Origin of the sequence: Mesorhizobium sp. M0074 (genome assembly GCF_040322975.1) — a bacterium.
In the GTDB taxonomy this organism is placed as follows: domain Bacteria; phylum Pseudomonadota; class Alphaproteobacteria; order Rhizobiales; family Rhizobiaceae; genus Mesorhizobium.
On the sequence record NZ_JAMYUM010000028.1, the window covers coordinates 53,193 to 99,512 of the forward strand.

General features: G+C 63.3%; 50 protein-coding genes (1 of these 50 cut by a window edge). 27 read left to right on the plus strand and 23 right to left on the minus strand.

Annotated elements, in window-relative coordinates:
* The 3 genes from NKJ73_RS29325 to NKJ73_RS29335 form a co-directional block, all read right to left on the minus strand.
* Positions 1-37: the 5' end (the start) of a helix-turn-helix transcriptional regulator gene (locus NKJ73_RS29325; RefSeq protein WP_023678491.1), read on the minus strand. 683 nt of this gene lie to the left of the window's left edge; only the first 37 of its 720 coding nucleotides appear in the window; it begins with the start codon at positions 35-37; the stop codon falls past the left edge of the window.
* 18 nt (positions 38-55) lie between these two features.
* A complete protein-coding gene (locus tag NKJ73_RS29330) occupies positions 56-463 on the minus strand; it encodes a hypothetical protein (protein WP_352571986.1) in 408 nt (135 codons plus the stop codon).
* A 141-nt stretch (positions 464-604) separates the two neighbouring features.
* Positions 605-772, minus strand: a complete 168-nt coding sequence (locus tag NKJ73_RS29335) for a hypothetical protein (protein ID WP_352489312.1) — start codon at positions 770-772, stop codon at positions 605-607.
* Between the two features lie 202 nt (positions 773-974).
* Here NKJ73_RS29335 and NKJ73_RS29340 point away from each other — a divergent pair, with 202 nt between their 5' ends.
* Complete coding sequence (locus NKJ73_RS29340; RefSeq protein ID WP_352454847.1) at positions 975-1,136, plus strand: hypothetical protein; 162 nt, start codon at positions 975-977, stop codon at positions 1,134-1,136.
* Positions 1,137-1,253: 117 nt separating this feature from the next.
* Here the strand turns inward: NKJ73_RS29340 and NKJ73_RS29345 are convergent, their stop codons facing one another.
* The 7 genes from NKJ73_RS29345 to NKJ73_RS29375 form a co-directional block, all read right to left on the minus strand.
* Positions 1,254-1,985: an SGNH/GDSL hydrolase family protein gene (locus NKJ73_RS29345; protein ID WP_023678487.1), complete on the minus strand. Its 732-nt coding sequence runs from the start codon at positions 1,983-1,985 to the stop codon at positions 1,254-1,256.
* Between the two features lie 82 nt (positions 1,986-2,067).
* Positions 2,068-2,808 carry a DUF899 domain-containing protein gene (locus NKJ73_RS29350; RefSeq protein ID WP_352571987.1) on the minus strand — a complete coding sequence of 247 codons (741 nt, stop codon included), beginning with the start codon at positions 2,806-2,808 and terminating at the stop codon, positions 2,068-2,070.
* A gap of 149 nt (positions 2,809-2,957) precedes the next feature.
* Positions 2,958-3,983 carry a class I fructose-bisphosphate aldolase gene (locus tag NKJ73_RS29355; RefSeq protein ID WP_352571988.1) on the minus strand — a complete coding sequence of 342 codons (1,026 nt, stop codon included), beginning with the start codon at positions 3,981-3,983 and terminating at the stop codon, positions 2,958-2,960.
* A gap of 141 nt (positions 3,984-4,124) precedes the next feature.
* Entirely contained in the window at positions 4,125-5,321 is a 1,197-nt protein-coding gene (locus NKJ73_RS29360; protein WP_352571989.1) for a phosphoglycerate kinase, read from the minus strand.
* 160 nt (positions 5,322-5,481) lie between these two features.
* A complete protein-coding gene (locus NKJ73_RS29365) occupies positions 5,482-6,336 on the minus strand; it encodes a lytic transglycosylase domain-containing protein (protein WP_352571990.1) in 855 nt (284 codons plus the stop codon).
* Positions 6,337-6,340: 4 nt separating this feature from the next.
* The gene (gene ispG / locus NKJ73_RS29370) at positions 6,341-7,594 is read right to left on the minus strand and encodes a flavodoxin-dependent (E)-4-hydroxy-3-methylbut-2-enyl-diphosphate synthase (RefSeq protein WP_352571991.1); all 1,254 of its coding nucleotides are present in this window, start codon (positions 7,592-7,594) and stop codon (positions 6,341-6,343) included.
* A gap of 204 nt (positions 7,595-7,798) precedes the next feature.
* The gene (locus NKJ73_RS29375; protein ID WP_023678481.1) at positions 7,799-7,978 is read right to left on the minus strand and encodes a YdcH family protein; all 180 of its coding nucleotides are present in this window, start codon (positions 7,976-7,978) and stop codon (positions 7,799-7,801) included.
* 239 nt (positions 7,979-8,217) lie between these two features.
* On the opposite strand from NKJ73_RS29375, the gene NKJ73_RS29380 reads away from it, so the two are divergent.
* Complete coding sequence (locus NKJ73_RS29380; protein ID WP_023678480.1) at positions 8,218-8,421, plus strand: YdcH family protein; 204 nt, start codon at positions 8,218-8,220, stop codon at positions 8,419-8,421.
* Between the two features lie 34 nt (positions 8,422-8,455).
* Here the strand turns inward: NKJ73_RS29380 and NKJ73_RS29385 are convergent, their stop codons facing one another.
* Positions 8,456-9,259, minus strand: coding sequence for an IclR family transcriptional regulator (locus NKJ73_RS29385; protein ID WP_352571992.1), 804 nt, complete (start codon positions 9,257-9,259; stop codon positions 8,456-8,458).
* Positions 9,260-9,387: 128 nt separating this feature from the next.
* Here NKJ73_RS29385 and NKJ73_RS29390 point away from each other — a divergent pair, with 128 nt between their 5' ends.
* The 12 genes from NKJ73_RS29390 (at position 9,388) to NKJ73_RS29445 (ending at position 18,760) form a co-directional block, all read left to right on the plus strand.
* On the plus strand, positions 9,388-10,269 hold the full coding sequence (locus NKJ73_RS29390) for a transporter substrate-binding protein (protein ID WP_352454853.1): 882 nt from the start codon (positions 9,388-9,390) through the stop codon (positions 10,267-10,269).
* Positions 10,270-10,335: 66 nt separating this feature from the next.
* A complete protein-coding gene (locus tag NKJ73_RS29395) occupies positions 10,336-11,001 on the plus strand; it encodes an amino acid ABC transporter permease (RefSeq protein ID WP_023678477.1) in 666 nt (221 codons plus the stop codon).
* A 1-nt stretch (position 11,002) separates the two neighbouring features.
* Positions 11,003-11,653 (plus strand): amino acid ABC transporter permease, encoded by a 651-nt coding sequence (locus NKJ73_RS29400; RefSeq protein WP_023678476.1) that lies wholly within the window; start codon positions 11,003-11,005, stop codon positions 11,651-11,653.
* Positions 11,654-11,657: 4 nt separating this feature from the next.
* On the plus strand, positions 11,658-12,452 hold the full coding sequence (locus NKJ73_RS29405; protein WP_023678475.1) for an amino acid ABC transporter ATP-binding protein: 795 nt from the start codon (positions 11,658-11,660) through the stop codon (positions 12,450-12,452).
* A gap of 34 nt (positions 12,453-12,486) precedes the next feature.
* Entirely contained in the window at positions 12,487-12,948 is a 462-nt protein-coding gene (locus NKJ73_RS29410) for a RidA family protein (RefSeq protein ID WP_023678474.1), read from the plus strand.
* A 23-nt stretch (positions 12,949-12,971) separates the two neighbouring features.
* Positions 12,972-14,177, plus strand: coding sequence for an aminotransferase class V-fold PLP-dependent enzyme (locus NKJ73_RS29415; RefSeq protein ID WP_352571993.1), 1,206 nt, complete (start codon positions 12,972-12,974; stop codon positions 14,175-14,177).
* Positions 14,178-14,342: 165 nt separating this feature from the next.
* On the plus strand, positions 14,343-15,290 hold the full coding sequence (locus tag NKJ73_RS29420; RefSeq protein ID WP_023678472.1) for a metallophosphoesterase family protein: 948 nt from the start codon (positions 14,343-14,345) through the stop codon (positions 15,288-15,290).
* Positions 15,291-15,379: 89 nt separating this feature from the next.
* The gene (locus tag NKJ73_RS29425; RefSeq protein WP_502899001.1) at positions 15,380-15,649 is read left to right on the plus strand and encodes a cupredoxin domain-containing protein; all 270 of its coding nucleotides are present in this window, start codon (positions 15,380-15,382) and stop codon (positions 15,647-15,649) included.
* A 25-nt stretch (positions 15,650-15,674) separates the two neighbouring features.
* Positions 15,675-16,235: a sigma-70 family RNA polymerase sigma factor gene (locus NKJ73_RS29430; RefSeq protein WP_352817726.1), complete on the plus strand. Its 561-nt coding sequence runs from the start codon at positions 15,675-15,677 to the stop codon at positions 16,233-16,235.
* Positions 16,232-17,065: an anti-sigma factor family protein gene (locus NKJ73_RS29435; RefSeq protein ID WP_352571995.1), complete on the plus strand. Its 834-nt coding sequence runs from the start codon at positions 16,232-16,234 to the stop codon at positions 17,063-17,065. Before NKJ73_RS29430 ends, NKJ73_RS29435 begins: the two co-directional genes overlap by 4 nt.
* 124 nt (positions 17,066-17,189) lie before the next feature.
* Positions 17,190-17,687, plus strand: a complete 498-nt coding sequence (gene purE, locus NKJ73_RS29440) for a 5-(carboxyamino)imidazole ribonucleotide mutase (RefSeq protein ID WP_023678468.1) — start codon at positions 17,190-17,192, stop codon at positions 17,685-17,687.
* Positions 17,684-18,760 carry a 5-(carboxyamino)imidazole ribonucleotide synthase gene (locus NKJ73_RS29445; protein ID WP_352571996.1) on the plus strand — a complete coding sequence of 359 codons (1,077 nt, stop codon included), beginning with the start codon at positions 17,684-17,686 and terminating at the stop codon, positions 18,758-18,760. The genes purE and NKJ73_RS29445 overlap by 4 nt, the downstream gene beginning before the upstream one ends.
* A gap of 91 nt (positions 18,761-18,851) precedes the next feature.
* Here NKJ73_RS29445 and NKJ73_RS29450 read toward each other — a convergent pair whose 3' ends face one another.
* Positions 18,852-19,274, minus strand: a complete 423-nt coding sequence (locus NKJ73_RS29450) for a lysozyme inhibitor LprI family protein (protein WP_352571997.1) — start codon at positions 19,272-19,274, stop codon at positions 18,852-18,854.
* Positions 19,275-19,509: 235 nt separating this feature from the next.
* Between NKJ73_RS29450 and ykgO the strand changes: the two genes are divergently transcribed.
* Positions 19,510-19,635 carry a type B 50S ribosomal protein L36 gene (gene ykgO / locus NKJ73_RS29455; protein WP_006203764.1) on the plus strand — a complete coding sequence of 42 codons (126 nt, stop codon included), beginning with the start codon at positions 19,510-19,512 and terminating at the stop codon, positions 19,633-19,635.
* Positions 19,636-19,729: 94 nt separating this feature from the next.
* Complete coding sequence (locus NKJ73_RS29460; protein WP_352571998.1) at positions 19,730-20,329, plus strand: tetratricopeptide repeat protein; 600 nt, start codon at positions 19,730-19,732, stop codon at positions 20,327-20,329.
* Between the two features lie 126 nt (positions 20,330-20,455).
* On the opposite strand, the gene NKJ73_RS29465 is transcribed toward NKJ73_RS29460, so the two are convergent.
* The 3 genes from NKJ73_RS29465 to NKJ73_RS29475 form a co-directional block, all read right to left on the minus strand.
* On the minus strand, positions 20,456-21,538 hold the full coding sequence (locus tag NKJ73_RS29465) for an NAD(P)H-dependent flavin oxidoreductase (RefSeq protein WP_352571999.1): 1,083 nt from the start codon (positions 21,536-21,538) through the stop codon (positions 20,456-20,458).
* A gap of 215 nt (positions 21,539-21,753) precedes the next feature.
* A complete protein-coding gene (gene pyk / locus NKJ73_RS29470) occupies positions 21,754-23,184 on the minus strand; it encodes a pyruvate kinase (RefSeq protein WP_352454861.1) in 1,431 nt (476 codons plus the stop codon).
* Positions 23,181-23,627: a DUF1036 domain-containing protein gene (locus tag NKJ73_RS29475; RefSeq protein WP_502894514.1), complete on the minus strand. Its 447-nt coding sequence runs from the start codon at positions 23,625-23,627 to the stop codon at positions 23,181-23,183. The genes pyk and NKJ73_RS29475 overlap by 4 nt, the downstream gene beginning before the upstream one ends.
* A gap of 285 nt (positions 23,628-23,912) precedes the next feature.
* Here NKJ73_RS29475 and NKJ73_RS29480 point away from each other — a divergent pair, with 285 nt between their 5' ends.
* From NKJ73_RS29480 to NKJ73_RS29495, 4 genes are all read left to right on the plus strand, one after another.
* Complete coding sequence (locus NKJ73_RS29480; protein ID WP_352572000.1) at positions 23,913-24,710, plus strand: N-formylglutamate amidohydrolase; 798 nt, start codon at positions 23,913-23,915, stop codon at positions 24,708-24,710.
* Positions 24,711-24,736: 26 nt separating this feature from the next.
* Complete coding sequence (locus NKJ73_RS29485) at positions 24,737-25,045, plus strand: DUF1244 domain-containing protein (protein ID WP_352572001.1); 309 nt, start codon at positions 24,737-24,739, stop codon at positions 25,043-25,045.
* An 11-nt stretch (positions 25,046-25,056) separates the two neighbouring features.
* Complete coding sequence (locus NKJ73_RS29490; RefSeq protein WP_352572002.1) at positions 25,057-25,518, plus strand: cupin domain-containing protein; 462 nt, start codon at positions 25,057-25,059, stop codon at positions 25,516-25,518.
* Positions 25,519-25,664: 146 nt separating this feature from the next.
* Entirely contained in the window at positions 25,665-26,846 is a 1,182-nt protein-coding gene (locus NKJ73_RS29495; protein WP_352572003.1) for an MFS transporter, read from the plus strand.
* Here the strand turns inward: NKJ73_RS29495 and NKJ73_RS29500 are convergent.
* Entirely contained in the window at positions 26,804-27,715 is a 912-nt protein-coding gene (locus NKJ73_RS29500) for a LysR family transcriptional regulator (protein WP_352572004.1), read from the minus strand. The genes NKJ73_RS29495 and NKJ73_RS29500 overlap by 43 nt on opposite strands.
* A 93-nt stretch (positions 27,716-27,808) precedes the next feature.
* On the opposite strand from NKJ73_RS29500, the gene NKJ73_RS29505 reads away from it, so the two are divergent.
* Entirely contained in the window at positions 27,809-28,780 is a 972-nt protein-coding gene (locus NKJ73_RS29505; RefSeq protein WP_352572005.1) for an SDR family oxidoreductase, read from the plus strand.
* Between the two features lie 53 nt (positions 28,781-28,833).
* Here the strand turns inward: NKJ73_RS29505 and NKJ73_RS29510 are convergent, their stop codons facing one another.
* From NKJ73_RS29510 to NKJ73_RS29535, 6 genes are all read right to left on the minus strand, one after another.
* Positions 28,834-28,992 (minus strand): DUF3309 family protein, encoded by a 159-nt coding sequence (locus tag NKJ73_RS29510; RefSeq protein WP_023678456.1) that lies wholly within the window; start codon positions 28,990-28,992, stop codon positions 28,834-28,836.
* A 99-nt stretch (positions 28,993-29,091) separates the two neighbouring features.
* On the minus strand, positions 29,092-32,268 hold the full coding sequence (locus NKJ73_RS29515) for an efflux RND transporter permease subunit (protein ID WP_023678455.1): 3,177 nt from the start codon (positions 32,266-32,268) through the stop codon (positions 29,092-29,094).
* A gap of 2 nt (positions 32,269-32,270) precedes the next feature.
* Positions 32,271-33,404, minus strand: coding sequence for an efflux RND transporter periplasmic adaptor subunit (locus NKJ73_RS29520; protein WP_352572006.1), 1,134 nt, complete (start codon positions 33,402-33,404; stop codon positions 32,271-32,273).
* A 279-nt stretch (positions 33,405-33,683) separates the two neighbouring features.
* A complete protein-coding gene (locus NKJ73_RS29525; protein ID WP_352572011.1) occupies positions 33,684-34,814 on the minus strand; it encodes a patatin-like phospholipase family protein in 1,131 nt (376 codons plus the stop codon).
* 26 nt (positions 34,815-34,840) lie between these two features.
* A complete protein-coding gene (locus NKJ73_RS29530) occupies positions 34,841-35,623 on the minus strand; it encodes a 3-hydroxybutyrate dehydrogenase (RefSeq protein WP_023678452.1) in 783 nt (260 codons plus the stop codon).
* A gap of 184 nt (positions 35,624-35,807) precedes the next feature.
* Entirely contained in the window at positions 35,808-36,896 is a 1,089-nt protein-coding gene (locus NKJ73_RS29535) for a citrate synthase/methylcitrate synthase (RefSeq protein WP_023678451.1), read from the minus strand.
* 92 nt (positions 36,897-36,988) lie between these two features.
* On the opposite strand from NKJ73_RS29535, the gene NKJ73_RS29540 reads away from it, so the two are divergent.
* Entirely contained in the window at positions 36,989-38,137 is a 1,149-nt protein-coding gene (locus tag NKJ73_RS29540) for a citrate synthase (RefSeq protein ID WP_023678450.1), read from the plus strand.
* Between the two features lie 68 nt (positions 38,138-38,205).
* Here the strand turns inward: NKJ73_RS29540 and phaR are convergent, their stop codons facing one another.
* Complete coding sequence (gene phaR, locus NKJ73_RS29545) at positions 38,206-38,814, minus strand: polyhydroxyalkanoate synthesis repressor PhaR (protein WP_023678449.1); 609 nt, start codon at positions 38,812-38,814, stop codon at positions 38,206-38,208.
* A 278-nt stretch (positions 38,815-39,092) separates the two neighbouring features.
* On the opposite strand from phaR, the gene NKJ73_RS29550 reads away from it, so the two are divergent.
* The 5 genes from NKJ73_RS29550 (at position 39,093) to fdxA (ending at position 46,132) form a co-directional block, all read left to right on the plus strand.
* The gene (locus NKJ73_RS29550; protein WP_352572007.1) at positions 39,093-40,280 is read left to right on the plus strand and encodes an acetyl-CoA C-acetyltransferase; all 1,188 of its coding nucleotides are present in this window, start codon (positions 39,093-39,095) and stop codon (positions 40,278-40,280) included.
* Between the two features lie 101 nt (positions 40,281-40,381).
* Entirely contained in the window at positions 40,382-41,107 is a 726-nt protein-coding gene (gene phbB, locus NKJ73_RS29555) for an acetoacetyl-CoA reductase (RefSeq protein ID WP_352572008.1), read from the plus strand.
* Between the two features lie 731 nt (positions 41,108-41,838).
* Complete coding sequence (locus NKJ73_RS29560; RefSeq protein WP_352572009.1) at positions 41,839-45,246, plus strand: helicase-related protein; 3,408 nt, start codon at positions 41,839-41,841, stop codon at positions 45,244-45,246.
* 12 nt (positions 45,247-45,258) lie between these two features.
* On the plus strand, positions 45,259-45,645 hold the full coding sequence (locus NKJ73_RS29565) for an RNA-binding S4 domain-containing protein (RefSeq protein ID WP_023680553.1): 387 nt from the start codon (positions 45,259-45,261) through the stop codon (positions 45,643-45,645).
* Between the two features lie 148 nt (positions 45,646-45,793).
* Positions 45,794-46,132, plus strand: a complete 339-nt coding sequence (fdxA, locus tag NKJ73_RS29570) for a ferredoxin FdxA (protein WP_352452512.1) — start codon at positions 45,794-45,796, stop codon at positions 46,130-46,132.
* Positions 46,133-46,320 lie beyond the last annotated feature (188 nt).

Consider the following 46,320-nt stretch of genomic DNA (forward strand, 5'->3'; position numbering starts at 1 on the left):
GCTGCACGATCTGGAAGAGCCTGTCGGCGCGGCGCATCGTATGGTCCCTCGGCGTCTATCGTTCCAGCCCTTCGCGCTTGCGCTGCGCGGCGACGAAGGCCGCGCCGAAGGACAGTTTCCTCGTTGTCGGCGTGCTTGCGTCGACCACCCGCCAGAACGGCGCAACGTCGCCCAGTGCCATACCACGCTCAAGATCCTCGTTGGCGGCCTCGGCGACGGTGCGCAGATGATAGCCGATGGTGACCGGACATGTCATCTCGGCACCGTGCTCGATGGCGAGAGCGGTGCGCAAAGCGCGGATATTCATGTCCATGCCTTCGGGGATGGAGCGGATGAATGCATGGACCTGGCGAGCTGTAGGAACCAGCATCGGCTGGCCTTCGACGACGTCGCCGATGGTGCGTGGCGACGGTCTTATGCCGTTGATGCCACGCGTGTTCAGCCTGTCGTTCCAGCTTTTCATCGATCGTCCTCTCGGCCATCCGGCTCCGGCGGCCATCGCACTATGGCACGAGCCTCCTGACACCATACTGTCAGGAGGCTTCAGCATGCCCATCTCAGCTCGTCGCCAGGTCGCATCCAAACGCCACGCAGAAAGCTTGCCTCAATTGCCGCCATTGCGGCGGTCGCCATACATGTCCGGCCAACCAATATCCTTGCGGATGTCCGCCGGCAGGGTGTTCATGAACCGCTGGGTGCGGATTTCATTGCGCATCGTCCGGATCTTGCCGACATAGTGCTGCACGCTACGCAGAATGGTAATACCGTTCATCGCTGGTCTCCTCTCTTTCGATGCAGGCACTATCGCACACCCCTGCTGACAGCAGTCTGTCAGGAGGGTGCGGCTCTCATGACCGGCGTTCCGATTTATCCATCGAAGTGACAAGGCAGTGCTGAAAAGAGGCTTGCCGCAGTGGAAGCCGGCGATCCCGGAGCCGCTTTGACAGCCAGCCGCGATGCTGATCAAAGGCTGCATGTCGAAACTTCTCGCGCTCGTCATCATCCTCATGATGGTCATCCAGCTCATCAAGCCGCTCGGCTGGCCCGGGCTGAAGCGGCGCAGCGATTTCTGGAAGCTGGCGCTTCTGGCGATGGCGGCGATTTCGATTACGGCGGTGCTCGGGCACTGGACGTAATGCATGTCGCGCAAAAGTGTGCAGCGGTTTTGCGACAACGACATGCATAAAAACAAGAACCTGAAGCGCGTCGGATGAGGCCAATCGAACGCGACGCGCTTTAGTGCCGGCGGCCCGCTACGCGACGCCCGGTTCGTTGGCGAGCACCAGGCTGACCAGATGTTCCGCCCAGGCTCGGTAGCCGGCTTCCGAAGCGTGAAATCCATCCGATGCGAAGCCGGCATCGGCATCCGTGATCGGCAGCCGGGGCGCCGGTATGGCGCCGCGTTCGAGGCAAAGGCGCTCGCCCATCCGGTTCATTTCGACGGCGCGGATTTCGAGGATCTTGCCGAGCAGCGGCGGCATTGCCGGAGCCCGGGTGAACTCCAGCACCGGCGACCACACGACGCGCGCTTCCGGCCATTTGGCGCGCAGCGCGTAGAGCAGGCCGCCAAACTCGCGCTTGAAGCGCGGTACCGAATGAAAATTCTTGGTGTCGTTGGTACCGATGGCCAGCACGATATGCGTCCACGGATCGGCCGATAGATTGGGCAGCACATGATCGCGGATCTGGCCAGAGGTTGCCGAGTTGAAGCCGGCCGCCCGCCAGCGCACGGTGCGGCCGGTGCGTTGCGCAATCAGAACTGCCAGTTGCGCGGCCAATCCGTTTTCGGAATTGCCGATCCCTACCGAGGCGGCGGAGGAATCGCCAAGCACCAGAACCGAGATTGCTGGCGCCAGGCCAGATATCTCGTGCATGACCGGACCTTGTGCCGGCAGCATGCGGGCGGTGCGGCGACGCACGCCAAGTCCTTGCCAGACATAGACCGGAAAGGCGAGCCAGGTGAGAAGGGTCGGAAAGCGCCGCATGGCAAGTCCCTTTTAGGGCATAGCGAACAGCACTTAGCGCATGTCGGGCCGAAGGCGAAAGACCTTGGGTGACCGCCCGTCGTCAATGGCAGCAGCTGTCCTGCATCTCGGGCGTATCCGCATATTCGTCGTGCAGCCGCACCCAGTCCACCAGGCTATGGTGGGGACCGGTTTCGTTGCGACCCTTCGGCGTCAGGTCGAGATAGTGATATGTGCCGATCAGCGGATCGCCGCCTCTGGAGCGCGAGATAAAAGTCAGGAAGATGTCGCCTTTCTCGTCGCGATAGAACACGCTGGTGCCGGGAAGATCCTTCGATTGCCGCGCACGCCGCTCGAAATTGTAGGTCGTGTCGCCGGCCGCGATCTGCTTGTCGGTGAATGACACCTGCATGTCGAAGTTGAAGTCCGAAGCGTACGACGACACCCAGTCGAATTTCCAGCCCATGCGCTGCTTGTAGGGCAGAAGCTCGGCCAGCGGCGCCCGCGCAACCACCACGAGCGAGACGTCGTGGTGCCTGAGATGCTGGTTGGCACCGTCAATGTGGTCGGCAAGAAACGAGCAGCCCTCGCAACGATAGTCGGCACCGGGGCCGAACATGAAATGGTAGACGATCAGCTGGCTGTTGCCGCCAAACAGGTCGGGCAGTTTCTTTGGCCCTTGCTCGGTCTCGAAGACGTAGTCCTTGCGGATCTTCAGCCACGGCAGTTCGCGGCGTTCGGCGGCGACACGATCGCGAAAGCGCGTCAATTCCTTTTCGCGCGCCAGATGCGCCTTGTGCGCCTGAAACCACTCTTCCTGCGATACGGTCTTGTTGTTTGGCATAGGTCTGCTCCTCTTTTCACGGAGGACGATCGGCAGCGAGGAATGCCGACACCGAGCTGCATTTTTAGTTGCAGGAAATTGCAGACCTTGCTGCTTTCAAACAAACCCGGGCAAAGGCCCGGGTCGGAGGGAACGCAACCTGAATTCCGTCAGGCGGCTTGCTCAAGCGTCGGCTGCCATTGTCCAAGCGCTGCCAGATGGTTCATGTGGGCGCGATGGGCGAAGGCGGCCTGGGCGGCGGCGACGTTCGCCGCCTTGCCGCCCCACGCCTTCTGCGGAGCGGCCTGCAAGGCGCGGCCGTAGGAAAAGGTCAGCTTCCACGGATGCGGGCCAATGGCATTGATGGCGTTGAGGTTGGAGGTCGCCTCCTCGTCAGATTGTCCGCCCGAAAGGAAGGCGATGCCTCCGATCGCGGCCGGCACCGTCTCGCGGAACAGTTTTATGGTCTTTTCGGCGACTTCCTCGGGGCTGCTGACCTTGCCCGACTTCTTGCCGGCGAGGACCATGTTCGGTTTCAGGATGGTGCCTTCGAGGACGACGCGCGCCGCATAGAGTTCCGTGTAAAGCTTTGTCAGCGTCGCCTTGCTGATCTCGTAGCAGGTGTCGATGTCGTGGGCGCCGTCCATCAGCACTTCCGGCTCGACGATCGGCACGATGCCGGCCTCCTGGCAAAGCGCTGCATAGCGGGCGAGCGCATGGGCGTTCGAGCCGATCGAGGTGGCGGAGGGCACGCCCTTGGCAACATCGATGTCGATCACCGCGCGCCATTTGGCGAAGCGGGCGCCGAGCTTGTAGTATTCGGCAAGGCGTTCGCGCAAGCCGTCGAGGCCCTCGGTGACGGTGTCGCCGGGGAAGCCGGCCAGCGGCTTGGCGCCGGCGTCGACCTTGATACCGGGGATGGCGCCTGATGCCTTGATGATGTCGACCAGCGGCGTGCCGTCGGCGGCCTTCTGATGGATGGTCTCGTCATAGAGGATGACGCCGGAAATGTATTTGGTCATCGCATCGCTGGCGCGGAACATCATCTCGCGATAGTCGCGGCGGCTGTCGGCGGTCGATTCGACGCCGATGACGTCGAAGCGCTTCTTGATGGTGCCGGAGCTTTCGTCGGCGGCCAGCAGGCCCTTGCCATCGGCCACCATCGCGGCGGCAATGTCCTCGAGACGTTCGCTCATTTTTGCTTCTCCTGAAAGAATTGATCCGCGCCCAGCAGACCACCAGAGCAACGCAGGTTCAAGTCGAACCATTTTGTCAAACAAGCGCGAATCGATTGAAAGTCGCGGGCGCACTCCTTCGCGCTGCTCTTGCGGCCGCGCTCAGCGCTTCAAGACGTCGACGCCGGGCAACGGCTTGCCTTCCATCCATTCGAGGAAAGCGCCGCCGGCCGTCGAGACATAGGTGAAATCGTCGGCGACGCCGGCATGGTTGAGTGCCGCTACCGTGTCGCCGCCGCCGGCGACGGAAACCAGTTTGCCGGCCTTGGTGCGCGCCCCAGCGTGCCGGGCCGTCGCCACCGTCGCATGGTCGAACGGCTCGATCTCGAAGGCGCCGAGCGGTCCGTTCCAGACCAGCGTCGCGGCACGGTCGATCCATTCGGCAATGGTTTTCTCGGTCTTTGCGCCGACATCAAGGATCATGCCGTCGGCCGGCACGTCCGCTATGGCGACGGTCTCGCTGGCGGCGCCCGCCTTGAATTCCCTGGCGACGACGCCGTCGACCGGCAGGATGATGGCGCAGCCGGCCTCGGCCGCCTCGATCATGATCTGCTTGGCGGTGGTCGCGAGATCACGCTCGCACAAGGATTTCCCGACGTCGGTGCCGCGCGCCGCTAGAAACGTATTGGCCATGCCGCCGCCGATGACCAGCGCGTCGACCTTCTTCACCAGGTTCATCAACAGGTCGATCTTGGTCGAGACCTTGGCGCCGCCGACGATGGCGACAACCGGGCGGACGGGATTGCCAAGCCCCTTTTCCAGCGCATCGAGCTCGGCCTCCATGGTGCGGCCGGCGAAGGCCGGCAGCACATGCGCCAGCCCTTCTGTCGACGAATGGGCACGGTGCGCAGCAGAGAAGGCGTCGTTGACGAAGATATCGCCGTTAGCGGCGAGCTTTTCGGTGAAGGCCGGGTCGTTCTTCTCCTCGCCCTTGTGGAAGCGGGTGTTCTCGAGCAGCAGCACGTCGCCGCTGTCCATGGCGGCGACGGCATTTGCCGCCTTGTCACCGATGCAGTCGGAGGCAAAGCCAACCGGACGGCCGAGCACGTCCGCCGTCGCCTTGGCGATCGGTTCGAGTGAGAATTCCGGCGCCGGTCCATCCTTGGGCCGGCCGAAATGGGCAAGCAGGATGACCTTGGCTCCCTTGCCGGAGAGCTCGGCAATAGTCGGCGCAATGCGCTCGATGCGGGTGGCGTCGGTGACCTTGCCCTCGGTGACGGGAACGTTGAGGTCGACACGCACCAGCACACGCTTGCCGCTGATATCGCCGATGTCGTCCAGTGTCTTGAAGCCGGCCATGCTGATCCCTTTCGCGAAAAATCGCGGGGACCTTACCCCGCATCGACAACGATGCAAGACCTGCCTGACGGTTCACCGAAAATATGATTCACGTATCGAGGACGAAGTGCCCACGGGGAACAAGATGGCAGCGATGGCGCGAAACGCACCGACATATGGCTTACCGATTGCGCACCACGATGCATGCGCCGCCCACGCTGTGCAGTTTCTGGCAAATATCGTCGGCCTTGGCTTTGGTGTCGGCGCCGATCCGCACCGCATAGATGCCGCGCCTGCCGATCGGTGTGCGCACCCGGCTGACCACCGGATCGCGACCGCTGAGCAAGGCTGGAAACCGGCGCTTCACGTTGCTCCACTGATTGAGCGCCGCGGCGCGGCGGAAATTGCCGGCCACCTGCACGCCCCACGGCTTGATGTTGATCGACGACATCGGCACGGTTCTGGACATGATCACCGGCAGCTCACGGCAAGCAGCAGCGAAACTCGCCTTCTTGTCGAGCGGCCGGATGACGCCGGCGTAGGCGGTATTGGTGAAGTTGTCGGCCGGCTCGCCCATGACGTCCAGAACGTAGCTTTCGGTCTCCATCGGCAAGAAGCCGCCGGAATTCAGCCAGCGCGACACCCGGGTCTCGCCGGCGTTGTAGGCGGCTGCGGCGAGGCCCAGATTGCCGAAGCCGGTCTTCAGTTCGGCGAGATATTTTGCCGAGGCCGGGATCGCTTGCTCGATATCGAACGAATTGGTGAGGCCGCGTATCCTGGCGGTGCCCGGCATGAACTGGGCAATGCCTTCGGCGCCGACCGGGCTGACCGCATTGGGATCGAAACGGCTTTCCTTCCAGATCAGCCGGGCAAAGAAATCCCTGGGCAGCCCGTTCCGGTCGGCATGGGCCTCAATCAGGTTGCAAACCTGGTCGATCAGCTTCTTTTTGGCGGGCCGTGGTGGATCGGCCTGAACGGCTGTCGCCCAGATCAGCCCGCAAATGAGAACCAGCGCCGCGCCGAGCAAACGCCGCATTCAACTACTCCGCCGCGGCTTTGTCGTGCTGCCCGAACCGCCGTTCGATATAGTCGGCGACCATTTTCTCGAAATCCGCGGCAATCGATGAGCCGCGCAGCGTCGCCGCCTTCTTGCCGTCGACGAATACCGGGGCGGTCGGCATCTCGCCGGTGCCGGGCAGCGAAATGCCGATATCGGCATGTTTGGATTCGCCCGGACCGTTGACGATGCAACCCATCACCGCGACCTTGAGGTTCTCGACGCCGGGATATTGTTCGCGCCACACCGGCATGTTCTTGCGCAGGTCGGCCTGGATGTTCTGGGCAAGCTCCTGGAACACGGTCGAGGTCGTGCGGCCGCAGCCCGGGCAGGCGGCGACGATCGGCACGAACTGCCGGAAGCCCATGGTCTGCAACAGCTCCTGCGACACCTGCACCTCGCGCGTGCGGTCGCCGTTCGGCTCCGGCGTCAGCGAGATGCGGATTGTGTCGCCGATGCCTTGCTGGAGCAGGATGCCCATGGCCGCAGACGAGGCGACAATGCCTTTCGAGCCCATGCCCGCCTCCGTCAGGCCGAGGTGCAGCGCATGGTCGGAACGGGTGGCAAGCTCGGTGTAGACGGCGATCAGATCCTGCACGCCGCTGACCTTGGCCGACAGGATGATTTTCTCGCGGGCAAGGCCAATCTCTTCGGCCATTTCGGCCGACAGGATCGCCGATTGCACGATTGCCTCGCGCGTCACTTCCTGCGCGGTCAGCGGAAAGCCTTGGGCCTGGTTGTCATCCATCAGCCGGGTCAGCAGCTCCTGGTCGAGCGAACCCCAGTTGACGCCGATGCGCACCGGCTTGTCGTATCGGATCGCCATCTCGACGATTGCCGCGAACTGCCGGTCCTTCTTGTCCTTGAAACCGACATTGCCGGGGTTGATGCGGTACTTGGCCAAGGCCGCGGCGCAGGCCGGATGATCGGCCAGGAGCTTGTGGCCGATATAATGGAAATCGCCGACCAGCGGCACGTTGATGCCGAGCCGCTCCAGTCGCTCGCGGATGGCCGGCACAGCGGCAGCGCTTTCGTCGCGGTCGACCGTTATGCGCACGATCTCGGAGCCGGCGCGATGCAGCGCCGCCACCTGCGCGACCGTCTGGTCGATATCGGCCGTGTCGGTGTTGGTCATCGACTGGACGACGACTGGGGCGCCGCCGCCGACCATCACGCCGCCGACATCGACACCGACCGACCTGCGGCGCGGGAAGGGTGAGGAAAAATATCCGGTCATGCCGGCTGCCTTTAATCTTGAAGGTCCGGGCATGAGGTGGAGGAGCAAAGATGGCTTGTCAATGGCGACTGGCGCGCAGGCCCAGCAAATCGGAAACAACAAGACGGCAGCTTGCCGCAAATCCATAGGCGTTTCCGGCAGCATAGAGACATACCACCGGAAAGAAATCACGCGCCGGGCGGCGTGGCTAGTCCTGGAAGGGCGTCAGTGCGTCGTCGGTTTCGCCTTCAGTTTTTCAATCTCGTCCTTGAGCGCCAGCTTGCGCCGCTTGAGATTCACGATTTCGAGGTCGTCCACCGATGGATGGGTCATCGCATCGTCGATTTCCCGTTCGATGTCGCCGTGTTTCCGCTGCAGCTCATCAAGATGGGATGCAAGAGACATGATTGGTTCTCCCTTTCATGGTTTCCTCGGATTGCAGCCGTCATGGCACGTCCACCGCAGGCTCGCTTCTGTGACGGCATAATGACAGTGTGCCACCATCGCGCACCGATGTCGAATGCTGCGTGGTAGCATTCCACGCCAATATGAAATGTGATATGGGCTGCGCGCCGGTGCAAGAAGACCCGGTCCCGCCCAATCAGGCCCATAGTTTGGGCGCCGCAGACGTGCAGACGGTAAAAATGTCCGATCAGGAACAGGCAGATATCCGCCTCGAATATTCCCGGCTGAAGCAGGAACACGCCGATTTCGACGCCGCCATCAATGCGATGATCGCCATGAATTGCGACCCGCTGCAGATCCAGCGCATGAAGAAAAAGAAGCTCTTCCTTAAGGACAGGCTGATGGCGCTGGAAGACAAGATCATTCCAGACATTATCGCTTGAACGGACGCCGGCGCTGGCCTGCTGGAAAGGCGGCCTATGCCGCGATCGAAAGCCGCGCGGCGCGCTCGAGCAACAGCTCTATCAGGTCATCGGTCTTTTCGGTCGAGGTATCGATGGGAACCACCAGGCACATCGTCGCCTCGACCCTGCCCGGCGCTGAAAAGACCGGCGCGGCCAGGCATTTCGTGTAGGCATCGACAAGGCCGGAGGTGACGCAGTAGCCGGCCGACTTGGCGACGGCGATGTCGTCTATGAAATCATCGAGCTGCAATCTGCGCCCGTCCGGCAGCACGAGATCGTCTTCCGAGACCATATCCTCGATCGCCGCCCTGTCGAAGCCGGCGAGGAGCAGTCGCCCGGAAGCTGTCCAGGGGAGCGGTATTTGCAGACCCGTCGCCGAGCTGATCCGGAATGGCCTCGTTCCCGGGCTTGAATGGACGATGGTGTAGCGGCCGCTTTGCAGCATGCACAACTCCGAGGTCTCGCCGGTCTCGCGTGACAGATGGTCGACTTCCTGGCGCCCTCGCCTAAGCAGGTCGTTGCCCCGCACATAGTCCATTCCGTAGAGATAAAGCTTCTTTCCGAAATAGACCCGATTGCCGTCCCCGGCCATTTCCAGCAGGCCTGCGTCGACCAGCGAGCGCACCAGCGTATAGGTCGTCGACCGCGGTGCATTCACCCCTCTGGCAAGGTCGCCAATGCCGATCGCACGCTGGGTCGTGTGGAGAAACTCCAAAATCTGGAGAACCCGGTTGAGACCCTTCTCCCGAGAGCCCGAGTTCTTGTCTTCGTCCAGACCGATGTCCGGTCGAGCGGCCAAGGCATTGCCATCTTGCATTATCGATCCCTGATGTTAATCTGTCTTGTACAGAGTACAGGCGTCTCTTGTAAGGGACAATGACGTCAGTTGCAACCGATGCCTGTACTGCTGGTCCAAAGGGGAACTCAACACGAAAGGAGGTCGCCGTGAACGACATATCCAAAAGGCGTGAATTTCTGAAACTGGGAATGGCCGGGCTTGCAACGGCCGGAGTGATGAGCGCCGCTACCGCGGTCGACGTTCAGAAAGCGGCGGCCCAGGCAGCGCCGGACAGCCTGCTGCGCACCGTCCTCGAGCGCGGCAAGGTGATCGTCGGGACCGGCAGCACCAACGCGCCCTGGCATTTCGAGAACGACGCCGGCGAACTGGTAGGCATGGACATCACCATGGGTCGCATCCTCGCCAAGGGGCTTTTCGACGATCCGACCAAAGTGGAATTCGTCATGCAGGATCCGGCTCAGCGCATTCCGAACGTGACCACCAACAAGGTCGACATCACCATCCAGTTCATGACCATGACCGCCCAGCGCTCGCAGCTGATCCACTTCTCCCGACCCTACTACGTCGAAGGCATCGCCTTGCTGACCCTTCCGAACGCCGAAAACAAGACCTTCGACAAGCTGCTTGCCGGCGGTTCGGCAACGCGGATTTCCATCCTGCAAAATGTCGATGCCGAGGCTAACGTGCATATCGTCCTGCCGGAGTCGCAGGTGATGCAGATAGACACGCAGGCCAACGTGCTGCAGGCCTTGGAATCGAAGCGCGTCGACGCCGCCGCGGTCGATCTGTCAACGGTGCGCTGGCTCGCCTCGCGCAATCCGGATAAGTACTTCGATGCCGGCAAGAGCTGGTTCTCGATGCTTTATGGTGCCGCGCTGCGGCAGGGCGACCTCGACTGGCTGACCTTCGTCAACCAGACCTTCACCATCGCCATGTTCGGCCATGAAACGGCACTCTACGACGCTGCGTTCAAGGATTATTTCGGACAGGAGCCGCCGGCGCGCCATCCCGGTTTCCCGGTCATTTGATGCAAGCAGGCGGAAGGACAACGTCCTTCCGCCTTCTCTCATCACAGCCCTCCATGACGAGGACGCATGGGTTATACTCTCAACTTCAACCTTATCTGGCGGCATTTCGACAAGCTCTGGGGCGGACTGCTGCTAAGCCTCGAACTGGCCGTCATCTCGATCGCGATCGGCATCGTCATCGGGCTCGTTCTGGCGGTCTGGTACGTGTCGGCCGGACGTGCGGTGCGGACCATCATCGCGGGGTATGTCGAGTTCATCCGCAACGTGCCGCTGATCCTGCTCGTCTATCTGGTCTTCTACGGCTTGCCGACGGTGGTCGACATTGCCTACAGCGCGCAAACCTCATTCATTGCCACGCTGTCGCTCTACAGCGGCGCCTACCTGGTCGAGGTGTTTCGCTCGGGGCTCGAGGCGGTGCCGCGCGGTCAACTCGACGCCGGCAAGGCAATCGGCCTGACGCCATGGCAAAGGCTGCTCGATGTGCGCCTGCCGACGATGCTGCGCATAACCCTGCCGGCGCTTTCCAACACATTCATATCGCTCTTCAAGGATACGTCCGTGGCGTCGGTCATCTCGGTACCCGAACTCACCTATGGCGCCCAGTGGATCAACTTCAACACGTTCCGCATTGTCGAAGTCTATCTGGTGGTGACGGCAATGTACCTGTTGACCGGCTACACGCTGCTTTTCGCGCTGCGGCTCGTCGAGCGCCGGTTCAAGGCGGCGCGCTGACATGCTGAGCCAGATCATCTACGCCTTGCCGTTCCTCGCCGAAGGCTTTGCCGTAACCTTGTGGGTGTCGCTGCTGGTCGTGGTGTTATCGCTCATCGCCGGCGTGCTGATGGGCGTCGGCCTTGTCTATGGTCCTTTTCCGCTGCGCTGGGCAGTGCGCATCTTCAGCGACACCATACGCGGCATTCCGATCCTGGTGCTGATCTTCTTCGTCTATTACGGCCTGCCCGCGGTGGGGCTGCATCTGGAATCCTTTTGGGCGGCCGTGTTCGCCCTCACCCTCTTCAAGACCGCACAAGTCGTCGAGTATCTCAGGGGCGCCGTCGGCTCGATTCCCAAGGGTCAGTCCGAGGCGGCGATGGCGATCGGACTGACCTTTCGCCAGCGGCTGGTCTACGTCATTTTTCCGCAGGCGTTCAGGCGCTTCCTGCCACCCTGGATCAATGGCGTCACCGACGCGGTGAAGGGCAGCGCGCTGGTCTCGCTGCTCGGCATCACCGACCTCATGCAGGCAATCAACCAGGTCATCGGCCGCACCTATGAGGCGATGCCACTCTACATTCTCGGTGCGCTCGTCTACTTCGCCGTCAACTACGCCCTCTCCTTGGCCAGCCGGCGCCTGGAGCGGCGTTTCTCCTTCATCCGGGAATAGCACGATGTCCAACGCCTCGCACCAGAATCCGGCACTTCTCGATGTCACCGAGGTTTCCAAAGCCTTTGGATCCGTCGAGGTCCTGCGCTCCGTCAGCCTGCAAGTGACACGCGGCGAGGTCGTGACTATCATCGGCCCCTCCGGCAGCGGCAAGACCACGCTACTGCGCTGCGTCAACTTCCTGGAGAGCTACGACAGCGGCTCGATCCGTATCGACGGCAAAGAAGTCGGCTATCGCGAGACGGGAACACGCCAGCGACGCAGCGAGCGCGACCTGGCGGCGATGCGAGCCGAGACCGGAATGGTGTTCCAGAGCTTCAATCTGTTTCCGCATTTGACTGCGGCCGGCAACATCATGCTTGGCCTGCGCAAGGTGCGCGGCAAGAGCAATGCCGAGGCCCGCACCATTGCCGAGCACTGGCTCGGCCGCGTAGGCCTCGCCCACAAAGCCGACAGTCTGCCGGCCGAGCTTTCCGGCGGCCAGCAGCAGCGCGTCGGCATCGCCCGCGCCGTGGCGATGGAGCCGAAGATATTGCTTCTCGACGAGATAACCTCGGCGCTCGACCCCGAACTGGTTGGCGAGGTGCTCGAGGTCGTGCGCAGCCTCGCCGAAGACGGCATGACGATGCTGATGGTCACGCATGAAATGGCTTTTGCGCGCGACGCATCGAGCCGCATCGTTTTCATGGCGGATGGCGGCGTCAGTGCCGTCGGACCACCCGCCGAGATTCTGGCGGCGGGGTTCGACAATGAACGCCTTCGCAGTTTCCTGGCGCGGTTTCGCGCCTCGCATTTTTGACATCGGACGGCGAAAGCTGTCGCAAGGAGCTTTTATGACGCCTTACATCCGGCTCGCGGAATTGGGCCTGACACTGCCCGAGCCGCCGAAGCCCATCGCCAACTTCGTCACCTATGCCGAGAGCGGACGGCTGATCTTCCTCTCCGGCCAGGGGCCGTTGCGCGCCGATGGCGCGCTCTGCACCGGCAAGGTCGGAGAGGATGTCAGCGTTGAAGAGGCCTACGGGCATGCGCGTCTGACCGGCCTGAACCTGCTCGCCGTCATGCATGCGGCGGCCGGCGACCTCGGCCGCATCGTGCGCGTCGTCAAGCTGCTTGGCTTTGTCAATGCGACGCCGACATTCAGCGAGCACCCCAAGGTGGTGAACGGCTGTTCCGATCTTTTCGCGGCCGTCTTTGATACGCTTGGCGGACATGCCCGTTCCGCGATCGGTGTCGGCTCGCTGCCGGGCAACATCACAGTTGAAATCGAGGCGGTCGTCGAGATCGCCGCCTGAAATCTTAAACAGGATCTACAGAGATGACGACCTATGCCGCTGACCGTTCCAACACGACAATCCGCGAACGGCTTGGCCTTCGCCCAATCATCAATGTCTCCGGCACGATGACGGCACTCGGTGCTTCGATCATCGTGCCAGAAGCGATTGCCGCAATGTCGGAAATGGCCTCGCAATGGGTCGAGATGGACGATCTGCAGCGCGCCGCAAGTAGGGTGATTGCACGCCTTACCGGCGGCGAGGCCGGCTTCATCACCGCATGCTGCGCCAGCGGCATAACAATGGCGATTGCCGGCGCGATGACCGGGACCAGCCTTCTTGCGATCGAGCGGCTGCCGGACGACACCGAGGGCCTCAAATCGGAGGTCATCGTTCAGCTTGGTCACATCGTCAATTATGGCGCGCCGATCGACCAGTCGATCCGGCTTGCCGGAGCCAAGGCAGTGCCTGCCGGCACGGTCAGCGTCACCCAGGATTATCATGTTGCCGAGGCGATCCGGGACCGGACGGCGGCAGCCCTCTACGTCGTTGCGCACCACACCGTGCAATACGGCATGCTCTCGCTTGAGGAGTTCTGCGAGATTTGCCACGCCAAGGGCGTGCCGGTGATCGTCGACGCCGCCTCGGAATACGATTTGCGTGGCTTTCTGGCGCGCGGCGCCGACATTGTTGTCTACAGCGGGCACAAATTTCTCTCAGGGCCGACAAGCGGCATCGTTGCCGGCCGCAAGGATCTGGTACGGGCCGCCTATCTCCAGAACCGGGGCGTTGCGCGCGCCATGAAAGTCGGCAAGGAGAGCATTGCCGGCACTATGGCGGCCCTGGAAGCCTGGGAGCGGCGCGACCATGCCGGCATTCGCCAGCGGGAAGAAGCCGCACTGCATCTGTGGCAAACCGCATTGCAGGGCCTGCCTGGCATCGAGGCACGTGTCATTCCAGATCCGACCGGAAATCCTCTCGACCGCCTGCAGGTGTTTGTTGCGCCGGAAAGCCGCTTCACCGCCGCCGGCCTCGCCTCGGCGCTTGCGGCGGGTTCGCCGCCCGTGCTCGTGCGCAACCACGAGGTCGAGCGCGGTCACTTCTTCCTTGATCCGTGCAATCTCCATCCCGGCGAGGCGGAGATCGTTGCCGAACGCCTGCGGGCGGTGTTGAGTGCTGCCGATCGGCCCGCGGATGCGATGAAACCCGCTCGCAAGCAGTCCGCCGGAGCGCTGCGCTGGCCGGACTAGACATCGCCAGAGCGTGGTCGAGCCAGTGCCTTCCAGCGCCGGCTTCGCATCGGGCCAGTGCGCCATCACGGCAGTGTGAATGAACTTTTAGTCTTCGGGCGGAATAAACCACCCCGCCCATTGGTCTCCCAAACAGACGCCATTTCCGGCGTGCAGGAGACCGGTATGACCCACCACCACGACAATGAAGCTGACGGCATCAGCCGCCGTCATGCACTGGAATGCATGATCTGGGCCGGCACGGGAGTGCTGTGGACAATTTCGGCCGGCGTGCCGGTTTCGCTCAGCCTGCTCGGTGCGTCGCAAGCCGCCGAGGCCTTGGCCACCGGCTTCACTTTCCTCCAGATCTCCGACAGCCACATCGGCTTCGACAAGGCTGCCAACCCGCACGCCATCGACACGCTGAAGGAGGCCATCGGCAAGATCCAGGCGTTGCCGCAAAAGCCCGCTTTCATGATCCACACCGGCGACATCACCCATTTGTCGAAAGCCGCGCAGTTCGACAACGCTGCCCAGATCATCGGCGGCGCAGGCTTCGACGTGCATTATGTGCCCGGTGAGCACGACCTGATCGATGACGGCAATGGCCAGGCCTATCTCGACCGCTACGGCAAGGGCACCAAGGGCGCTGGCTGGTATTCGTTCGACCAGAACGGCGTCCATTTCATCGGGCTGGTCAACGTCGTCAACCTGAAGGCTGGCGGGCTGGGCAATCTCGGCGCCGACCAGTTGGCATGGTTGGCCGATGATCTGAAGGCGGTCACCGCCTCGACGCCAATCGTCGTCTTTGCCCACATTCCGCTATGGGCTGTTTATCCCGAATGGGGCTGGGGCACCGACGACGCGGCGCAGGCCTTGGCCCTGCTCAAGCGCTTCGGCTCTGTCACCGTACTCAACGGCCATATCCACCAGATCATGCAGAAGGTCGAAGGCAACGTTACCTTTCATACCGCGCGCTCGACCGCTTTCCCGCAACCGGCGCCGGGCACCGCAGCCTCACCCGGGCCGATGACGGTACCTGCCGGCCAGTTGCGCAGCCTGCTCGGCACAAGCAGCGTGACAGTCAAGCAAGGCGGGCAGGACCTCGCCATCATCGACAGCACGCTGGCCTGAGGGGAAATGCGATGATCCGCTTCCCATCCCGCGTCTTGGTCGTATCCTCTGTCACGTTCGGTTTGGCGGCGATCCTGATAATGGTTGCCATGCCACTGAACGCAGCTGACCAGCCAATGGTCAAGATCGAGAACTTTGCCTTCACACCGGCGGTGCTGACGGTAAAGCAGGGCACTACCGTGACCTTCGAGAATGACGACGACATCCCGCATCTGGTGGTCGCCAACGATGTCTCGTTTCGCTCCAAGGCGCTTGACACCGGTGACACATATGCCTTCACCTTCACCAAAGTGGGCGACTATGCCTATTTCTGCGGGCTTCACCCGCACATGCAGGGCAGGATCACCGTCGCTCCGTGAGGATTTTCGGACGGTTCTGCCCGGGATGCCGGGCGATGCGACGGTGTTGAACCAAGAGGCCGCGACCGAGCGCTTTCGCGAGGTGGTTCTGCCCCATCTCGCGGATGCGCTTGCGCTTGCCCGCTGGCTGACCGGCAACGCCGCCGACGCGGAGGATGTGGTGCAGGAGGCCTGTTTGAAGGCGCATGCGGGCATCGCCGGCTATGCCGGCGGCAATGCGCGCGCCTGGCTGCTGGCGATCGTGCGCAACGCCTCTTACTCCTGGCTGGCGCGCAACCGGCCGCGCAGTATCGTCGCCGTCGGCGACCTGAGCGACCTCGATGACATGACGGCTGCATATGGCGCCGGCCTGCCGGATACGGATAGTCCTGAGGCAAGCCTGATCGCCAAGGCCGACACGGCCGCACTCGAGGCGGCGATCGCCGCGCTGCCGCACCAATTTCGCGAGACTGTGGTGCTGCGCGACATCAACGGCCTCAGCTATCGCGAGATCGCGACGCTGCTTGGCGTGCCGCTAGGCACGGTGATGTCGCGGCTGGCGAGGGCGCGCGGTCTGCTGATATCCCAACTTGGGAGGGCGCCATGATCGCGCACAACGATGGACTGCCCGATGACCCGGCGGGCGTGGAGCTGATGATCCATGCCTTGGTCGATGGCGAGCTCGACGCAGCAGCAGCATTGGCTGTCGAGCGACGCATCGCGGCCGATCCGGCGCTCGCCGCCGAGCATGCCCGCATCGCTGCGCTGCAGACGGTCGTCAGCGGGCTGCCGAGGCTCGATGTCCGTGAGGATTTCAAGGCTCGCATCGCTGCAATCGGGACAGCCGGTACGGAGAAAGTGCTGCCGGCGCCGGCGCCCGCCGCTCGAGTGCCGCCGGCACACAGAGCGGTGCACCGATTTGGCGCGTTCGACTGGCGCGCGCTGGCGGCGTCGATCATCGTTACCGCCGTGCTGGCCAGCGGCGCGACGCAATGGATGATGCTGAGCAGGGCGCCCGACAGCTTTGCCGCCGCGGTCGCCAGCGGCCATCGCCGCAGCCTGCTGGCAGCCAGCCCCGTGGACGTCGTCTCGTCGGACCGGCACACGGTCAAACCCTGGCTGGATCGCAGGGTCGGCCTGTCGCCGCCGGCACCTGATCTTGCCAGTGACGGCTTCGCGTTGCTCGGCGGTCGGGTCGAGGTGATCGCCGACCAGCCAGTGCCGGCACTGGTCTACAGGCACCGCGAGCACCTGATCACTCTCGTCGCCGCGCCCGAGGAAACCGGCTCGACAGCCGGACCGGTCGATCTTTCTGCTGGTGGCTTCTCGCTGGTCCACTGGAGCGACAGCGCCTTTTCCTACTGGGCGATTTCCGATACCGAACGGCCTGAACTTGACGACTTCGTCAACCGCTTCCGAGCAGCGGCCGCCCGATGACAGACCGCCCCTGTCCATGTGCGTAGCCACGGAGACGGCACAAGCGGCTTTGCCGTTTCCGGCCATCCTTGCGGCTCCCCTCGATTTCAGCTAATGCGCGCTTTTGCCGCCGGAGAGCAGAAGCTTGGACGATCACCGCGCCGACGTCGCCATCATCATGGGCAGCCAGTCCGACTGGGCGACGATGCGCCACGCCGCCGAAACGCTTGAGGCGCTTGGAATTCCGCACAAGCGCCTGATCGTCTCGGCCCACCGCACGCCCGACCGGCTCTATGACTTCGCCAAGGGCGCCAAGGCGGCCGGCTACAAGGTGATCATCGCCGGTGCCGGCGGTGCGGCGCATCTGCCCGGCATGACGGCGGCGATGACGCCGCTGCCGGTGTTCGGCGTGCCGGTGGAATCAAAGACGCTGTCGGGCCAGGACTCGCTGCTATCAATCGTGCAGATGCCGGCCGGCATTCCGGTCGGCACTTTGGCCATCGGCAAGGCCGGCGCTGCCAACGCTGCCCTTCTGGCCGCCGCGGTGCTGGCGCTGAGCGACGAAAAGCTCGCCGCCCGGCTGGATAGCTGGCGCGCCGCGCAGACCGCCAAGGTGGCCGCCGAGCCCACGGATGCGCCGTGAGCCTGCCGGCGGGATCGAGCATCGGCATCATCGGCGGCGGCCAGCTTGGCCGCATGCTGGCGATGGCCGCGGCCCGCCTCGGCTACCGCATCGTCGTGCTGGAACCGCAGCCGGATTGCCCGGCGGCACAGGTCGCCAACCGGCAGATCGTCGCCGCCTATGACGACGCGGCCGCGCTTAGCGAGCTGGCTGCGGCCAGTGCCGTCGTTACGTATGAATTCGAGAACGTACCGGTCGCGGCCGCCGCGGCACTTGCCTCTACGGTGCCGGTCTATCCGCCGGCACGCGCACTGGAAGTGGCGCAGGACCGGCTAGCGGAAAAGAAATTCCTCAACGGCATCGGCATACCGACCGCGGATTTCAGCCCCGTCGACAATGACGAGGAACTGACGGCTGCGCTGAAACAGTTCAACGGCAGCGGCATATTGAAGACGCGCCGCATGGGCTATGACGGCAAGGGCCAGCGTGTCTTCCGCAACATAGAAACAGGCGGCTTTGCCGGCACTTGCGAGGCGATGGGCAACGTGCCGTTGATCCTGGAATCCTTCGTCACCTTCGAGCGCGAGATTTCGGTGATCGCCGCGCGCGGCAGCGACGGCTCGCTCGCCGCCTACGATCCAGCGTGGAATGTCCATCGCAACGGTATTCTTCACAGCTCGACGCTGCCGGCCGGAGTAAAATCCGAGACGGCGGCTGCGGCTCAAACGGCGGCGGCAGAGATCCTTGCAGCGCTCGACTATGTCGGCGTCATCGGCGTCGAATTCTTTGTCCTTGCCGACGGTTCGCTGTTGGCCAACGAGATAGCGCCGCGCGTCCACAATTCCGGCCACTGGACGGAGGCCGCCTGCACCGTCTCGCAATTCGAGCAGCACATCCGCGCCGTCGCCGGCCTGCCGCTGGGAAATCCCGCCCGGCGGTTCGACTGCGTCATGGAAAACCTTATCGGCGACGATGTCAGGCGCGTTCCTGAGCTGCTCGCCGAGCCCGATCTGATGCTGCACCTCTATGGCAAGGCCGAGGCGCGGCCCGGCCGCAAGATGGGCCATTTTACGCGCGTGAGCCGCCGCAGCTAGAGCATGATCCCGAACCGAAGGTCCGCGCTAGCGAAAAGTGGAATCCGGTTTTCGGAAAAGATCATGCTCAAACACAAGTTAGAACCTACGCTTACTGGATTTCGCCGCTCTCGTCCTCGTCGGGGCTGGCGCAGCTCACATCGCCTTCCGCGCAGGTCGAATCGACGGTGAGCTGCTTGGTGCGATCGTCGGTCAGCCGCGTCAGGCATTCCGATATCAGCATCGGATAGATCGAGCCGCCTTCGCTGTCCGCGGCGGAATAGCTGCATTCCGCGTCGCGAAAAGCGATCCAGGCGCGCTGCGCCGTCTGCAACAGCTTCCTGGCTTTTGCGTCACTTCCGCCGATGAGATCCTGGTAGGCCTTGTTGAGCTTGGCGTCGGCGGATTTGTAGTCCGCGTCGGCGCAGATGTTCATCATCTGCTGGCTGTCGTCGTTGCGGTCGCATTCCTGCGCATAGGCAACAGAACCTGCCGCGAGGACGACAAGACAGGCGGACACAAGAATTCGGCGCATGACGATCTCCAATTCGCAACCGCATCATTCCAGCCGTCTCAAGCCTGCGCAACGCCGCAAGACGCCAGTGGCGGATATTTGATGATACGAAACGGTCCGTATCGTTTAGGCAACGCGCTTGCGGTTGACACGGGCAACGCTCCTCGTCTATGAGCCACGCACAGTTCAAAGGCGCGTCTGTGGGCGCGCCTTAATAATTCGGCCCGTGACCGGGCCCAGACCGACGGGCAAGACCATGAAGATCAAGAATTCGCTCAAGGCGTTGAAGGCGCGTCACCGCGACAACCAGCTGGTTCGTCGCAAGGGCCGCATCTACATCATCAACAAGACCGCGCCGCGCTACAAGGCGCGCCAGGGTTGAGTTTTCGACGGAGGCTGCGCGCCTCCGTCCGCATGATACGACTCTCACGCTAAATTCAGTTTGACGATCCGGCGTCGGGGGCTAGATTCCCGCGATGCGGATTCTTTTTGCATTTTTCACGGCTTTCCTCGTTTCCGGCGCTGTCTCGCTGCCGGCGTGGGCTGAAGATCCGACCACAACACCGCCGACAGCACCTCCGGTCGTCAAGACGAAACAGGCGCGGCTCGATCAGCTGTTTGCCGATCTCAAGCGCGAACGCAATGAAAGGGCGGCCGAGCGCATCGCCGGACGGATCGGCAGCGAGTGGTCCCAGTCGGGCAGCGCCTCTATCGACCTGATGATGCAATGGTCGCAGAAGGCGATCGAAAACCAGAAATTCGATGTTGCACTCGATTTCCTCGATCAGGTGGTGACTTTGCAGCCGACCTATGCGGAAGGCTGGAACCGCCGCGCCACTGTTCATTTCATGATGAAGAACTACGGGAAGTCGATGGCGGACATCGACCGCACCCTGCAGCTCGAACCACGCCATTTCGGCGCGCTTTCCGGCCTGGCTCAGATCATGGCCGAAACCGGCCACAAGCAGTCGGCACTCGAGGCCTGGCAGCGCGTGCTCGGCATCTATCCGATGATGCGCAGCGCCCAGGACCAGGTCGCCGCACTTTCCGAGGAGCTTGCCGGCGAAGGCATTTGAGACCAGTAAGGGAGTAGGGGAATAGGGGAGCAAGGTAGCAAGGTAGTATGTGAGAGGTGCAGATTGCACTGTGGAACACATGCGCCCTACTCCCCTACTCCCCTACTCCCCTACTCCCCTACTCCCCTACTCCCCTACTCCCCTATAGGCCCGATCTATGCCGCTTGCTTCCGTGACGAGTTTCTCCACAAAGGCGGCGGCCGGCATCTCCCGCAGCTTCGCAACGCCCTGCCCGGCCCAAATAGGCAAAAAGTCAGCCCGCTTGCTTTCATCCTTTGCCATCGAAAGCGGCATGACCAGACTCGCCTGCAGCGGAAACGCCAACGCTGCATCTCCCTCACCAGCCATTTCCATCACAAACCGGTTGCGCACCACGCGCGCTGGGCGGCCAGTGAAGCAGCGAGTCACCGACGTGCTCTCGTCGTTGGCCGAGCGCAATGCTACGCGATAGACTGGCTGCACATTGGCTTCAGGACAGGCCAGGAAAGCCGTGCCGATCTGCACACCAGATGCACCAAGTGCAAAGCTGGCAGCAATGCCGCGACCGTCGAAGATACCGCCAGCGGCAATTACAGGCACCCGCACGGCATCAACAATCTGCGGTACGAGTGCCATAGTGCCGGCTGTGCCGATAGCAGGGTCGCCAGTGAATGTGCCGCGATGCCCACCCGCCTCGTATCCCTGGGCGATAATGGCGTCCACCCCTCCTGCCTCAAGCTGGCGCGCTTCCGAGACGGTGGTGGCCGAACACAAGACAGTACAGCCGGCCGCCTTCAACTGCTGCACAATTGCGGTGTCGGGTAGACCGAAGTGGAAGCTGACCACCTTGGGGCGCAGCTCGAGCACAATTTCGAGACGCTCACGATCGAAGGTGGGGAAGGGCTCGCCCGGCTCGGGCACCGGTCCGAGGCCGACCTCCTCATAGCAGCCGCGAAGGCGGTCTCGCATACTTTGGGCTGCCGCATCATCGCGTGCCGGCGCCGGGTGCGCAAAGAAGTTGACGTTGATCGGACGATTGGTGGCGTGCTGTGTCGCCGTGAGCTGCTCGCGGATAGCCGCCGCAGGCAGAATGCCGCATCCGAGCGAGCCAAGCGCCCCGGCATTGCTGACTGCCGCCGCCAGTTCCGGCGTGGTGATGCCGCTCATCGGCGCCTGGATTATCGGGTGCTCAATGCCGAGGAGTTCCAGAAGATCAGTGCGCATCCACATTGGATCACCCTCCTCTTTCTCCCAGGAGAGATTACCTTAACTGACTTCCAGCTCAAGTCGGATAGGGCCTTCGAACCGCTTCACGGCCGGTCACAGGCTGATGCAAGCTGGCGGAGTTCGGCGTCTATCCTAACCCGACTGCCGTCGATGCGCCCGGCTGGCGCCGTGTTTACGACGCGCCATGCAGCCGGCCTGTCCGGCAGCCGCGGCCGACATTAGCGGCCGACTTCCGATCCGACATAGGCGATGCGCAACATGTTGGTCGAGCCCGGCGTCCTCAGCGGCACGCCGGCCGTGATGATGACGCGGTCGCCCGGCTTGCCGAAACCTTCATCGAAGGCGATGCGGCAGGCGCGGTCGACCATGTCGTCGAGGTCGCTGGCGTCGGGAGAAACGACGCAATGCGTGCCCCACAACAGCGACAGCCGCCGCGCCGTGTTGAGGATCGGCGACAGCGCCACGATCGGCACTTGCGGCCGCTCGCGCGCGGCGCGCAAGCCGGTCGTGCCGGACGCGGTATAGGTGATGATCGCCGACAGCTTCAGCGTCTCGGCTATTTCGCGGGCGGCGAGCGAGATCGCGTCGGCTCCGGTCGCTTCCGGTTCCGAGCGCTGCGCGTTGATAATTCCGGCATAGGTCGGGTCGGTTTCGACCTTGGTGGCGATCCGGTTCATCATCGCCACCGCCTCGACCGGATAGGCGCCGGCGGCGGACTCCGCCGAAAGCATGATCGCGTCGGCGCCTTCAAACACGGCGATCGACACGTCCGACACCTCGGCCCGCGTCGGCACCGGCGCGGTGATCATCGATTCCAGCATCTGCGTGGCGACCACCACCGGCTTGCCGGCACGGCGCGCGGCGCGGGTGATCTGCTTCTGAATGCCAGGCACGGCTTCGAGAGGCATCTCGACGCCGAGATCGCCGCGGGCGACCATCAGCGCATCCGAAAGCTCGATGATCTCGGCCAGCCGGGCGACGGCCTGCGGCTTTTCGATCTTGGCCATGATCAGCGCCCGGCCGCGTGCGATCTTGCGCGCTTCGGCCAGGTCCTCGGGCCGCTGCACGAAGGACAGCGCCACCCAGTCGACGCCGGTCGCCAGAACCGCGTCGAGATCCCGGCGGTCCTTTTCCGTCAGCGCGCCGACCGGCAGGTCGGTGTCGGGCAGGCTGACGCCCTTCTTGTCGGAAATGGTGGTGCCGGCGACGACGGTGCAGACGATCGCCTTGCCGTTGCTGCTGACCGCCTTGAGCTCGAGCTTGCCGTCGTCGATCAGCAGGCGATGACCAGCCTCGACCGAACGCAGGATTTCGGGATGCGGCAGGTAGACCCTCGTCGAATTGCCGGGCTCGGGATTGTCGTCAAGCGTGAAGGTCTGACCGACGGTCAGCACCTCTTTGCCGTTGGCGAACTTGCCGACGCGCAGCTTTGGCCCTTGCAGGTCGGCGAGAACGCCGATCGGCCGGCCGACCGCCTCCTCGACGGCACGAATGCGGCCGACAAGCGTACGCATCAATTCATGGTCGGTGTGGCTCATATTGATGCGGAACACGTCGGCGCCGGCTTCGAACAGCTTCTTCAGCATCTCCTCGGACGAGGAGGCCGGACCGATGGTGGCGAGGATCTTGACCTTGCGGCTGCGTCTCATTGACTGTTTGTTCCCGGGGCGGCTGGAGCGCCATCCGTTGCGGGCTCGTCAGTCAGCTGGACCATCCAGCTTGCCTGCTCGCCCGTGTCATATTCCTGGAATCCGGCGCGCTGAAAGCCCCGGGCGACGCAATCGGTAACGCCGGCGATCTTGAACTCTTTTTCGGCCACGCACATGTTGATCGGACCATCCCAGCGTCCGCCGCGCTCGGCGTCTTCTGCATAAAGATAGTAAAACCTTGATGACAACGGTCCCTCGATCAGCGTCTTGCAGCTCGATCCTTCGATGTGCCACCAGCCTTCGGTGATCCAGCCGGCTTTGGCGCGATAGCCGATGCCGACACCGACCAGGTTCTGCGTGGCGTTGCAGACCCGGAAATCGGCCCGTGCCGGCGAGGCCGAAATCACCGCGAAAAGACCCATGGCCGGTACCAGGAGCGGCATGGCCAAGGCGTTGCGCACACGCAGCCTGCCGGCGAAACCCATCCTGAAACCCCTCAAGAACCACATTTGCATCTCTCAACGCCCCTTTTCGGAAAAGTCCGTACGCATGTCAACGCGCCGATCTGTCCAATTCCAATCGATTTAGAAGGCTCTGGCGCGCTTGCGGTCGCCCCTGCTCAGTTTTTTGGCAGAAACCGTGGCCAAACAACGGCATTGCGCAAGCGTTCTCTTCGTGGAATGACGATACCACCTCCCCGAAAGCCAGCGAACAGACCTTTCCCGCCAATGACCCGATCCACAGTTTTCGCGCCTTTCGATATCGTCGAAGGCGATCGCAAGCGCGGCATGGTGCTTCTGGCCGATCACGCCCGCCGCGACCTGCCGGAGGAGTATGGCAGTCTCGGCCTGCCGGCGGCGGAGTTCGACCGCCACATCGCCTACGACATCGGCGTCGAGACTGTAACCCGCGAACTCGCAAGTCTGCTCGGCGTTCCGGCGGTGCTTGCCAATTTTTCGCGACTGCTGATCGACCCCAATCGCGGCGAAGACGATCCAACGCTGATTCGCCAGCTCTATGACGGCACCGTCATCCCGGGAAATTATCCCATGGCCCCGGAGGAGCGCGAAAGGCGGCTGGACCGCTTTTACCGCCCCTATCATGATGCCGTCGGCGCCATGATCGCCTCTGTGGCGCGAGCATCCGCGCGGGCACCCTTCATCTTTTCGGTGCATTCCTTCACACCGACCATGCAGGGATTCGTGCGGCCGTGGCACGCCGGCATATTGTGGGACCTGGACGACCGCGTTGCGCGGCCGCTGATCGACATGCTCGCCGAGGACAAGAGCCTCATCGTCGGCGACAACGAACCCTATGACGGCGCACTGCGCGGCGATACCATGTTCAGGCATGCCATCGTCAACGGCTTTGCCCATGCGCTGCTCGAGGTCCGCCAGGACCTGATCGCCGACCGCAAGGGTGCCCTCGCCTGGGCCGAACGGCTGGCGCCGATCGTTGACGCGATAGATCGACGTGCCGATATACATGCGGTGAAAATATTCGGCTCGCGCACCGGGCCGGTATGATGAGGCCCAAGGGAGGCCAACATGACATGACCGAACTCAGCGAAGAACAAAAGCGCGATTTCGAAGCCGCTGCCTTCCGCCGGCTGGTCGCGCATCTGCACGAGCGTTCCGACGTACAGAACATCGACCTGATGAACCTCGCCGGCTTCTGCCGCAACTGCCTGTCCAACTGGTACCGCGATGCGGCGCAAGCCGAAGGTGTCGAACTCAGCAAGGAACAGTCGCGCGAGATCATCTACGGCATGCCCTATGCCGAGTGGCAGGCACTGAACCAGATCGAAGCCTCCGACGCCAAGAAGGCCGAGTTCGAGGCAAGACGCCCTAGGGATCACTAGGGGAGGACGCCGTGCCTAAGATCGACGTTGCCGAGGTGCCCGTACGCAAGGGCTCATCCTATCCACCGCCGTTCGATGCACCCTGTGCCGAACGCGTGCGGCAGCGGCTAGGCAACGCAGGCGGGCTCACCGACTTCGGCATCAATCTCATGCGCCTGCCGCCGGGCAACTGGTCGAGCCAGCGCCACTGGCATTCGCACGAAGACGAATTCGTCTACGTGCTTGAAGGCGAGCTGACGCTCGTCGAAGATGCCGGCGAGACGGTGCTGCGCGCCGGTGATTGCGCGGCCTTTCCGAAAGGATCAGGCAACGGCCATCACATGATCAATAAATCGGGCGCGATGGCGATCTATCTCGAAGTCGGTTCGCGCTGGCCCGACGACGTCGCCACCTGCTCCGACATCGACATGATGAGCACCAACGCTGACGGCCGGTTTGTGCACAAAGATGGCGCGCCTTATCCCGAGTCGTAGGGATTTCGGAGTGGACCGCCGAGGTGGTTGGCCGACGCGAGAGGACGTAGCGTCTGGTCCAAGCACTTTCGGCGAAGAGCGCTTGACTGTGAATTGAATCGATCTAATTTGCCGCGCAACGCCATTTCCGGACCGGATTCTACCCGATGGACGCGCAGAAAATCACGCAGATCGCGATTCGTGGACGCTGGGCAGTGGCCGGCATCTTCCTCTCCAACGGCTTCCTGACCGGCAGTTGGGCGCCGCAGATCCCGGTGTTCCTGACGCGACTCGACATTTCGAAGTTCACGCTCGGCTTGCTGATTCTGTTGTTCGGTGCCGGCGCCGTCACTGCCATGACCTGGTGCGGCCATCTGATCTCGAAGCATGGCTCGCGCACGGTGCTGCGCTGGTTCGGACTTGCCGGCAGCTTCGGCCTTTTGGTTGTGGCTCTGGCCCCCAACGTGCCCCTTGCGGCCGTCGCCATGTTCATCTTCGGCGGTTCGATCGGCGGCATGGACGTCGCCATGAATGCCAACGCAGTGGCAGTCGAACGGCGGCTGTCCCGTGCCATCATGTCGTCCTCGCACGGCTTCTGGAGTCTTGGCGGTTTCGCTGGCGGCGCTTTGGGCGGTTTCGCCATCCAGAACTACGGTCACCTCGCCCATGCGACAGTGGTGACGGCTCTTGCCTTTGCCGTCATCGCCGTCGCGATCCGCTACCTGATCGCCGAGGACAAGCACCCAGTCGCCGAGCATCACAAATTCGCGCTGCCAGCAAACCCGCTGGTCTATCTGGTTGGGCTGATGGCGCTGCTGACGATGATCTCCGAAGGTGCGGTACTCGACTGGGCGGCGCTGTATCTCAGGCAGGAGCTCGGCGCCGATCTTGCCATCGCAGGCCTGGCCTATGCCGCCTTTTCCGGAGTCATGGCCATCATGCGCTTTCTCGGCGATGGCGTCCGCAACCGTTTCGGTGCCGTTACGACATTGCGCGCCTCGGCCCTTGCCGCTGCTGCCGGCATGCTGGTGGCCGGGCTGGCTCCCTCGCCTTGGCTGGCCATTGCCGCCTTCGCCTTTTGCGGCCTCGGCATTGCCAACATGGTGCCGATCATTTTTTCGGCCGGCGGCAACCAGGAGGGCATGGCGTCCGGCACAGGCATGAGCGTCGTCACAACAATGGGTTACTCAGGCATTCTGGTGGCGCCGTCGGCGATCGGCTTCGTCGCCGAGCACTCGAGCTTCGGCCCGATCTTCGTCGCACTCTCCGGGCTGCTGGTCGTCGTGCTGTTGATGGCCGGCCTCGCTCACCGCGCCGAATTCGCTGCCGAGCCTGCACCGGCTGAATAGCGCTTGAACTCTTCGTAGAGGAAATCCGCGACGCGGCGGATGCGCACGCTGGTACGCACGTCGCGGTGCATGGCCAGCCACACCGGCAGCGTCGGCAGCGGGAGACCCGGCAGCACTGTCTCGACCAGCGGATCACGGTCGGCGAGCGGCTCCTGGCCAAAGCCGATGCCGTTTCCCGCCCGCACCGCTTCCCACAGCACGATCTGATTATCGGTCCTGAAGCGGAAGGCATTGCGGGCGAGCGGGACGCCGAACTGGGCAAAGCCGCGAATGATCTCATCGCTGCGGTCGAAGCCGACCAGATCATGGCCGGCAAGATCGCGGGCCTCGCGCGGACGGCCACGCCGGTCCAGATAGGATTTTGCCGCGCAGGCGCGGAGCGGAATGTCGGTCACCTTGCGCGCGACCAGCTCATTCTGCGCCGGCTTGACCATGCGAATGGCGATATCGGCGTCGCGACGCAGCAGATTCTCGACCTGGTTCGAGGCGACGATCTCGACCTCGATGCCCGGCTCCTCGAACCCAAGCCTCGCTGTGATTTCCGGCAGCACATAGGCCGCCACCACTTCGCTGGCGGCAATGCGCACCGTACCCTCGATCGCCTCGACCGATCCCAGCGCCAGCAGCGAAAAGGCGCTCGCCTGCTCGCTCACCGCGCGGCCCCGTTCAAAGAGCGTGCTGCCCGCTTCCGTGAGCGCGTAGCCACGCCGCCCGCGCCGGAAGAGCGTGACACCGAGCGCCTGTTCCAGCTCGGTGATGTGGCGGCCGAGCGTCGGCTGGCTCGCGGCAAGTTTTCGCGCGGCGGCCGACAGGCTGCCGGTCTCCGCCACGGTGACGAAACTCTTGATCAGGTTCCAGTCAATATCCATTCAAAATTGAATATCATATCGCCAATCATAGTCAATTTTCATTCGTTTGCGAAGATACAATATTGGGGTCGTAACGCAACACGGAGACGAACAATGACCACGATCGCAATTCTCGGCGCCAATGGCCGCCTCGGCCGCACGGTCGCCATGGCCTTCCTCGATGCCGGCTACGATGTCCGCGCTGTCACCCGCAGCGGCAAGGTGCCGGCCGAGCTCAAAGGCGCTACGGCGATCGCCGGCGACGCGCTCGACCGTGCTGCGCTGATCCGCGCGACCGAAGGCGTCGATATCATTTTCAACGGCCTCAACCCGCTCTACACCGACTGGAGCAAATGCCTGCCGATGGCCGAGAATGTGATGGCTGCCTGCCGGGCGAACGGCGCGCTGCATCTCTTCCCGGGCACCGTCTACAATTACGGTTCGCAGATGCCGGCGGTGATCGCCGAAGACACGCCGTTTCGCCCGACGACGGAAAAGGGCCGCATCCGCGTCGCCATGGAAGATCTGTTTCGCCGCGAGGCCGACGCGGGTCGGGTGCGCACGATCTTGCTGCGCGCCGGTGATTTCTTCGGTGGTACCGGCAGCGGATCGTGGTTCGATCTGGTTGTTGCCGCCAAGATGACCAAGGGCGTCTATACCGCCCCAGGGCCGGTCGATCTCGTGCATGAATGGGCCTATCTGCGCGACTTGGCCAAGGCCTTCGTCGGGCTGGCTGACAGTCTCGACAAGCTCGGCTCCTACGAGGCGCTGAACTTTCCTGGCCATGCGGTGACCGATCTGGACATCAAGGCGGCCGCGGAGAAGGCGCTCGGACGCACGCTGAAGCTGACGTCGATGCCGTGGTGGGTGCTGCGCGCCGGCAGCCCGTTCGTGGCGATGTGGCGCGAGATCGTTTCGATGTCCTATCTCCGCTTCGAGCCGCACCGGCTGGTTTCGGGCAGGCTGGAAAGCGTTATCGGTACGATCCCGCACACGCCGCTGGAAGATGCAGTGTCGGAAGCGCTTGAGGATATCGGCATCGCCACGATCAAGACGACGCAAAAAGCTGCCCAACAAGGAACTTAAAAAAGGCGGATGGCCTGATGGTCATCCGCCGCTGTTCGGGAGGAAGGTTGCGCTCAGATCCGGCCCATTAACAGCAGCACCAGGACAACGATCAGGATGACGCCGACGATGCCGGATGGTCCGTAACCCCAGGACCGGGAATGCGGCCATGCCGGAACCGCGCCGATCAGAATAAGAATAAGGATAATGATGAGAATGGTGCTGATCGTCATCAGAAAATCCTCGCTTTGAGGTTGCAATGACGGAACAATGCAGAAGGCCGCCCATTGTTCCCGGGCGGCCTTTGCTTGATCAGGATGGCGATCCGGACTCTATTCGGCGGCCTTCGGGAAGGCGATCGCCGGTTCGGCACCCAGATCGGCGTCCAGGCCTTTCGACGGGATTTCGGCCTTTCGACGCCCCAACAGGCGACTGAACCAGCCACGACGCGCACCGGGTTTGACCTTGGCGCGAGTAAACACCATCAGCATCGACGGCGTCACCACCAGCGTCAGCACGGTGGCGAAGGACAGCCCGAAGACGATCGCCGAAGACAGCGAAATCCACCATTGCGTCGACGGCGCGTTGATCGTCGTCTCGTGATGGAAGATTTCGAGGCCGAGGCCGAAAGCAATCGGCAGCACGCCGAGGATCGCCGACACCGCCGTCAGCACCACCGGACGGGCACGTTCGCGGCAGGTCTGCAGAACGGCTTCGTATTTGTCCCAGCCCTCTTCGCGCAACCGGTCATAGGTGTCGATCAGCACGATGTTGTTGTTCACCACCACCCCGGCCAGCGCGATGACACCGATGCCCGACATGACGATGCCGAATGCCTCTCCCGTCAGCAGCAGCCCGAGGAACACGCCGATCGTCGCCATGACCACGCAGGACAGCACCAGCCAGACGCTGGTGAACTTGTTGAACTGCGCCAGAAGCACGATGAAGATCAGGAAGATCGCCGCACCGAAGGCTTTGCTGAGGAAGGCACCGGCCTCTGCGCTGTCCTCATTCGAACCGGCAAGCTTCCAGCGAATGCCGCTGCCGAGGTTCATGTCGGCGACAGCTTTGGTGACCTCCTGCTGGACGGCAGCCACCTGGGCGCCGGCAGCGACGTTGGCCTGGACGACGACCGTTCGCGCACCGTCGATGCGGTTGAGGATACCGACCGTCGGCTCCGGCTTGCGCACGACGAAGTTCGAGATCGGCACCGAGCCTTGAGCGGTCTGCACCCTGAGTTCGTCGAGCGTCGACAGCGTGCGCCGATCCTCGGGCAGGCGCAGCCTGATGTCGACTGCATCGTCGGCGCCAGCGGGCCGGTATTCGCTGAGCTTCAGCCCGTTGGTCACCAGTTGCACCACCGTTCCGACCGCAGTCGGGCTGATGCCGTACTGCGCCGCCTTGGCGCGATCGACCTCGAGCGCCCAGTCGACGCCGGGCGGCGCCAGGCCGTCGGAAATATCGATGACGCCGGGCACCTTGGCTATGCGCGCGGCGACGGCGCGGGCCTTGTCGTCAAGGCCCTTCGGATCGACGGCCGAAAGCCTGATCTGGATCGGCTTGCCGGTAGGCGGGCCGGCTTCCGGCACGCGAACCTCGACGTCGACACCGGGAATGCCGGCCATAACGCCGCGCAGTTCGTCCAGGATTGAGTTCGCCGATTTACGCTCGCGCCAGTCGACGAATTCGTACTGGATCACGCCAACCACGTCTTCCGGAACATCCTGGCCGCCGCCCTGCGTCTTGCCGACACGGGTATAGACAGACTTCACGCCCGGCCAACCGAGCAGTCGATTTTCCGCGGTCTTGGTGGCCGCGTCCATTTCGGCAAGCGAAAGATTGCCGCGGGCGTGGACATAGAGCAGGCCGTAGTCAGGCTCGACATTCGGGAAGAATTCGACGCCGGCACCGAATTTCGAATAGGCGTAGCCGACGCCGAACAACAGCGCCACAGTGAGGACAAGCACGGTGATGGGATAATGCACCGCCTGCTTGACCACGGCCATGTACCAGCCGTCGCGATTGTCGTCGGGGTGATGGGCCGGCGCCTTGGCAAATATCGCGCCCAGCGTCGGCGCGAAGACCAGCGCATAGAGCATCGAGGCCGAGAGCGTCACGATCAGCGTGATCGGCATGTATTTCATGAAGTCGCCGATAATGCCCGGCCAGAACAACAGCGGCGAGAAGGCGGCAATGCGCGTCATCGTCGCCGCGATGACCGGGCCGGCCATGCGCTTGGCGGCAAGCGCGAACGCTTGCTCCTTCGGCATGCCCTCGCTCATGCGTCGCTCGGCGAATTCGGTGACGATGATGGCGTCGTCGACCAGCATGCCGACCGCCAGGATGAGGCTGAACAGCACGATCATGTTGATCGTGTAGCCCATCATTGCCAGCAACAGGATGCCGATCAGGAAGGACGAGGGGATGGCCAATCCGATCAGCAGCGAGGCACGGCCAGACAGCGCGTAGAGAATGACGATGAACACCAGGATGACGGCGATCATCACGTGGTTCTGCAGGTCGCCGAGCAACTGGTTCACGAAGACGGACTTGTCTTGCGTGTAGGTGACGTGCATGCCCTCCGGCATCGTCTTGATGAAGGCGTCGGACACCTCCCTGACCTTGCCAATCGTATCGATCAGGTTGGAGCCGATGCGCTTCTTCACCTCGATGGCGATCGCCGGCTTGCCGTCGAGGCGGGTGACCGTCTCGGCGTCCTTGAATGTGGAGCGGATGGTGGCAATGTCCTTGGCCTGCACCACCGCATTGGGGCCGGCGACGACCGGCAGCGCCGCCACATCCTCTGGCGTCTCGATAAGCGAGGGCACCTTGACCGCGTATTTGCCCTCGGATCCTTCGATGTTGCCGGCGGCGACAAGACTGTTGGAAGCGCCGACCGCACCGATCAACTGGTCGAGCTGCAGCCCGTAGGAAGACAGCTTCATCGGATCGATGACAACTTCGACGAGGTCGTCGCGCGCACCCTGCAGCGAGCCCTCGAGCACGCCAGGCACTTCCTCGATGCGGTCGCGCAGCTCGCGCGCCGCCGCCGTCAGCACGCGCTCGGGCACCTCGCCCGACAGCGTCACGACCAGGACGGGGAACTCGGAGATGTTGACCTCGGAGACCACGGGCTCCTCAGCCGCTTGCGGCAGGTCGGCCTTGCCGTCCTGCACCTTGCTGCGCGTGTCCTGCAGCGCGGTGGCGAGATCCGTCTGTGGCTGGAATTCGACCAGCACATAACCGCCGCCCTGGAAGGCGGCCGAGCGCATCTCCTTGAGGCCTTTCAGGCTCTTCAGCTTGGCTTCCATCGGCCGCAGCAGGAGGCGCTCGGAGTCTTCCGGCGAGATGCCCTGGTAGATCAGGCTGACATACATCATCGGAATCGGAACATCCGGTTCCGCTTCCTTCGGCGTCGACTGGTAGGCGACCGCACCGGCAAGGATGAGAAAGACCAGGACCGCAATGGTCAGCCGGGCATTGCTGATAGCAAGTTTGACGATGTCCATGATTACTGCGTCCCGGCCGTCGCTTCGCCCAACAGCTTTTGAATGGTCGCCTGGTCGGCTGCGACCGGCTTGACCACCTCGCCTTCCTTCACCAGCTCCTGGCCGGCGACGACAATGCGGGCGTCGGCCGCAATGCCGCCGAGCACCAGGCCGGTTGGCGTGTCGTCGACTAGATCGATCGGGAAGAACACGACCTTGTCGTCCTTGTCGACGGCGCGGATGCCGAGGTCGCCCTTGTCGCCGAGCGTCACCACCGATCGCGGCAGCATCACGGCGTCGGTCGGCTGGGCGCTGAGCGCAATTTCTGCCGTCATGCCGGCCGGTACGGACCCATCGGCATTGGGGATAGCGACTTCAACCCGAAAGGTACGGGTTGCCGAAGATGCATCCCGGCTGATGTAGCGCACCGTACCCTTGACGGTCTGGCCACTGACCAGGCGCACATTGGCTTCGTCACCGATCTTCAGATAGCCGAGATCGCGTTCGCTGACTTCGCCGCGTGCGATCACCGGATCGAGCTTGAGAATGGTCGCCACCTCGCCGCCCTGCATGACGGAACTGCCAAGCTCCACCGGCACCCGGTCGATGACGCCGTCGAAGGGCGCCTTCACCTCGTTGCGGTCGAGCTCGGCTTGCGCTGCGTCCAGTTGCGACTTGGCCAGCGTCAGGTTGGAACGGGCCGTATCGAGCTGCAGCTTGGGCAGATTGCCGGTTTTCATCAGCCGCAGGGCCGCAGCCAGCTCGGCCTCACGTTGCACGACAAGCTGCTTGGCGTTGTCGACCGCCGAGATCTTTTCCTCGGCGGCAAGCATCAGGATGAGGTCGCCGGTCTTGACGTGCTGACCCTGCTTGACCGGCAGCTTGTCGATGACGCCGGCGACGCGTGTCGCCAGGACGGCGCGCTTATCGGCTTCGGTCAGTCCGGAAATGCGGATAGCGCGTGCATAGGTGCGCCGCGGCGGGGTTATGACCGCGACCGTGCGTAACGGCGCCTTGGGCTGCTCGACCTCTCCTGCCTTGGGCTTGTTGTCGGCGGACGCGCTGCCGACGGACGAGAACTCGCCTGTCGCCATCCAGCCGGCGAACCCGATGAGCACAACAATGGCTGCAAGCTTGTGAAACCTGAATTTCGGCATCGTCATTTTTCCAGTGCGCGGGGTTCGGCCAGGCCGCATCTTCTACTTGGGGCGCGTCGCCGATATGGGTGCGCGCGAGGCCGTATTCAAATTGCCGTGATCGGCGAAGCGCGCTTCTACCTCAAAGTTGCAGCGCAATATAGTCAGAAAAGTTGATGGGTTGTTGCTTTGTCCGCAAAGATGCGGCTGCAGCATCGGCTGTTGATCGCCAAAACAGCGGTATGGCAGCAAGTGTCAGGATGATTGACGGATTGCGAATGCCATCTGCTTGCGAAGCAGCTAGGCCGGACGGCGGGCGGCCTCGGGCTGCTTGCGCGCCGCAAGAAATTCCTTGACCCGCCGGCCCGGCGCCGGCCCGCGCACCGGCTTCAAGCCGTCGTCGAGTTCGCCGGACAGATCGATCGTCGGCCGCTTGCCGACGGCGTCATAATTTTCTTCCAGCCAATCACTGGCTGCGGTGCGGCCGAGGTCGCGCAGATAGGCAAGGAACGCCCATTCGGCATTGACCTTGGACGATGCCGACAGATCCTTGAACGCTTCGTCGGCATCGATGCGGTGCATGCGGATGTCGCGATATTCGCCGTGCGGCAATCGGCCGGCGGCGATCAGTTCCTTGACGAAGGCGATCGAGCGGAATTCGCGCAACAGCCCGGCATTGAAGGTGATCTCGTCGATGCGGTTCTGGATCTCATTGGCGCTCTTCGGCGTTCCCTCGCGGACCACCGGATTGATCTGCACCAAAAGCACGTCCTCGGTGGCCGCCGTCTTGAAGAACGGGAACAGTGCCGGGTTGCCGCCATAACCGCCATCCCAATAGGGCACGCCCTTGATCTCGACGGCACGGAACAATTGCGGCAAGCAGGCCGACGCCATCACCGTGTCGAGGTCGATCTCGCCGTCCGAGAAGACCCGCAACTGGCCGGTCTCGACATTGGTAGCGGAAATGAACAGTTCCATCGACTTGCAGGCGCGCACATTGTCGAAATCGATCTCACGTTCGACCACGTCGCGCAGCGGATTGATGGCGAGCGGATTGGCGACATAGGGCGAAAATACCCGAGACATCGTATCGAACAGGAAATAGCCGGGCGTGTTCTCGATCGACCAATTGCCCCAGGCGACGTCCCAAGGCATGCGCTGTACCGGGCTGAAGCGGCCCTTTGCCGCCACCGCACGCCAGAAATCGTCGAGCTTCCGCCGCGCGCCCTCGACACCGCCGCGGACAAAGCCGTCGGCCAGCGCCACGGCATTCATGGCGCCGGCGCTGGTGCCCGAAACCGCCGTTATGTCGAGGCGCCCGTCCTCGAGCAGCCGATCGAGCACGCCCCAGGAAAACGCCCCGTGCGAACCGCCGCCTTGCAGCGCGACATTGATCTTCTTTGGCTCTTCCGCCTTGCCATTTTTCGGCATGGCGTGGCCCTTGACCGCTGGAAGCCTCACTGAGCGGTCCAGCCGCCATCGACAGAGATGTGCGCGCCGTTGATCTGCGCCGCCGCATCCGAGCATAGGAACACCGCGGCCGCCGCAACCTGCTCGACGGTGACGAACTCCTTGGTCGGTTGCTTTTCGAGCATGACCTCACGGACCACCGTCTCGCGGTCCATCTTGTTGGCCTTCATCTGGTCGGGGATCTGCGCCTCGACCAACGGCGTCAACACATAGCCCGGACAAATGGCATTGCAGGTGATCTTGTCGCGCGCCAGTTCCAGGGCGACAGTCTTGGTCAAGCCCATAATGCCATGCTTGGCCGAGACATAGGCCGACTTGAACGGCGAGGCGACAAGGCCGTGGGCCGAGGCGACGTTGACGATCCGGCCGCCACCGGCCTGTTTCATCAACGGGATGGCGGCTGCGATGGTGTGGAAGGCCGATGACAGGTTAATGGCGATGATCGCATCCCACTTCTCGATCGGGAAGCTTTCCACCGGCGCGACATGCTGGATGCCGGCATTGTTGATCAGGATGTCGACCGAGCCGAATGCCTCGGCTGCCTTCGCCACCAAAGCCCGGCACTCGGCCGGCTTCGACATGTCGGCTTTGACATAGGCGGTCTTCACCTTGTGGTGCTTCGCGATCGCGTCTGCGATGGCGCGGTCGTCGGCGGTGTCGGAAAAGGAATTGACGACGACGTTGCAGCCTTCGGCCGCGAGCGCGTGGGCAATGGCCAGGCCGATGCCCGAGGTGGAACCGGTGACGATGGCGGTTTTTCTGGCGGTCAAGGCGGCTTTATTCCTTTCGAGGCGGGCTCCCGTGGAACCATGCTGCACTGCAGCATATAGGCTCTCTGTCACCCAAGAACAGCGGATGTGTGGAGCAATGACATGAAATTTTTGTCATGTAGACCTCTCTCGTCCCCTAAGAGAGGTCGTCGCCTCGTTTCGCAAAGCATGCGCTGAAAGCTCGTCAGGCGACGAGGTCCGGCACCGTCCCGATATAGCGCGACTGCGGCCGGATCAGCCGTCCGCTCGTTTGCTGCTCGCGCGCATGGGCAATCCAGCCGGCGACGCGCCCGGCAGCAAAGACATTGGTGAACGCCTCTTTCGGAAAGCCCGCCGCTTCCAGCAGGAGCGCTGTGAAGAACTCGACGTTGGTCTGGAGCGAGCGTGACGGCTTGGCGATGCGGAGCACTTCGAGCGCCGCCTGCTCCACGCTTTCGGCGAAGGCCAGCCGGTGGCCGCTTTCGCCCTCGGCGCCGAGCTGGCGCACGACGGCTTTCAGCACGTCGGCACGCGGATCGCGCACGCGATAGATGCGATGGCCGAAGCCCATGATGCGGCCGCCACGCGCGATCTCGCCACGCAGCCAGCCGGCGGCGTCGCCATGCACCTCGATCGCATCCAGCATCTCGATCACCGGACCTGGCGCGCCGCCATGCAGCGGCCCCTTGAGCGCTCCGAGCCCGGCCAGCACCGCCGAAGTAAGCCCGGCCTGCGTCGAAGCGACCACGCGCGCGGCGAAGGTCGATGCGTTGAGGCCGTGGTCGCAAACCGTCACGAGATAGGCATCGAGCGCCTTCGCCAATTTAGGCGAGGCCACAATGCCGGTCAGCATCCGCAGCATGTCGGCTGCATGATCGGCCTTGCTATCGGGCGCAATCGGGCTTTCGCCGCGCTGCAAGCGCAGCAAGGCCGGCGTCAGCACGGCAGGTGCCGCAACCAGCCGCAGCGCGTCCGACAATTTGTCACCATCCGGCAGCAGGGCAATACCGGCGCGCATCGCGCTGTAGATATCGACGGATGCGAGAAACGGCAGCAAGGGTTTGATCTGCTCGAACACTTCGCTGCGCGCCCGACCGATCGCGTTCGCCAGCTCCCTGCCGTCGGGAAGATCGTCGAAAAAGCCGTCGAACAGCAGATGAACCACCTCGGCGTATTTCCAGCGGCCTGCCAGTTCGGGCAACGAATGGCCCCGGATGGTCAGGCGGCCACCAAGACCGTCAACATCGGAGAGCACCGTTTCCGCCGCCACCACATCATCGAGCCCATTCGCCATTGGTTTTCTCCTTGACCCTTTCCGGGTGGAAGATAAGGGTTGGTGACTGGACCATCAATCTTGATCAACGGAATCAACATGACAAGGCTGACATGACGGAGTGGCTGACGCGGGACGAAGCCCTGGAGCGTCTCAAGGTGCGAGCCCAGACCCTCTATGCCTATGTCAGCCGCGGACGCATCGGCGTGCGGCCGGACCGGGCGGATCCACGCCGCAGCCAGTATCGCGCCGACGATATCGCGGCGCTGGCGAGCCGCCGGGCTCGTGGCCGAAATCCCCAGGCAATCGCCGAAAGTGCAATTGCCTGGGGTGAGCCGGCGATCGCCACCACGATCTCGACCGTTTTGCATGGCCGCCTTGTCTATCGCGGCCAGGATGCGGTTGCTCTCTGCGAGGCTGCCACGCTGGAGCAGACGGCAAACCTGCTTTGGGCATCTGGCGCACCAGTGTCGTTCGTCTCGGCGAGCCGCCATGGCAACGGCGCAACTGGCCGGCCGGCTGCCTTCGCGGAATTGGCCGCGTTGGCGGCCAACGGCCGGCCTTCGCTCGGCCGAAGATCGGCTTCGCTCAACCACGATGCGGCCGGCGCCATCGCCGCTTTGGCCCAGGCGCTCGGCGCGATTCCCGGAACTGGTGCCGTGCACGAAAGGCTGGCGCAGGGATGGTCGCTTGATGCGGCCGGCGCAGACTTGATCCGCCGCTCGCTCGTGCTGTTGGCCGATCACGAATTGAACGCATCGACCTTCGCCGCACGGGTCGCCGCGTCCACCGGCGCACCTGTTTCGGCCTGCCTGCTTGCCGGCCTCGCCACGCTCTCCGGGCCGCGTCATGGCGGCGCCGCGGAGGCGGTCATGATGCTGGCGGAGGATGCGCAGAGATTGGGGCCGGATGCGGCTGTCGGACGCTGGCTCGGTCACGACAGGCCGCTGCCCGGATTTGGCCATCCGCTTTATCCCGACGGCGATCCGCGTGCGGAACCGTTGCTGGCCGCGATAGATGTCGATGATGGGCTGTTACGGCTTTGCGATGTGGCCTTTGCGGCAACGGGCATGCGCCCGAACGTCGATTTCGCCTTGGCTGCGCTGACGCGCGGCCTCCGTTTGCCGTCCGATGCGCCGTTCCGCCTGTTCGCACTCGGCCGCAGCGTCGGCTGGGCCGCGCATGCCGTGGAGCAGGTGACGAGCAACGGCCTGATCCGGCCACGCGCCCGCTACCAGGGACCGCTGCCGGAGCAGCTCTAGCCGCGCTGCTTGCGAAGTCTCAGCGGCACCTGAAGAGAGGTTCGACGCTGCACTTCGCCAGCCGGCAGTCAGGACATCGTGTCGAGCTTACGCTGCATCGCGGCGATCTGCTCCTTCAGCTCCTGGAGGTCGTCGGGTTTTTCCGGCGTTTCCTTCCTGGCCGGTTCGGCCGGCGCTGCTGCCGGCGCCGAGCCCGCGGGCGGGAACGGCGTGAACAGCCGCATGGCGTTCTGGAACATTTCCATGTTGCGCCGCGTCTGCTCCTCCAGCACCTTGATTGGTGTCGCGATCTTCATCATGTCCATCGGCGACTTGCCGAGCGCATCTTTCATCTGCTCGCGAAAGCGTTCCTGCTCCTTAGAGAAGGCCAGCATCGACTGCTCGAGAAAGCTCGGCACGATCATCTGCATCTGGTCGCCGTAATAGGCGATGAGCTGACGCAGGAACGGGATCGGCAGCATGTTCTGCCCGTCCTTGTTCTCCAGCTCGAAGATGATCTGGGTCAGTACCGGATGCGTGATGTCGTCACCGGTCTTGGCGTCCTGGACAGTAAAGTCCTCGCCTCTTTTGACCATTTCAGCGAGATCCTCGAGCGTCACATAGGTGCTGGTGCCCGTATTGTAGAGACGGCGATTGGCATATTTCTTGATAACAATAGGTTCGTCTTTTGCGGCCATCTGCATCCTCCCCGGACACCGGGCAGCTTAAGTAAGCCGCCGGTAACGATTGCGCCTTTTTAAAGGATATGCGCAAAAGCGTCATGAATCCAAGCAGTTTGTGCAGTGCGGGACCATTTTATGCTGCGCAGCACGGATGGGCCGTCATCGCAGCGACGCGCGGCCTGCTTGCCGCGGAGGAACGCCATGCCCATTTCGGGTTTGACTCGGGTTGTGGAAAGGGCAAGAAAAGTCCCCGACGGCACCCGAAATCGTTCCCCGAAAGCCTGGAGAAGAACATGTCCGCTTCCAACGCCATCGTTGTCGCCAGTGCAGCGCGCACGCCCGTCGGCTCCTTCAACGGCGCCTTCGCCAACACCCCAGCCCATGAATTGGGTGCCGTCGCCGTCAGGGAAGCGCTGGTCCGTGCCGGCGTCGACGGCAAGGAGGTGGACGAGGTCATCCTCGGCCAGATCCTGACCGCGGCTCAAGGGCAGAACCCGGCGCGGCAGGCGGCAATGGCTGCCGGCGTACCGCAGGAGGCGACCTCCTGGGGCCTGAACCAGCTCTGCGGCTCGGGCTTGCGCGCCATCGCGCTCGGCATGCAGCAGATCGCCCAGGGCGACGCGAGGATCATCGTTGCCGGCGGCCAGGAATCGATGTCGATGGCTCCGCATGCACAGCATCTGCGCGGTGGCGTCAAGATGGGCGATTTCAAGCTGATCGACACCATGATCAAGGACGGCCTGACCGATGCCTTCTATGGCTATCATATGGGCAACACCGCTGAGAACGTCGCCCGCCAGTTCCAGATCACCCGCGACGACCAGGACCAGTTCGCACTGGCTTCCCAGAACAAGGCCGAGGCCGCGCAGAAAGCCGGGAAATTCAAGGACGAGATCGTTGCCTTTACAGTCAAGGGCAGGAAGGGCGACACCGTAGTCGACCAGGATGAATACATCCGCCACGGCGCGACAATCGATGCCATGACCAAGCTCAAGCCCGCCTTCGATAAGGAAGGCACGGTGACTGCTGCCAATGCTTCCGGCATCAACGACGGTGCCGCCGCCGTGGTGCTGATGACCGAAGCGGAAGCCGCAAGGCGCGGCATCACACCGCTGGTGCGTATCGTTTCCTGGGCGACCGCCGGTGTCGACCCGCAGATCATGGGGACGGGACCGATCCCCTCCTCGCGCAAGGCGCTGGCCAAGGCCGGCTGGTCGGTCGGCGACCTCGATCTGGTCGAAGCCAACGAGGCCTTTGCCGCGCAGGCCTGCGCCGTCAACAAGGACATGGGCTGGGATCCGGCCATCGTCAACGTCAATGGCGGCGCCATCGCCATCGGCCATCCGGTCGGCGCCTCGGGCGCCCGCATCTTCAACACGCTGGTCTACGAGATGCGCCGCAGAAGTGCCAAGAAAGGCCTTGCCACGCTGTGCATCGGCGGCGGCATGGGTGTTGCCATGTGCGTGGAAGCAATGGGATGAATGGCAAATTGTGAATGGTGAATGGTGAATGGTGAATGGAAGATCGGAGGGCTTACGCAATAACCATTCACCATTCACCATTCACTCTGGGAGGGAAACGCATGACAAAGGTTGCAATCGTCACAGGCGGGTCGCGCGGCATCGGCGCGGCGATATCGGTCGCCTTGAAAAGCGCCGGCTATTCGGTCGCCGCAAACTACGCCGGCAATGAGGAAGCGGCGGCAAAGTTCAAGGCCGCGACCGGCATCCCGGTCTATAGATGGTCGGTCGCCGACTACGAGGCCTGCGCCGCCGGCATCAAACAGATCGAAGCCGATCTCGGTCCCGTCTCGGTGCTGGTCAACAATGCCGGCATCACTCGCGACGCGATGTTCCACAAGATGACGCGCGAGCAATGGAAAGAGGTCCTCGACACCAACCTTTCCGGCGTCTTCAACATGACGCATCCGTTGTGGGGCGGCATGCGCGACCGCAAGTTCGGTCGCATCATCACCATCTCCTCGATCAACGGCCAGAAAGGCCAGGCCGGCCAGGTCAATTATTCGGCCTCGAAGGCCGGCGATATCGGCTTCACCAAGGCACTGGCCCAGGAAGGCGCGCGCGCCGGCATCACCGTCAACGTCATTTGCCCCGGGTACATCGCCACCGAGATGGTCAAGGCAATGGACGAGAAGGTCCTCAACGAGCGCGTCATCCCGCACATCCCGGTCGGCCGTCTCGGCGAGCCGGAGGAAATCGCGCGCTGCGTCGTCTTCCTCGCTTCCGACGATGCCGGTTTCATCACCGGCTCGACCATATCAGCCAATGGCGGCCAGTACATCGCCTGATCGTTTATCTTTACGTTGAGACAGATACGCGCTTGGACGAACGGGCCTGCAAAACGGCCCGTTTCTATAGCGGTCTTCCCGTTGCAAGATCTCGATGCAGCACGCTGCCCCAATCCGGCACGCAAAGGTTAACGGCAAACTCGCAGCCTGTGCAAAAACCGCCCGGCAGCCTGTGGATTCTAGGTGGAAAAGCTGTTCACAACACAACATGCTGCGGTGAACAAACCAAGAAACTTCGGCTATCTCTGATTCGTCGCCGATTCGTTCCGGCTTTGAGCGGAACGTTAACGGCGAGAGCTGAAAACACCCTCGAAATGATTAAAGCGCGTTAGGAAACATCAATAATTTCATAATGTTGTGCGAAGCAGATTGGCCAGCCACGACCATTCACCGGCAGAGGTTAACCGCAGTGCTCGCGTGGATGCCGCCTGCATAAATCGGGCCAGTTTCCGTGATTCAGCATGTGGTGAGGTACGCCGACAGAAAACCCAGATGTAGCCGTGAACAAACCCTGAATCAGCGCGAGTCAGTGATTCGTCGCTGATTCGTTCCAGACTCGTTCCAACTGTTAATCGGGAACAGATTTTCTGGCTTCGAACCAACCAATCGGCCTGCCCTCGGCATATTCCGCTTTCGCTTCGCGCCCGAAATCCCTATGTGTCGCCTGTCATACGCGGCCAATATGGGCGCGCTCCCGACAATGCGAGGCAGAGAGCCTTATTTCCAGGCCGATGAACATCCATCCGAAACACACTGAACCGCTGATCCTGTCGGGTCGAGACGTGACGGCCGTGCTCGGCCCGACCAACACCGGCAAGACCCACCTCGCCATCGAACGCATGGTGGCGCATGAAAGCGGCGTCATCGGCCTGCCGCTCAGGCTGCTTGCCCGCGAGGTCTATACGCGCGTCTGCGAGAAGGTCGGCGCCCATAAGGTGGCGCTCATCACCGGCGAGGAAAAGATCCAGCCGGCGGGCGCGAAATACTCGGTCTGCACCGTGGAAGCGATGCCGCGCGAGACCGACGCCGCCTTCGTTGCCATCGACGAAGTCCAGCTCGCCGGCGATTTGGAACGCGGCCACATCTTTACTGATCGCATCCTGCATCTGCGCGGCCGCCAGGAGACGCTGCTGCTTGGCGCCGCTACCATGCACGGCATCCTGCAGCGCCTGCTGCGGGGTGTGTCGGTGGTGACCCGGCCACGCCTGTCGCATCTTGCCTATGCCGGCTCGAAGAAGCTGACCCGCCTGCCGCGGCGCACCGCGATTGTCGCCTTCTCGGCCGACGAGGTCTATGCCATCGCCGAGCTGATCCGCCGCCAGCAGGGCGGTGCCGCGGTCGTGCTCGGCGCACTCAGCCCGCGCACCCGCAACGCCCAGGTGGCGCTGTTCCAGTCGGGCGACGTCGACTACCTCGTCGCCACCGACGCCATCGGCATGGGCCTCAACCTCGACCTCGACCACGTCGCCTTCGCCCAGAATCGCAAATTCGACGGCTACCAGTACCGCAACCTGACGGCGGCCGAGCTCGGCCAGATTGCCGGCCGCGCCGGCCGGCATCTGCGCGACGGCACCTTCGGCGTCACCGGCCAGGTCGATCCGCTGGATGATGAACTGGTCAACAAGATCGAGGCGCATGATTTCGACCCGGTGAAAGTGCTGCAGTGGCGTACCGCGCATTTCGATTTCGCCAACCTCGATGCGCTGAAGCGCTCGATTGAGACCAACGCCCCGGTCGAAGGCCTGACGCGCGCGCTGCCGGCAGTAGACGCGCAGGCGCTCGAGCATCTGTCGCGCGACGAGGACGTCCGGGCACTCACCACCGATGCCAGGCGCGTGGCGCTGCTGTGGGAAGCCTGCGCGCTGCCCGACTACAGGAAGATCGCGCCGGCCCAGCACGCCGACTTGATTGCCTCCATTTACATGGACCTTGCCAGGCATGGCCATGTCGACGAGAACTACATGGCCGAGCAGGTGCGCCGTGCCGACACCACCGAAGGCGACATCGACACGTTATCGCACAGGATTGCCCAGATCCGCACATGGACCTTCGTCTCCAACCGGCCCGGCTGGCTGGCCGATCGGGCACACTGGCAGGAAAAGACGCGCGAAATCGAAGACAGATTGTCGGATGCGCTGCATGAGCGGTTGACGAAACGTTTTGTAGACCGCAGGACTTCCGTCCTCATGCGGCGCCTTAGAGAAAACACGATGCCTGAAGCCGAAATCAGCCCAACCGGAACCGTCCTCGTCGAAGGCCATCACGTCGGCGAGTTGCAAGGTTTCCGCTTCACCGCCGACCAGAGCGCCGGCGGCGAAGACGCCAAGGCGGTGCGGGCGGCGGCGCAGAAGGCGCTTGCCGCCGAGTTCGAGTCGCGGGCCGAGCGTTTCGGCGCCTCTGCCAATGGCGACATTGCGCTGGGTTCGGATGGCACGCTGCGCTGGATCGGCGCCCCGATCGGCACGTTGGTTGCCGGCGAAGACGCTTTGAAGCCGCGTCTCGTTCTGCTCGCCGACGAGCAACTCACCGGCCCGGCCCGCGACAAGGTTGCGGCGCGCGCCGAGCGCTTCGTCAATTTCCAGATCGAATCCCTGCTGAAGCCGCTGGTCGACCTCAAGAATGCGGAGCAGATCACCGGCATCGGCCGCGGCATCGCTTTCCAGCTTGTCGAGCATCTCGGCCTCATCAACCGTCGCGACATCGCCGACGAGATGAAGTCGCTCGACCAGGAAGGCCGCGCGGCGCTTCGCCGTCTCGGAGTGCGCTTCGGCGCCTACCATGTCTTCGTGCCGGCGCTGATCAAACCGGCGCCGGCCGGGCTGATAACGCTGCTGTGGGCGCTGAGAAACGACGGTAAGGACAAGCCCGGCTTCGGCGATGTCGTTCACGCACTGGCCTCCGGCCGCACCTCGGTGGTCATCGATCCGACCTTCGACAAGACCTTCTACAAGCTTGCCGGCTACCGCAATCTTGGCCGGCGTGCTGTACGCGTCGATATTCTCGAACGGCTGGCCGACCTGATCCGGCCGGCGACCAACTGGAAGCCGGGCCTCGGCCCTCGCCCCGACGGCGCCTATGACGGTCAGTCCTTCATGGTCACGCCGCCGATGATGTCGATCCTCGGCGCCACCGCCGACGACATGGAAGAAATCCTGAAGGGACTCGGCTATCGCGCCGATGCCAAACCGGCGGCCGAGGTCAAGGCGCGGCTCGAAGCACAGGACAATGCCGCGCGTGAAGCTGCCGCTGCAAAGCAGGCGGCGGAAGAGGCTGCGCGAGTCGAGCAGGCGAGGATGGCGGAAGCATCTGCCGCGGCAGAGCCGCCGGCGGAGGCTTCGGAACCTGTGTCGGATGCGGCTCCTGTTGCGGAGGCGGCGGCCGAAGCTGTGAGCGAAGCGACGGCAGAGCCTGTCGCGGAAGCTCCAGCCCCTGAAGCTGCGGCAGAAGTCACGCAAGAGACCCGGCCCGCCGCGGAGGCGACTGCTGAAGCGCCTGCGGAACCAGCGGCCGAGCCAACGGCGGAACTTGGGGCAGAAACTGAGGCTGCGGCACCGGCAGAACCGCCGGTTTCCGACACTACGGAAGCATCGCCGGCCGAACCTGCAGCGACGGCAGGAGCCGTCGCCGGCGAAGCTGCTCCAGAAGCCGAGGAGCCAAAACCCATCCTGTTATGGCGGCAGGGCCGTTTCGACCAGCGCCCGCGTCATCGCCAGCATGACAACCGCCCCCGGGACAATCATCGGGACGGTCGCGCGCGCAATGGTCAAGCTGCGCCGGGCGGCCGCAGCGATGCGCCGGCAGATGCCGGCGGGCAGCCGACGCCGGGCGACCGGCCCGCCCGTCAGGGGCGTCACGATCAGCGCGACGGCGCCGGCAAGCCACGCTTCGACCGCAGCAAGTTCAAGCCCAGGCCGCAAGGCGAGGCGGCAGAGCAGCGCGCCGGCAAGCCGCAAGGCGAACGCCCCGACCGGCGCGAAAACCGGCCCGACTGGAAGGCTGGCCGGCAGGACGGCAAAGGCGGCGCCCAAGGCGCAAAACCCGCCTTCCAGCCAAAGCCGCGTGAGGAACGCCCGGTCCGCTTCGACCCGGACTCGCCCTTCGCCAAGCTCGCCGCGTTGCGCGACCAGCTGAAGAAGTAGGCTGCTCGTCCAATGGTCACTGATGCCCGCCAGCGCATCGACAAGTGGCTGTTCTTCTCGCGCGCGGTAAAATCGCGCACGCTGGCAGCCAAGCTGGTCGTCGCCGGACGCGTCCGCATCAATCGCGACAAAGCAGCGCAGGCCTCCGATACGGTCCGGCCGGGCGACGTTTTGACCATCACGCTGGAGCGGCGGATCTTCGTCTGGAAGGTCCTTGGCACCGGCGTACGGCGTGGCCCGGCCGAAGAGGCCCGCCTGCTCTACGAGGACATGTCGCCGCCCCCCGCGCCCAAGGGCGAGGCGCTTCCGGATGCGGTGCCGCCGTTGCGCGAGGCCGGCAGCGGTCGCCCGACCAAGAAGGAACGCCGCCAGACCGACCACCTGCTCGGCGACGATTGAGCAAGGTCGAACGCCCGCTTTGCCGGCCTTCCGGAATTCCATTCCGGAAACCGCGGCACCGCTGGCAGGGGCCGCCCTTGCCACCAGCGGACAAAGGCGTTACCTCACCAAAAAAGCCCAATAAAATGGGACGTCCCGGAGCCGACCAATGACCTATGTCGTGACCGACAATTGCATAAAATGCAAATACATGGACTGCATCGAGGTCTGTCCGGTCGACTGCTTCTACGAAGGTGAGAACATGCTCGTCATCCACCCGGACGAGTGCATCGATTGCGGTGTCTGCGAACCGGAATGCCCGGCCGACGCGATCAAGCCCGACACCGAGTCGGGCCTCGACAAATGGCTGCAGATCAACACCGAATATGCCGACAAATGGCCCAACATCACCGCCAAGAAGGAGCCGCCGGCCGACGCTAAAAATTTCGATGGCGAAACTGGCAAGTTCGAGAAATATTTCTCCCCCGAGCCCGGCGAAGGCGACTGACGAGCCTGCCGGCTGCGGTGGCCTGACGCCGCGTAACAGACGTAATACATTAACTGCCTTGACAGGCGGCGACGGCGCGCGGCCTTCGCGCGTGCAGCAAAACCTGTCGGTAGCTTTTCAAGTTGTCCGGTTTTTGTAGCACATCAGATGTCCGCTTCTGTTTGTTGCAGGAGGTGCGTCGAAGCGGT

What these genes read in the sequence shown, in the direction of transcription:
- NKJ73_RS29330 (WP_352571986.1), bottom strand. Translation starts at nt 463, where the DNA reads ATGAAAAGCTGGAACGACAGGCTGAACACGCGTGGCATCAACGGCATA.
- NKJ73_RS29335 (WP_352489312.1), bottom strand. Translation starts at nt 772, where the DNA reads ATGAACGGTATTACCATTCTGCGTAGCGTGCAGCACTATGTCGGCAAG.
- NKJ73_RS29340 (WP_352454847.1), top strand. Translation starts at nt 975, where the DNA reads ATGTCGAAACTTCTCGCGCTCGTCATCATCCTCATGATGGTCATCCAG.
- NKJ73_RS29345 (WP_023678487.1), bottom strand. Translation starts at nt 1,985, where the DNA reads ATGCGGCGCTTTCCGACCCTTCTCACCTGGCTCGCCTTTCCGGTCTAT.
- NKJ73_RS29350 (WP_352571987.1), bottom strand. Translation starts at nt 2,808, where the DNA reads ATGCCAAACAACAAGACCGTATCGCAGGAAGAGTGGTTTCAGGCGCAC.
- NKJ73_RS29355 (WP_352571988.1), bottom strand. Translation starts at nt 3,983, where the DNA reads ATGAGCGAACGTCTCGAGGACATTGCCGCCGCGATGGTGGCCGATGGC.
- NKJ73_RS29360 (WP_352571989.1), bottom strand. Translation starts at nt 5,321, where the DNA reads ATGGCCGGCTTCAAGACACTGGACGACATCGGCGATATCAGCGGCAAG.
- NKJ73_RS29365 (WP_352571990.1), bottom strand. Translation starts at nt 6,336, where the DNA reads ATGCGGCGTTTGCTCGGCGCGGCGCTGGTTCTCATTTGCGGGCTGATC.
- ispG (WP_352571991.1), bottom strand. Translation starts at nt 7,594, where the DNA reads ATGACCGGATATTTTTCCTCACCCTTCCCGCGCCGCAGGTCGGTCGGT.
- NKJ73_RS29375 (WP_023678481.1), bottom strand. Translation starts at nt 7,978, where the DNA reads ATGTCTCTTGCATCCCATCTTGATGAGCTGCAGCGGAAACACGGCGAC.
- NKJ73_RS29380 (WP_023678480.1), top strand. Translation starts at nt 8,218, where the DNA reads ATGTCCGATCAGGAACAGGCAGATATCCGCCTCGAATATTCCCGGCTG.
- NKJ73_RS29385 (WP_352571992.1), bottom strand. Translation starts at nt 9,259, where the DNA reads ATGCAAGATGGCAATGCCTTGGCCGCTCGACCGGACATCGGTCTGGAC.
- NKJ73_RS29395 (WP_023678477.1), top strand. Translation starts at nt 10,336, where the DNA reads ATGGGTTATACTCTCAACTTCAACCTTATCTGGCGGCATTTCGACAAG.
- NKJ73_RS29400 (WP_023678476.1), top strand. Translation starts at nt 11,003, where the DNA reads ATGCTGAGCCAGATCATCTACGCCTTGCCGTTCCTCGCCGAAGGCTTT.
- NKJ73_RS29405 (WP_023678475.1), top strand. Translation starts at nt 11,658, where the DNA reads ATGTCCAACGCCTCGCACCAGAATCCGGCACTTCTCGATGTCACCGAG.
- NKJ73_RS29410 (WP_023678474.1), top strand. Translation starts at nt 12,487, where the DNA reads ATGACGCCTTACATCCGGCTCGCGGAATTGGGCCTGACACTGCCCGAG.
- NKJ73_RS29415 (WP_352571993.1), top strand. Translation starts at nt 12,972, where the DNA reads ATGACGACCTATGCCGCTGACCGTTCCAACACGACAATCCGCGAACGG.
- NKJ73_RS29420 (WP_023678472.1), top strand. Translation starts at nt 14,343, where the DNA reads ATGACCCACCACCACGACAATGAAGCTGACGGCATCAGCCGCCGTCAT.
- NKJ73_RS29425 (WP_502899001.1), top strand. Translation starts at nt 15,380, where the DNA reads ATGCCACTGAACGCAGCTGACCAGCCAATGGTCAAGATCGAGAACTTT.
- NKJ73_RS29430 (WP_352817726.1), top strand. Translation starts at nt 15,675, where the DNA reads ATGCCGGGCGATGCGACGGTGTTGAACCAAGAGGCCGCGACCGAGCGC.
- NKJ73_RS29435 (WP_352571995.1), top strand. Translation starts at nt 16,232, where the DNA reads ATGATCGCGCACAACGATGGACTGCCCGATGACCCGGCGGGCGTGGAG.
- NKJ73_RS29450 (WP_352571997.1), bottom strand. Translation starts at nt 19,274, where the DNA reads ATGCGCCGAATTCTTGTGTCCGCCTGTCTTGTCGTCCTCGCGGCAGGT.
- ykgO (WP_006203764.1), top strand. Translation starts at nt 19,510, where the DNA reads ATGAAGATCAAGAATTCGCTCAAGGCGTTGAAGGCGCGTCACCGCGAC.
- NKJ73_RS29460 (WP_352571998.1), top strand. Translation starts at nt 19,730, where the DNA reads ATGCGGATTCTTTTTGCATTTTTCACGGCTTTCCTCGTTTCCGGCGCT.
- NKJ73_RS29465 (WP_352571999.1), bottom strand. Translation starts at nt 21,538, where the DNA reads ATGTGGATGCGCACTGATCTTCTGGAACTCCTCGGCATTGAGCACCCG.
- pyk (WP_352454861.1), bottom strand. Translation starts at nt 23,184, where the DNA reads ATGAGACGCAGCCGCAAGGTCAAGATCCTCGCCACCATCGGTCCGGCC.
- NKJ73_RS29475 (WP_502894514.1), bottom strand. Translation starts at nt 23,627, where the DNA reads ATGCCGCTCCTGGTACCGGCCATGGGTCTTTTCGCGGTGATTTCGGCC.
- NKJ73_RS29480 (WP_352572000.1), top strand. Translation starts at nt 23,913, where the DNA reads ATGACCCGATCCACAGTTTTCGCGCCTTTCGATATCGTCGAAGGCGAT.
- NKJ73_RS29485 (WP_352572001.1), top strand. Translation starts at nt 24,737, where the DNA reads ATGACCGAACTCAGCGAAGAACAAAAGCGCGATTTCGAAGCCGCTGCC.
- NKJ73_RS29495 (WP_352572003.1), top strand. Translation starts at nt 25,665, where the DNA reads ATGGACGCGCAGAAAATCACGCAGATCGCGATTCGTGGACGCTGGGCA.
- NKJ73_RS29500 (WP_352572004.1), bottom strand. Translation starts at nt 27,715, where the DNA reads ATGGATATTGACTGGAACCTGATCAAGAGTTTCGTCACCGTGGCGGAG.
- NKJ73_RS29505 (WP_352572005.1), top strand. Translation starts at nt 27,809, where the DNA reads ATGACCACGATCGCAATTCTCGGCGCCAATGGCCGCCTCGGCCGCACG.
- NKJ73_RS29510 (WP_023678456.1), bottom strand. Translation starts at nt 28,992, where the DNA reads ATGACGATCAGCACCATTCTCATCATTATCCTTATTCTTATTCTGATC.
- NKJ73_RS29515 (WP_023678455.1), bottom strand. Translation starts at nt 32,268, where the DNA reads ATGGACATCGTCAAACTTGCTATCAGCAATGCCCGGCTGACCATTGCG.
- NKJ73_RS29520 (WP_352572006.1), bottom strand. Translation starts at nt 33,404, where the DNA reads ATGCCGAAATTCAGGTTTCACAAGCTTGCAGCCATTGTTGTGCTCATC.
- NKJ73_RS29525 (WP_352572011.1), bottom strand. Translation starts at nt 34,814, where the DNA reads ATGCCGAAAAATGGCAAGGCGGAAGAGCCAAAGAAGATCAATGTCGCG.
- NKJ73_RS29535 (WP_023678451.1), bottom strand. Translation starts at nt 36,896, where the DNA reads ATGGCGAATGGGCTCGATGATGTGGTGGCGGCGGAAACGGTGCTCTCC.
- NKJ73_RS29540 (WP_023678450.1), top strand. Translation starts at nt 36,989, where the DNA reads ATGACGGAGTGGCTGACGCGGGACGAAGCCCTGGAGCGTCTCAAGGTG.
- phaR (WP_023678449.1), bottom strand. Translation starts at nt 38,814, where the DNA reads ATGGCCGCAAAAGACGAACCTATTGTTATCAAGAAATATGCCAATCGC.
- NKJ73_RS29550 (WP_352572007.1), top strand. Translation starts at nt 39,093, where the DNA reads ATGTCCGCTTCCAACGCCATCGTTGTCGCCAGTGCAGCGCGCACGCCC.
- phbB (WP_352572008.1), top strand. Translation starts at nt 40,382, where the DNA reads ATGACAAAGGTTGCAATCGTCACAGGCGGGTCGCGCGGCATCGGCGCG.
- NKJ73_RS29560 (WP_352572009.1), top strand. Translation starts at nt 41,839, where the DNA reads ATGAACATCCATCCGAAACACACTGAACCGCTGATCCTGTCGGGTCGA.
- NKJ73_RS29565 (WP_023680553.1), top strand. Translation starts at nt 45,259, where the DNA reads ATGGTCACTGATGCCCGCCAGCGCATCGACAAGTGGCTGTTCTTCTCG.
- fdxA (WP_352452512.1), top strand. Translation starts at nt 45,794, where the DNA reads ATGACCTATGTCGTGACCGACAATTGCATAAAATGCAAATACATGGAC.